The organism is Nocardioides panzhihuensis (assembly GCF_013408335.1).
GTDB classification, from domain to species: domain Bacteria; phylum Actinomycetota; class Actinomycetes; order Propionibacteriales; family Nocardioidaceae; genus Nocardioides; species Nocardioides panzhihuensis.
Genome location: NZ_JACBZR010000001.1, coordinates 399,567 through 457,237, shown reverse-complemented (window position 1 = coordinate 457,237; position 57,671 = coordinate 399,567). Strand labels below are relative to the sequence as shown.

Below are 57,671 nucleotides of genomic sequence, written 5' to 3'. Positions count from 1 at the left end.
CGCTGATGAAGCGCATGGGCGCCGGCGACCCGGTCGATGAAGAGCAGACCGTCGGTGTGGTCGATCTCGTGCTGCAGACAGCGGGCCTCGAAGGCGTCGGCGACGATCTCGACGGTCTCGCCGGTGACCGGGAGCTGGCCGCGTACCTTCAGCCTGGAGGCACGCTTCACGTCACCGGTCAGGTCGGGGACGGACATGCAGCCCTCGCGCGCCTTCTCGTTGCGGCTGGCCTCGACGACCTCCGCGTTGCACAGGACGTACGTCCCGTGGTGGGTCTTCGTCTTGACGTGGGTGGAGACGTCGACGCAGAAGATCCGGGCCGAGACCCCGACCTGGTCGGCGGCCAGGCCGACGCAGCCGGGCGAGACTCGCATGGTGGCGATCAGGTCGGCGGCCAGCTGGATGATCTCGGGAGCGGTCGGGTCGACGTCCTCGCCCGGCACGGACAGGACCTGCGCGGGGGCGCGTACGACGTCGAGGACCTTGCCCTCGACACCCAGCTCCGCCTCGGTCCAAGCTGCGACCCGTTCGTTGATCGTCACAGGTCGTCGGCCTCGATCGGCCGAAGGGTCGCGTCGACGCCGAGCTCCTGGGTGACCCGCCTGATCGCGGACTCCAGCACGGCGACGTCGGCGTCGGCAGGCAGCTCGAGCTCGGCGACGACGACGTAGAGGTCACCGGAGAGACGGGTGGTGAGGTCGGTGATGTTGCCGCCGGCGGCGGCGATCTCGGCGGTCACGGTGGAGACGATGCCGGGTCGGTCACCACCGTGCACGGAGAGTACGAAGAGCCGGCCTGCGCCGGTCGCAGCCTGCTCCTCGGGGAGCTCGTAGACCGTGACAGTCAGGGTGCCGTCGGACGCGATCGGCTCGAGGTCGGCCCGGATGGCCTCCGTGGTCGCCTCTCCCGCACAGAGCAGGGTCATCGCGAAGTGACCTCGCAGCCGGGTCATCGTCGAGTCCTCGAGGTTCAGGCCGAGTCCGGCCAGACGGGCGGTGGTGTCGGCGATGATCCCCGGGCGGTCGTGTCCCAGGACGGTGATGGCGTGGATGGTCACCAAACCATTGTCACCCGCGGCCCGCCGATGGCGGACCGCGGGTGACTCAGGTGGACTTCGACGGCTGGATCAGCCGCGGAACCACTTGTCCTTCTCCTCCTGGGAGGGCTCGACCGGCTCGGGAGCGAACTCGGGCGCGGTCTCCGAGGTGGGCTTGACGGCGGTGTCGCCGCCACCCAGGTCGTCGTAGGAGGTCTTGTCCGAGTCGGAGCCAGCGCCGGCCGGCGGAGGCGGCACCTCGGTGGCGTAGGGGTCGGCAGGCGCGATCGGGTCGGTGAGCGGGTCACCGGTGACCCCGGCCTGCGGGGCGGACGGCGTCGGCGGGGCCGGCGGCGCCGGCGGGTAGCCGCCGTACTCGCTGGTCGAGGACGAGTCCGTGGCCGGCTCGGGAGCAGCCGGAGCCTCCGTGACAGAGGTGCCTGCGGCAGGCGTGGAGGTGGACGCTGAGGCCGACTCGGCGTGGTGCAGCTTCTCGGAGGCGACGTCGGCCGCGGCGGCGACCTTCTCCCTGGCCTGCTCCGCGTACGGACCGGCCTTCTCCTTCACCGTGGCGGCGTAGGGACTCGCCTTGGCCATGGCGGCCTCGGCATAGGGAGCAGCCTTCTCCTTGAGGGGCGCCGCCTTCTCCGAGGCGGTCGCGAGGGCCGACTGGACGCGCGGGTCATGGGTGACCTTGTTCGCGCCGGCCTTCAGCTGCTCAGACTTGTTCTTGACCAGCACGCCGACACCAGCGGCAGCGATGGCAAGCAGGATGAGCTTTTTCACTTCTTGACCTTCCGAGAGACAGGTTTGGTTCTGTTTGATGGTTGAGTCGGTGAACCCAAACCTAGGCGCCAAACACAAAGATCAAGTCCCCCGACATGCCTAGTCTCTAACGGACCAGGCGATTCCGTCGAGGATGTCGGACTCGGAAACCAGAAGAGTCTCGATCTTCGAGCGCCTCAGGATCCGGTCGAGGATCAGCCCGCCGGCCGCGATCACGTCGGCTCGCCCCGGGTGCATCCAGGGCAGCGCGAGCCTCTCCTCGACGGTCAGCGCGAGCAGTCGCTCGACGATCCCGTAGACCTCGTCATGAGCGAACTCGGCGTGGTCGGTGGCAGTGCGGTCGTACGCCGCCAGCTCGAGCAGCCCCATGGTCAGCTGGACTGCGGTGCCGCCGACCACGACCACGGAGCCCGCGGCCGCCGGGGCGACGGGGCAGCCGTCGAGGTGGTCGTCGATGTCGCGTACGCAGGCCTCGATCTCCTCCTGCGTGGGCGGGTCGGAGCGCAGATGGCGCTCGTGGAGGCGCACGGAGCCGATGTCCATCGAGTGGCTGCTGGTCGGCGTCGGGCCCTCTCCGAGGATCAGCTCGGTCGAGCCACCACCGATGTCGATCACCAGCAGCGGTGGCGGCGGGGTGCCACGCAGGTTGCGGACGGCGCCGCCGAAGGAGAGCGCCGCCTCCTCCGCACCGGTGACGACCTCGGGCGTGACTCCCAGGCGTGCGCGTACGCCGTCGGTGAAGGTCGCCGCGTTGGCGGCGTCCCGGGTGGCCGAGGTGGCGACGAAGCGCACCTTCCGGACGTCGTGCTCGCGGATCAGCGCGGCGTACTCGTCGATGGCTTCGAAGGCGCGCTCCAGAGCCTCGTCGGCGAGCACACCGGTGCGGTCGACGCCTTGGCCGAGGCGGACCATGCGGGCCTCGCGTACATCCTCGGTCAGGCCGTCGGGCGTGACGGTGGCGATCAGGAGCTTGATCGTGTTGGTGCCGCAGTCGATGGCAGCGACCTTGGTCTCGACAGGCTCGACCCGCCGGGTCACTGCTCCTCGTCCTCGAGCTCCAGATCCACGCACGGACCGGACTTCCACCATTCGCCGAGCCGCTCGAGCACCTCGTCGCCGAGGGGGTTCACACCCGGACCCTGGGCCAGCGACTGGCCCGCGAGGACGTGCAGGCACTTGACCCGGTTCGGCATCCCACCTGCGGAGATACCGTGGATCTCAGGCGGGTCGCCGAGCTCGTAGCGAGCCTCGAGATAGGCCTCGTGGGCCTTGGCGTAGGCGGCGGCGAGCTCCTCGTCGGTGGCCAGCCGCGCCTCCATGTCCTTCATCACGTGGGTGCCCTCGAGGGTGCCGATCTTCGAGGCCGCACGCGGGCAGGTGAGGTAGAAGGTCGTGGGGAACGGCGTGCCGTTGGGCAGCCGCGGCTCGGTGGTCACCACATCGGGCAACGAGCACGGGCAGCGGTGCCCGACCTCGTGGATCCCCCGTGGCTCGCGTCCCAGCTGTGCCGCGATCGCGGACACGTCCTTGGGATCGATGGCCATGTCTCAGTCCTTCTTCTGCTTGGGCGGGTCGATCTCCGACTCCGGCCCGTCTCCTGTCTGCTCCGGCGGGTCACCGGCCAGCAGCACGGAACCCCACGCATCGTCCCACCACGCCTTCGGCTGCTCCGCACTGCCCACCGAGTCGGGGTCGGTGAGCTCCGGCTCGGTCTGGATCCGCTCGCCGTTCTCGTCGAGGGCGACGTACGCCGTCTCCCCCGGCATCACATACCCGAACCGCTCCCGGGCCTGCTGCTGGACGTAGGCCGGGTCCTCCCAGCGACGGGTCTGCTCCTCGAGGCGCTTGATGTGCTCTTTGCGCTCGGCGATCTCGGTCTGCAGGGCGTTGATGTCGTTGCGCTGCTGGATGTAGGCACGCAGCGAGGAGGCGTAGGAGATCACCAGCACCGCGGCGACCAGGATGATCATCATCGCCCGGCCGGTGAGCCTGGGCCGGCGCAGCCGCTTGCGCAGCGTCTCGAGACCGCCGATCGATGCCGGCCGGGCCGAGATCGGGGCGCGCGGCCGCCTGCCCGGACCCTGCGGGGCCCGAGGACCGCGTACGCGCTTGCTCTGACCGGGTCCCTGCGTTGCCACGTCGCTCATCCTCCCATCCACGACCTACCTCCTGACGGCAGACGCGCCCGCTCGCTGGTCGAGCCGCCGGAGCCGCTAGGCGGAGGCGTGTCGAGACCAACACAGCCCCTGACGTTCTCGACGGGACTGTGTTGGTCTCGAGCCGGGTTAGCCCTGGTAGCGCGGGAACGCCGAGGCGCCGGCGTAGCGGGCGGCCTCGCCGAGCTCGTCCTCGATGCGGAGGAGCTGGTTGTACTTCGCGACGCGCTCCGAGCGGGCCGGGGCACCGGTCTTGATCTGACCGGAGCCGACGGCGACGGCGAGGTCGGCGATGGTGGTGTCCTCGGTCTCGCCGGAGCGGTGGGACATCATCGTCTTGAAGCCGGCGCGGTGGGCCATGTCGACCGCGTCGAGGGTCTCGGAGAGCGTGCCGATCTGGTTGACCTTGACCAGCAGGGCGTTGCCCTGGCCGCCCGCGATGCCGCGGGCGAGGCGCTCGACGTTGGTGACGAACAGGTCGTCGCCGACGAGCTGGGTCTTGGAGCCGATGGCGTCGGTGATCGCCTTCCAGCCGTCCCAGTCCTCCTCGTCGAGGGGGTCCTCGATGGAGACGATCGGGTAGGACGCGACGAGCTCCTCGTAGTAGGAGGTCATCTCTTCGGCGGTCTTCTTGGCGCCCTCGAAGAGGTACGCCCCGTCCTGGTAGAACTCGGAGGCGGCCACGTCGAGCGCGAGGACGACGTCCTTGCCGAGCTCGTAGCCGGCCTTGCCGATGGCCTCGGCGATCAGGTCGAGGGCGGCGCGGTTGGACTCCAGGTTGGGCGCGAAGCCACCCTCGTCACCGAGGCCGGTGGCGAGGCCCTTCTCCTTCAGCACGGACTTGAGCGCGTGGTAGACCTCGGCGCCGATGCGCAGCGCCTCGGCGAAGGTCGGCGCGCCGATCGGCGCGATCATGAACTCCTGGATGTCCACGTTGGAGTCCGCGTGGGAGCCGCCGTTGAGGATGTTGAGCATCGGGACCGGGAGCACGTGGGCGTTGGGGCCACCGACGTAGCGGAACAGGGACAGGCCCGCCGAGTCGGCGGCGGCCTTGGCGACCGCGAGCGAGACGCCGAGGATGGCGTTGGCGCCCGCAGTCGCCTTGTTGGGGGTCGCGTCGGCCTCGATCATCGCCTGGTCGATGGCGCGCTGGTCGTCGGCGTCGAGGCCCTCGATCGCGGGCGCGAGCGTCTCCACGACGGCGGTGACGGCCTTCTGCACACCCTTGCCGCCGTAGCGCTCACCGCCGTCGCGCAGCTCGACGGCCTCGAAGGCGCCGGTCGAGGCGCCGCTGGGGACCTGGGCGCGGGCGAAGGTGCCGTCGTCGAGGACGACCTCAACTTCAACGGTCGGGTTGCCTCGCGAATCGAGGATCTCGCGGGCGCCTACGGCGTCGATCGAAGCCACTGAACTACTCCTGGGTCAAGGACGGGGTGTCGTCCGTCAGCCTATTACCCGGCCGGATGGGCCTGGCGATTGGAACGTTAACCGGTCGGTAGGACCTCTGCTGCCTGCGCCCACCTGGTGTTCACGCCCAGGTAGACACCTCGTCATCACGTCGATGCCTCCAGGTGCGGCGCCGCCCGGATCGTTCCTCCGGCAACAATTCCCCGAGAGGAAACCTCACATGCTTCTCCACAAGAACCGCCTCGCACTCGCCGGGGTCGGCGTCCTGGCCATCGGGGGCCTGGGCGTCTCGCTGATGACCGTGCTCGGCGGCACCGCCACCGCCGATCCGGGCCGGCACCGCGAGTTCAGCCGGCTCGCGACCTACCCCGTCTTCCAGAACGTGCCCGCCGGGGTCGACCCGGCCGACGCGACCGTCGCCGAGATCTCGGCGGTCTCCGAGGACGGGACGACGCTGGCCTACACCGACGCGGCCGGCGGCCGGATCGGCTTCCTGGACATCACCGACCCCTCCTCGCCGGAAGGGATCGGCAGCCACGACGTCTCCGGCGGCAAGGGCGGCTCCCCCACGTCGGTCTCGATCGTGGGCGACCATGCGCTCGTCGTCGTCGACGAGTCGACCTATCCCGGGCTCGAGGACACCGAGTGGGAGGACGAGGAGCCTGCGGTCGGCATCCGCGCCGGACGGATCGACGTGATCTCGCTGGCCGCCCCGCACGAGGAGGTGGCCTCCTACGACCTGGGTGGTCAGCCCGACTCGATCGCGGTCAGCCCGGATGGGACGTACGCCGCGATCGCGATGGAGAACCAGCGCAACGAGGCTGCCACCCCGGCCGGCGGCAAGGAGGGCGACCTGCCCCAGGCGCCGGCCGGATCGGTCAAGATCGTGGGTCTCGACGGCGGGCCGGCCGAGTGGCGGATCACCGACGTGGCGCTGCCTGCCTCGCTGCTCGAGGGGCTGGAGACACCGGAGGACGCCGAGCCGGAGTACGTCGACATCAACACCGACAACCAGCTCGCGCTGACGCTGCAGGAGAACAACGGTGTCGCGATCATCGACCTCCCGTCCGCGACCGTCGAGACCGTGTGGAGCGCCGGGAACGCGGTCGTGAAGGGTGTGGACACGACCAAGAACGGGCGGTTCGACCCGGTCGACACCATCGACGCGCCGCGCGAGCCCGACTCGATCCAGTGGGTCGGGAAGGGCCTGGTCGCCACCGCCAACGAGGGCGACTGGAAGGGCGGCACCCGCGGCTGGACCGTCTTCCGTGCCGCGACCGGAGAGGTGGTCTGGGACGCCGGGTCCACCTTCGAGGACATCGCCACGAAGCACGGTCTGCACAACAACGACCGCGCCGCCAAGAAGGGTGCCGAGCCCGAAGGGCTGGCCTTCGAGACCTTCGGCGGCGTGCCGTACGCCTTCGTGGGCTCCGAGCGCAGCAACTTCGTGGCCGTCTACGACATGCGTACGCCCTCTTCGCCGAAGCTGAAGCAGGTGCTGCCGGCGACCAACGGGCCCGAGGGGCTGCTGCCGATCCCGTCGCGGAACCTGCTCGCGATCTCCTCGGAGAAGGACTCTGCCGAGGACCTGGTGCGGGCTTCGGTCTCGCTCTACGGGTTCGGTCGGAGGCCGTCGTCCTTCCCGAGCGTCGAGTCGGCCTCCCAGAACGGAAAGCCGATCGGCTGGGGCGCGCTCGGCGCGCTCTCGAAGGTGCCCGGCGACCCCAGCAAGCTCTACGCCGCCAGCGACGCCGCCTATGCAACCGGCAGGATCTACACCCTCTCGGTGAACCGCTCCCCCGCCGTGATCCGCGATGTCCTCGAGGTCACCGACGCCTCGGGCGAGGTGGCCGAGGGGCTCGACATCGAGGGTCTGGCCGCCCGCCGCGGCGGTGGCTTCTGGGTCGCCGACGAGGGCGAGACCGGCACCGGGAACGCCCTGCTCCGTCTCGACCGCGACGGCCGCATCGCCGAGACGGTGCCGCTGCCCGCGGAGATCGCGGCGAAGGTCGGCAAGTGGGGCCTCGAAGGTGTCACGGTGACCGGGAAGCGCGCCTCGGAGAAGGTGTACGTCGCGCTGCAGCGCCCCCTGTGGGCCGACTCGACCGCGAAGAAGCCCGGCGTGGACGGCCCGAGCACCGCTCGGATCGGTCGCTACACCCCGGCCACGGGCCAGTGGGAATGGTTCGGCTACGGGCTGGAGCCGACCTCGGTGGCAGGTGACTGGCTCGGGCTCTCCGAGATCACGGCCGTCGACGAGGACACCCTCGCCGTGATCGAGCGGGACAAGCAGAACGGCACCACTGCCGCGATCAAGCGGGTCTACACGGTCGAGGTGCCCCGCCGCGGCACCACCGGACTCAGCCCCGTGACCCCGCTGCGCAAGCGCCTGGCGTACGACCTGCTGCCCGCGCTGCAGCGCACCAACGGATGGACCCAGGAGAAGCTCGAGGGCGTCACGATCGGCGGGGACGGTCACGCCTACGCGGTCACCGACAACGACGGCCTCGAGGATGCCACCGGAGAGACGGTCTTCCTCGACCTCGGTAAGCCGCCCAAGCGCTGATCGTCCTGGCTCCGGCCCGCCACCGTCGGGTGGCGGGCCGGGCTCGTTGCTGCCCCGGCGAGCGAAACGGTTCGTCGAATACAGTTAGCCAAGCTAAACTTTGTGGCGATGTCCGTGCCTCCCTCCAGCCCCCGCCTCACCTTCGCCATCGTCGCCATCGGCGTCTGCTCCTACTCCTTGCTGCAGTCGGTCTCGGTGCCGACGATGCCGCTGATCCAGGCCGAGCTGGATACCGACCAGGCCACCGCATCCTGGATCCTGACCGCCTTCCTGCTCTCGGCCTCGGTGGCGACCCCGATCATCGGCCGGATGGGTGACTCCTTCGGCAAGCGGCGGATGTACGTGTGGAGCCTGGCCGCCCTCACCGCCGGTGCCGTTCTCGCCGCCGCGGCCCCGAGCATCGAGGTGATGATCGGCGCCCGGGTCCTGCAGGGGCTGGGTGGCGGCACCTTGCCGTTGGCCTTCGCGATCCTGCGTGACGAGCTGCCCAAGGAGCGCGTCGCCGGTGCGATCGCGCTGACCTCGTCTCTGCTCTCGATGGGTTTCGCGGCTGGGATCGTGCTGGCCGGTCCGGTCGCCGAGACGCTCGGCTTCCGGGCGCTGTTCCTGCTGCCCGCGCTGGCCGCGGCCGGCGCGGCGATCTGCGCGCTGCGGCTGGTGCCCGAGTCCCCTGTGCTCACCCGTGAGCCGATCCCGCTGCGCCCCGCCCTGCTGCTCGCCGGCTGGCTGGTCTCTCTCCTCCTCGGCGTCAGCCAGGCGCCGTCGTGGGGCTGGACCGCGCCCGCCACCATCGGCCTGCTCGGTGCCGCGGCAGTGCTCCTGACCGCCTGGATCCGGGTCGAGTGGACCGCACGGCAGCCGCTGGTCGACCTGCGACTGATGGGCCGTCGCGGCGTATGGACTGCCAACCTGGTCGCCCTGCTGATCGGCATCGCGATGTACGCCTCCTTCGGCTTCATCCCGCAACTGACCCAGACCCCGTCGTCGGCCGGCTACGGTTTCGGCGCGTCGGTCACGGTCGCCGGCTACCTGATGCTGCCGACGGCCATCACCTCGTTCCTGTGCGGACTGGTCAGCGCCCGGCTCGCAGACCTCATCGGGATGCGCAGCATCCTGGTCATCGGCGGGCTGCTCACCGCAGTCTCGCTCGTCATGGTCGCCTTCGTCCATGACGAGCCGTGGCAGATGTGCGTCGCCGCGGGCCTCTCCGGCCTCGGCACCGGCCTCGTCTTCGCCAACCTCGCCAACGCGGTCGTGGCCGCGGTGCCACCGGAGCACACCGGCGTGGCCACGGGCATGAACGCCAACATCCGCACCGTCGGCGGCACCATCGGCTCCGCGGTGATGACCTCCATCGTCACCGCCGAGACCCTGCCGTCGGGCTACCCGGCGGAGCAGGGCTACATCAACGGCTTCGGCTTCCTCGCACTCGTCGCCCTCGGCGCGGCCCTCGCGGCCATGCTCATCCCCCTCGCTCCGCGAAAGGTCACCCCGGTCGGCCGAGACGTCACGTACGCCGGCCGAGGCGTCGCTCCCGTCGGCCGAGAGGGCACTGAGATGCCGTGTCGGCCGACGTAAGCGACGTCTCGGCCGACCTGGGTGACGTCTCGGCCGACCTGGGTGACGTCTCGGCCGACGCTGGCGCCTACTCGGCGGGGTGGGCGCGCTCGGCGGCCTTGGCTGCCTGCCAGAGCTGCTCGACCTCGTCGATGGTGTAGCGACGCCCGGAATCGGCCTCGGGGCCGAAGACGTGGGGATTGCGGCGCTTCATCTTGGCGGTCAGGCCGGCGATGACGTCGTCCATGGTGAACTCGCCGGCCTCCTCGGCGATGGCGGCATGGAAGTAGACCTGGAGCAGCAGGTCGCCGAGCTCGTCCTTGAGGTGATCGGGATCGCCCTCGTCGATGGCCTCGAGCACCTCGTCGGACTCCTCGCGCAGGTACGGCGCCAGCGTCGCGTGCGTCTGGGACGACTTCCACACGCAGCGCTCACGCATCAGCCGCATCAGGTCGAGGAACTCGATGAGCCCCTCCCCCGAGGCGTACGTCCTGCCCTCGCCGCCCGCTGGGCTCAATCCAGCGCCCCGAACGCGCTCAGGCACTGCCGCAGCAGCGCTCCCCGGCCGCCTTCCATGTCACCGACGACCGCGTCGGAGGCAGCCTCGGCCGGTGTCATCCAGGAGAGCTCCAGGGCGTCCTGGCGCGGCTCGCACTCGCCGGTCACCGGGATGACATAGACCAGCGACACCGCGTGCTGGCGCGGGTCCTGGAAGCGCTCGCCGGGCCAGGGGAAGTATTCGGCGACGGTCACCGGCACCGTGGTCAGCGGCAGCGTCGGGAAGGCGACCGGGCCGAGGTCCTTCTCCAGGTTGCGCATCAGCGCGTCGCGGATCCGCTCACCGTGCAGCACCCGGCCCGAGACCAGCGACCGGGTGATCGTCCCGGTCGTGGGCGAGCTCCGCAGCAGCAACCCGACCTCGCTCACCGCGCCGTCGGGATCGACACGCACCGGGACCGCCTCCACATAGAGGATGGGCACCCGCCCGCGGGTCTCGCCCAGCTCCTCCTCGGACAGCCACCCGGGCTCGGTGTCCCACTCGTTGCCGAAGGGCTCCTCAGGGAAGGACTGCTCGCCGAAAGCCTCCATCGTCATGCGTCGATCCTGCCAGACAGATCCGTACGTGCAGGAGCGACATCACCGCAGAATGGGACGCGGCGGCGGCGATGTCTGACCAGACGACATCGACCGACTCAGGTGACGAGACGCTCCAGCGCGGCGGCGTACAGGGTCTGCGCGGCCTCGGCGGCTGTGTCAGCGGCGGCGTGCGTGACGGGCTTGCCGAGGTAGTTGTTGGCGTTGCGGTCCAAGCGCATCACGTCGTAGTGGGCGGCCGCGTCGCGCGGCGGCGGGGTGTCGAAGACGGCGGCCAGGAACCGGCCGACCTTCACATGGCCACCGGCGCCGTAGGTCGTCTTGTAGCCATAGCCTGCGAGCATGGCCTCCCCGACGTCGTGCGCGGCCTTGTAGGCGAGGTTGTAGCGGTTCTCGGTCCGGGTGACGTTGGGTACGTCGGCGAGGGCCGACTCCGCGCCGGCGAGGAAGGCCCGCGCCTTCTTCTCGTCGGGCCTCACCGCACGCAGGGCGCCGGAGCGTACGAGCGCGTCAACCGCCTTCTGCTGCGCCGGCGTCAGTGGCACGGGCATCCGGTCCTCCTCCGTAGATCTCGATCACCGGGTTGGCTCGGACCTCCTCGAGGAACCCGGTCTGCTCCTCGGCCTCCTCCGGACTCATGATCGTCGGGTTCACGATGCGCCCGACACTGTCGGAGACCTCCCGGCAGACCCGGTAGACGGCCTGTACGTCGAGGCTGCCGATCACCATCAGGTCGATGTCGTTCGGCGGTGGCCCGGGCTCACCCTTCGCCCTGGCCGCGAACGAGCCGAAGAGGAACGCATTCTCGACCCCGCCGATGCCCGCGAGCGCCTCCCGGATCAGCACGACCGGACCGGTCACGGTCAGCAGGATCTCCCGCGTCGGCGCGAGCAGCGGGCTCTGCTCGTTGCCCCTGATGAGCCGGGTCCTGCCGACCCGCCGGTCGACGAGCAGGCCCGCCTCGAGCAGCCGCCCGACCTCGCGATGGACCGTCGGATAGGGCAGCCCGGCCCGCTCGGCGAGGTCGGTCATGCTCAGCTCCTCGGCGGTGAGCAGCAGCTCCGAGAGCAGCAGCGCCTGCGCCTCCGAGCGAAACAGAGGCGCGAGCACCGGAGCCTGGTTTCTCACAGAATGGATAATAACCTCCATTTTGTGGATATGGAACCCGTCGGCCGGTCAGGTGGAACGGCGGAGCGCCTCGACGTGCTCGACAGTTCGGCTGACCGTGGCATGAACGAATTTTCGTTCGCCGCGCGGAGGGTGCTGCCGCGTGCTGACCTGTCATGCCGGCGAGTTTCGCCACGAAACCACCACCGCCCTGGCCGAGATCGTCCTCTAGATCTCTTCGCGGGCTCGTCACCTCAATCCTGCGACGAGCACCTAGGCGTTCTGATCGTCGATCACAACCCGTCGGAGGGTGCGCAAGGTCGTTGCGAGAGTGACCAGATCGGTGGAGCCGAGCGCCACTCGGATGGCTTGCGGGGTCTGCGGCGCGGTGCTGAAGGGTTCGGCCGTTGCTACCGCGATCTGCTGTCTGGATAGCGTGCCGGCGATGCGGTCGGCTCGCGCGCCCTCCGGTAGTGGCAGCCATGCGAAGTACGACGAAGGGTGGCCGACGACTTGCAGGCCGGCCAGCTCCCGCCGGGCGAGAGCTTGACGGGCACGAGCGTCGTCGCGCTTGCGGTCTTCGAGGCGGGCGACGGTGCCGTCTTCGATCCAGCTGCAGGCGATCGCGGTCGTGAGGACGGGCGTGTTCCAGGTGGTGACGCGGATGGCTCGTTCCATGGCACCGATGAACGAGTCGGGGGCAACCAGGAACCCGACCCGAAGTCCGGTGGCGACGCCCTTGGACAGACCAGAGACGTAGACCGTCAGGTCCGGGGCGGTGGCGGCCAACTGGCGCCGGCGGGCAGGCGTCCGTCCCTGATGGCGGACGAGAAGGCGGCTACGAGCGCCTTGTAGCGGGTGGCGGCCACCCGCGGATTGTATGCATGACAATTCTTTGACTGTGTCATTCCTCGGTCCTTAGCGTTGCTCGCACCACTTCGAAAGGACCCCATCGTGCACATCGCCATCCTCACCTTCGAGGGCTACAACGAGCTCGACTCCCTCATCGCCCTTGGGGTACTCAACCGAATCAAAGGCGACGACTGGCGCGTCACCATTGCCACGCCGAGCCCGAAGGTGACGTCGATGAACGGCGTGGTGATCGAGCAGATGTCGACACTGGAGGAGGCCTGCGAGGCTGACGCCGTCATCGTCGGCAGCGGTATCGCCACCCGCGAGGTCGTCGAGGACCCCGCGATCATGGACGTGCTGCGACGCCTCGACCCGTCGCGCCAGCTCATCGCCGCCCAGTGCTCAGGCGCGCTCGTCCTGGCCAAACTCGGACTGCTCGATGACATCCCGGCCTGCACCGATCTCACCACCAAGCCGTGGGTCGTCGCCGCCGGCATCGAGGTCCTCAACCAGCCCTTCTACGCCAAGGACAACCTCGCGACCGCGGGCGGCTGCCTCGCCTCGCACTACCTCGCGGCCTGGATCATCAGCCGCCTCAAGGGCCGGGAGGCCGCCGAAGGCGCTCTCCACTACGTGGCCCCGGTCGGGGAGAAGGAGGAGTACATCGAGCGCGCCTTGCGCAACATCACCCACTACCTCCCCGCCGCCGCCCCAGCGCTCGCCTGACCCGCGACGCAAGACCCCATCACCCGGGCTCAGGTGAGCGGGTCGATGATCGCGTCGATGACGACCCGGGCCCAGTCGAGCAGGTCAGGTCCGTCGAGGGGCTTGGCGGGGAAGCCGGAGGAGACCGGGCGCGGGACCATGATGGTGTCCAGCTGTGGCTTGACCAGGGACTTCGGGTACATCCGGTTCAACCTCACGACGCGGGAGTCGGGCAGCGAGACCGGGTGGAAGCGTACGTTCTTGCCTGCCAGGGTGACCTCGGTGACGCCGGCCTGGCGAGCGCGGGCACGGAAGCGGGCCACCTTCAGGAGCGAGGAGACCTCGGCCGGCGGCTTGCCGTAACGGTCGAGGAGCTCGGCGGCGACCGACTCGACGTCCTCGTCGGTGCGGACCTCGGCCAGGCGCTTGTAGATCTCCAGCCGCAGCCGCTCCGAGGGGATGTAGTCGTGGGGCAGGTGGGCGTCGACGGGGAGCTCGATGCGCACCTCGTTGAACTCCTCGACGGCTCCGTCCGGGCCGGCCTTGAACTCGGCGACGGCCTCGCCCACCAGCCGCACGTAGAGATCGAAGCCGACGTCGGCGATGTGGCCGGACTGCTCGCCACCGAGCAGGTTGCCGGCGCCACGGATCTCCAGGTCCTTCATCGCGATCGCCATGCCGCCGCCGAGGTCCGAATGTTGCGCCAGGGTCGCGAGGCGTTCGTGGGCGGTCTCGGTGAGCGGCTTCTCCCCGGGGTAGAGGAAGTAGGCGTAGGCGCGCTCGCGGGAGCGGCCGACGCGGCCACGCAGCTGGTGGAGCTGGGAGAGGCCGAGGGTATCGGCGCGCTCGATGATCATGGTGTTGGCGTTGGAGACGTCGAGGCCCGACTCGACCAGCGTGGTGCACACGAGCACATCGAACTCCTTCTCCCAGAAGTCGACCATCACCTGCTCGAGCTGCTTCTCGTTCATCTGGCCGTGGGCGACGGCGACCCGCGCCTCGGGCACGAGCTCGCGGATCCGCGCGGCCGCCTTCTCGATCGAGTTGACCCGGTTGTGGATGTAGAAGACCTGACCGTCGCGAAGCAGCTCACGCCGCACCGAGGCGACGATCTGGCGGTCCTCATAGGCACCGACGTACGTCAGGACCGGGTGTCGCTCCTCGGGCGGTGTGGTGATCGTGGACATCTCCCGGATGCCGGTGATCGACATCTCGAGCGTCCGTGGGATCGGGGTCGCGGACATGGACAGAAAGTCGACGGAGGTGCGCAGGCGCTTCATCGCCTCCTTGTGCTCGACGCCGAAGCGCTGCTCCTCGTCGACTACGATCATGCCGAGGTCCTTGAACCGGATGTCCTTGTTGAACAGGCGGTGGGTGCCGACCACGATGTCGATGGTGCCGTCGGCGAGGCCGGCCATGACCTCGGCGGCCTCCTTGTCGGTCTGGAACCGGGACAGCCCGCGTACGTTGACCGGGAAGCCCGACATCCGCTCCATGAAGGTCGACAGGTGCTGGGAGACCAGCAGCGTCGTCGGCACCAGCACGGCGACCTGCTTGCCGTCCTGGACCGCCTTGAACGCCGCCCGCACCGCGATCTCGGTCTTGCCGTAGCCGACGTCACCGCAGACCAGCCGGTCCATCGGCACCGGCCGCATCATGTCCTGCTTGACCTCGTCGATGACGGAGAGCTGGTCGGCGGTCTCCTGGAACGGGAAGGCGTCCTCGAGCTCGCGCTGCCAGGGGTTGTCGGGACCGAACTGGAAGCCCTTGGTCGCCTGCCGCGCGGCGTAGAGCTTGATCAGCTCGGCGGCGATCTCGCGGACCGCCTTGCGCGCGCGGGCCTTGCGCTTCTGCCAGTCGGCGCCGCCGAGCCGGTCGAGGCTCGGCTGCTCGCCGCCGACGTACCTGGTGACCTGGTCGAGGGCGTCGGCCGGGACGTAGAGCCGGTCGGCCGGTCCGCCGCGCTTGGAGGCTCCGTACTCCAGGACGAGGTATTCGCGGGTCGCGCCCTGCACCTCGCGCTGCTTCATCTCGATGAACTGCCCGACCCCGTGCTGCTCGTGGACGACGTAGTCGCCGGGCTTCAGCTCGAGCGGGTCGATCTGCTTCTTGCGCCGGGTCGGCATCTTGACCATGTCGCGCGTCGACGACTTCTGGCCGGAGATGTCCTCGCCGGTGAGCACGACCAGCCGGTTGGCATCGTCGAGGAAGCCGTGGTTGAGGCGGGCGTGGATGACGGTGACCGTCTTGTGGACGGGCTTGGCGGCCTCGGCCTCCTCGGCCAGGCTCGCCGGGATCTCGCGCTCCCCCAGCGCCTCGACCGTACGCTGCGCCGTGCCGTGCGCTTGCTGGACGACGACCACGCGGTAGCTGTCGTCGCGCCAGCGCTCGATGTCGGCCAGCACTGCGGCCGTGTCGCCGCGGTAGGCCCTCGCGGGCTGCCAGTCGAGCTTTCGGCCCGGGACGCCGACGACGTCCGGGTCGGCGAGATCGCCTTCGGCATCGTCGAGACCGAACGGGCTGACCGACCACCACGGCTTGCCCTGGGCGATGGCGTGGGCGCGTACGTCGGCGAGGTCGCGGTAGGAGGCCGCCGACAGGTCGATCGGGGCGACTCCCCCGCTTGCCGCGGCGGCCCAGGAGGCGCCGAGGAACTCGTCGGCAGTGGCGACCAGGTCGTGGGCACGGCTGCGGATCCGCTCGGGGTCGAGCAGCAGCACGTGGCCGTCGTCGGGGATCAGGTCGAGGAGCAGCTCCATGTCGTCGACGAGAGCCGGGGCGAGCGACTCCATGCCGTCGACCGCGATCCCGGCGGCGATCTTGTCGGTGAGCTCGACCAGGGTGGGGTGGGCCTCGCCGAGCGCCTTGGCCCGCGCCCGGACCTCCGGGGTGAGCAGGAGCTCACGACATGGCGGCGCCCACAGCCGCTCGGTGGCACCGCCGTGCTCGGCGGGGATGGCGCGTTGGTCGGCGACCGCGAAGTGGCGGATCGAGTCGATCTCGTCGCCCCAGAACTCCACCCGGACCGGGTGCTCCTCGGTGGGCGGGAAGACGTCGACGATGCCGCCTCGGACGGCGAACTCGCCGCGCTTCTCGACCAGGTCGACGCGGGAGTAGGCCGCGTCGGCGAGCTTCTGGACGACGTCGTCGAGGGCCGCCTCCTGGCCGGTGATCAGCTCGACCGGCTCCAGGTCGCCCAGGCCCTTGACCTGCGGCTGGAGCACGCTGCGAACCGGGGCGACGACGACCTTCAGCGGCCCGTGGGCACCGTCCGCGTCCGGGTGGCGGAGGCGGCGGAGCACCGCGAGGCGGCGCCCGACGGTGTCGCTGCGCGGGGAGAGCCGCTCGTGGGGCAGCGTCTCCCAGCTCGGGTAGAGGGCGACCGAGTCGGGCGGCAGCAGATCGGTCAGGTCGTTGACCAGGTCCTCGGCCTCGCGCGAGGTCGCGGTCACCGCGAGGACGGTGCGCTCCTGGCGTACGAGACCGGTGACCACGAACGGACGCAGCGCCTCCGGCCCGGTGACGTCGAGCGCCAGCATCCGGCCGCCCTTGGCCTCCGCCATCACCTCGCTCAGGGCGGCATCGCGCAGTACGAGATCGGCGAGCGGGGCGAGGATCACTGGTGACTCCAAAGGGATGCGGCATGCACGAGAGCCCCCGGCCAGAAAACAGGGGGTGCTGGCTCCAGTCTAGGAGACATGCGTAAAGACGTTTGACTTCGAGCGCGCACGAACCCGAAGCGTGGATCACATGCGATACACGACCATCGGAACAGGCGCCGGCGAACGGCGCGTCAGCAAGCTCGCGCTCGGCGCGATGCGCTTCGGCACGGAGACGGACGTCGAGACGTCCTACGCGATCCTCGACCGCTTCGTCGAGGCCGGCGGCACCTTCGTCGACACCTCCAACAACTACGCCTACTGGGCCGGCGGCACCCAGGGTGGCGAGAGCGAGACGTTCCTCGGCCGGTGGCGGCGCGACCGCGGGATCGGCGAGGAGATCGCCATCGCCACCAAGGTCGGCGCACGTCCCACGGACACCGTCGAGCGTGTCGAGAACGGCTGGGCGACCCAGCGCAACCGGAGCTGGGAAGGGCTGGCGCCGCAGAACGTACGCGAGCAGGCCGACCGTTCTCGCGAACGCCTCGGCGTCGAGCGGCTCGACCTCTACTACGCGCACGTGCCGGACATGAACGGCGTGCCTCTGGAGGAGTACGCCGCGGGCTTCGCCGCCCTCGTGAAGGACGGTGTCATCGGCCAGTTCGGGCTGAGCAACCACTGGTCCTGGCAGGTCGAGCGGGCGCGGGCCGCGAACCCGGAGGCGGCACGCCCGAGCGTGCTGCAGTACCACCACACCTACCTGCGGATGCGCACCGACATCCCTGACCCCAGGCTGTCGGTCGACGGCGAGATCGGGGTGGCCGACGCCTCGCTGCTCGCCTACGTGCGGGCGACGCCGGGGCTGACCCTGGTCGCCTACACGCCGCTGCTCAGCGGGGCCTACACGAACCCGGCCAAGCCCATCGACGGCGCCTACGACCACCCGGGCACGACGGCGCGGCTGAAGGTGCTCGACGAGGTCGCGGCCGAGACCGGCGCCACCCGTAACCAGGTCGTGCTGGCCTGGATGCTCGGCGACGCGCTCCCGGTGATCCCGCTGATCGGGGCATCGTCGGTCGCCCAGCTGGAGGAGAGTCTGGCCGCGGTCGACCTGGAGCTCAGCGAGGAGCAGAGGGCTCGGCTCGACGCTGCTGGGCGATGAGCTCTGCATCCGGATCGGTTTCGCCGACCGCGGCGGCGTAGTAGGAGACCTTGAACTCGATCGCGTCCAGATGGGCGGCCGTCTCCTCCAGCTGCGCGCGCACCCGGTCGCGGTGTGCGCGCAGCAGGGCGAGACGCTCCTCCTCGTTGCCGGCGCCTTCACGGACCATCTCGGCGTAGCGGCGGATCTCCCGGATCGGCATCCCGGTCGAGCGCAGCCTGGTGATCAGTGTGATCCAGCCGAGGTCGCCCTCGGTGTACGCGCGGTGACCCGAGCCGTTGCGGCCGACGCCGAGCATCAGCCCGTCTCGCTCGTAGTAGCGCAGCGTGTGTGCGGTCAGACCGGTCCGTTCGGCCACCTCGGCGATGCTCAAGCCGTTGCTGTGCGTCTGCGGCTGCGTCGTCATGGACTCCAGTGTCCTGGTTCGAGTGCACTCGAAGTCAAGTGAGATCAGGCGGCTCAGAGCGCCGAGCCACCGGTCACGTCGAGCGTCTCGCCGGTGACCCAGCGCGCCCGGGGCGAGGCGAGGAAGCCGACCGCGTCGGCGACGTCGTCCGGCGTGCCGATCCGGCCGAAGACCGACAGCCCGTCGGCCTGAACCCGTGCCTCAGGCACGTCGAGCCAGTCGGCGTTCATGTCGGTCTCGATCACGCCGGGGAGGACCGCATTGACGGTCGCCCCACGCGCGGCGAGCGGCGCGGCCAGCGCGCGGGTGAGGTTGTTGATGCCGGCCTTGGCTGCGGCGTACGCCAGGTGGGTCGGGGCCGCAACCCGGGTGTAGCCGGTCGACACGTTGATCACCCGGCCGCCTTCGCGCAGGTGCGGGGCGACCGCCTGGGTCAGAAACATCGGGGCGATCAGATTCACCTCGAGCACCCGGCGAGCGGTCGCCGGGTCGAGCTCGTGGAGCTCCTGGTTGCCGTTGATGCCCGCGTTGTTGACCAGGATGTCGAGGCTGTCATCGCCGGCGAGCGCCGTTTCGATCCACGCCTCCGCGATCTCGGCGGCCGCCTTCGCACCGTCCTCACCGAGGTCCGCCTCGATCAGGACCGACCGGGCTCCGGCCGCCTCGACGAGCCGTGCGGTCTCCTCCGCGGCCGGGCGGTTCGAGCCGTAGTGGATGCCGACCAGGCCGACACCGTCGGCGGCCAGACGTACGGCGATGGCGCGGCCGATCCCGCGGGAGGCCCCGGTTACGAGTGCGTTGCGGGTCATCTCGGTCTCATTTCTGTAGTGGTCGCTAAATAATGCTCTGGGAGTTAATGTAGGGATCACTATGGAAATGCGCAAGCCCTCCCGCGGACGACCGCGCTCCTTCGACGAGGACGCGGTGCTCGACGCCGTGATGCGGGCGTTCTGGGAGCACGGGTACGAAGGCACGAGCGTCGCGACGCTCGAGGCCGCGACCGGACTGAAGGCACCCAGCCTCTACGGGGCGTTCGGCTCCAAGGAGGTCCTCTACCAGACCGCCCTCGAGCGCTACGCGAGCGAGCACGGCAACGTGCTGCGGCCCGACGGCCCGGCTCGCGAGGCCATCTCGGAGTTCCTGTACGAGGCGGCCGACCAGTTCAGCGAGAGCGGTCTGCCACCGGGATGCATGGTCTCGACGGCCGCCCTGGCACTGGGCGCCAGCCAGCGCGGCGTCGCCGACCGCCCGGCGAGGATGCGCTCCGAGACGCTCGGCGGCATCGAGCAGCGACTGCGGACGGCGGTCACCGAGGGCGAGCTGCCGGACGAGACCGACGTCGGCGCCCTCGCGCGGCTCTTCGGCGCCGTGATCCAGGGCATGTCGGTGCAGGCCATCGACGGCGCCACGCGGCAGGAGTTGCGCGGGCTCGCCGCGGTCGCGATGGATGCGTGGCCGCCACGAGGCGGGGCGGGCCGGTGAGCACCAGGATGTACGCCGCCGGGGCAGCCCTCCTGCTCGCGCTCAGTGCCTGCGGCAGGACGCCAGAGACCGGCCCGTCGCCGACGACCAGCGCCGCGGCCCCCTCGATCTCTGCGGAGCCGTCACCCAGCGACGTACCTTCCTCTCCTGACGTCGCCGAGCCGGGGACGGTGCCGCCGCCGTGGCTCGGCACCCGGGTGCTGAAGGAGGACGCCGAGGGTTACGGCATCGCCGGAGCGACCCCGAAGGAGCTGCGCAACCGGGCCTGGACCCTGCCGGACGTGATCCCGATGCTGCCCGGCGACGGCTTCGCCGCCGAGGTAGACATCGCGCCCGACGACGTGATCGAGCGCTCGACCTGGGTGCCGGGCTGTCCGGTCTCCAGGCAGGAGCTGGCCTGGGTGCGGATGACGTTCTGGGGCTTCGACGGCGCCCGCCACACCGGCGAGATGCTGATCAACGCCCGGGTGGCCGAGGACGTGGTCGGTGTCTTCCGACGGCTCTACGAGGCGAGGTTCCCGATCGAGCAGATGGACATCACCACGAAGGCCGCCCTGGATGCTCCGCCGACCGGCGACGGCAACGGCACCGGCGGCTTCGTCTGCCGGCCGTCCGTGGGCCAGACCTCGTTCTCGCAGCACGCCTACGGCCTGGCGATCGACCTGAACACCTTCCAGAACCCGTACGTCAAGGGCGACCGCGTCATCCCCGAGCTCGCCCGTTGGTACCTGGACCGATCCCGGAAGGCGCCCGGGATGATCCGCCCGGGTGATGTGGTGGTCCAGGCATTCGCCGAGATCGGCTGGGAGTGGGGCGGCGCCTGGCGCTCACTGAAGGACTACCAGCACTTCAGCGAGAACGGCCGCTGACCGCCGGCTCGACGGGTCAGACGGACTCGGCCTCGGCGAGCTCGCGCTTCCACTCGCGGAAGGTCTCCTCGGTGCGGCCGCGGCGCCAGTAGCCGGAGATGGAGACATCGGCCTTCGGGACGCCCCGCTCCTTGAGGAGGTAGGGACGGATGCCGTGCATGGTGACGGCCGCCTCGCCGTGGACGAAGGCGTGGACGCGGCCGTCGAGCCACTTCAGGTCGCGGACGGCGGTGAGGAGGAGCTGCTCGTGACCCTCGGCGTCCTGGGCCGCATGATGGGTGTGGTCGCCGGTGACCAGCCAGGTCACCTCGACGCCGTCGGGGTGGTCGAGCGGCTGCTCGTGGTCCGGCGCCGGGATGTCGATGACGGCGTATCCGCGGGCGTCGGCCGGGAGAGCGGCCAGAGCGGCGCGGATGGCGGGCAGGGCGGTCTCGTCGCCGGCGAGCAGGTGCCAGTCGGCCTCCGGGTCGGGCGCGTAGGCGCCGCCGGGGCCGAGAGCCAGGAGGGTGTCACCGGGCTCCGCCGCGACGGCCCAGGGACCCGCGTACCCCTCGGTGCCGTGGACGACGAAGTCGATGTCGAGAGTGCCGTCCTCGACCGACGGGTTGAGCGCGGTGTAGGTGCGCACCACGGGAGCGTCGTCAGCCGAGCCGGGCTCCCGAGGGATGGAGAGCTTCACGTAGCGGTCGGTGAAGACGCTCGACGAGAAGGCGCTCAGGTCCTCCGAGCGGAAGCTCACCCGGATCATCGTCGGGCCGAGCTGCTCGGTGGCGGTGACGACGAGGACGGTCTCGGGCTTCGCGGGTCGACTCATGTAGGCAAACCTAACTCGCCGCCAAACCGGTCTCGGTCAACCCGCCGACCGGGTGGAGTGCACGGAGCGGGGCTGGGTCGACTCGTTCGGTTCGTCGGACGAGTCGAAGGTGGGAGCGGCGACAGGATGGGCGACAGGAGGGGCGACGGGTCGCTGAGGCCTGTTGACCAGCGACAGGCTCGGCTCCAGAACCCGCAGCAGCGTCTCGACATGGCCACGCGCCTCGGTCACCAGCCGCCGCGCCTCGCGCGGTGATCGCCTCCGCAGGTCGAGAAGGTCGTCGTCGGCCGGCCGCCGGATCCGCCGCCGGGTCCGCTGCAGCGGCGCGAGCTGGACCAGCGCACGCAGCCGGGCTGCCGCATCCGCCTCCGAACCCGTGGGGCCGCCCAGGGCCGCGCGTCCCAGCAGATCGCTGAGCGCGGCGAGCTCGACGAGCGTGAACGTCCGTTTGACGGCCGAGGGCACCAGCCGTGCGACGTCGCTGCGATGGGACCGCTCGGCCGTGATGATCAGATCGGCACGCTCGATGTCGGCGACGTCGAGACGGTAGGCCTGATGCCTGGTCAGCCTGGTCCCGGCGAGAGCCACCTCGGAGGCGATCATCGAGTCCATGTCGTAGCCCTCGAGCGCCTCGCTGCCGGCCGAGATCACCGTGATGCCGTGCCGGGCGAGGCCACCGATCTGGCCGACGCCCTCACGGAGCATCGCCTCGATCGCCGGCGAGCGTCGTATGTTCCCGGTGCAGACGACCAGGATCGTCGCGGAGTCCATCCTGCCTACCTTCGAACAGTTGCCTGACGATTCTCGAGCGTGAACCGCACATCCACGCAGCGGACCCCCCGAACGTGACGAACAGACATTACGCAGTCCACGCACGACCCCCGAAACCAACGGCAGATCAATCCCCCATTTGGGGGAACGTGACGGCCGCTCGGCCCTGTCGCCCCCGGAACCGGGTGAGGATGTGCGATGGCCCCCGTGGACCTCCCCTGCCCTGCCGGGCGGATGAGTCGCGGATGGACGCCCTGGCAAAGACATCGGACGGAGTGACCTGTTGGACCTGCGCGACTACGTCGCAGCCCTGCGAAAGCGCTGGTACATCGTCGCTGCGCTCGCGATCATCGGCGCCAGCGCGGCCTTCGCGCAGGCGCACGCGAGCCCGCCGCAGTACCGCGCCCAGAGCACCGTCTTCGTCTCGATCGCGCGCGGCGCGACGACCCAGGAGCTGGTCCAGGGCTCGACGTTCACCCAGGAGATCGTCCAGTCCTACGCCAAGCTGGCCACGATGCCGGTGGTGCTCGACCAGGTCATCTACGACCTCGACCTCGACACGACGTCCAAGGAGCTGGCCGAGGAGATCACCGCCGAGAACCCGCTCGACACCGTGATCATCGAGATCGACGCGGTGGCGACGACCAGCACCGGCGCCTCGGACCTCGCCAACTCGGTCGCCGACGAGCTCACCACCACGATCACCAACCTCTCCCCCAGCTCCAACAAGAAGTCCGCGGTCGAGGTGACCGTGGTCGCCCGAGCCGACCCGCCCGAAGAGGCGTTCGCACCACGTACGCGGCTGGCCGCTCTGGTCGGCTTCACCGGCGGCTTCGGCCTCGGGGTCGTGATCGCCGTGGTCCGCGCCCTTCTGGACACGCGGGTCAGGACCGCTGCCGAGATCGAGCAGCTCACCGACGTGGGTCTCCTTGGGGCGATCCCCCGGCGCCGGGGCCAGCGGCGCGCCCGCGGTGCGATCACCGCGATCGATCCGCACAACGTCGCCTCGGAGGCCTATCGGAGACTGCAGACCAACCTGCAGTTCCTCGATGCCTCCTCTCGGGTCCGCTCCATGGTCGTGACCTCCTCGATCGGCGGTGAGGGCAAGTCGACGACATCGATCAACCTGGCCCTGGCGATCGCCGAGCAGGGCCAGCGCGTGCTGCTCATCGACGCCGACATGCGCCGTCCGGCGGTCGCCGACTACTGCGGTCTGGAGGGCGCGGCCGGGCTGACGACGGTGCTGATCGGGAAGGTCGAGCTCGACGACGTCATCCAGGTCTGGGGAGATGCGAACCTGCACGTGCTCACCATGGGCGAGATCCCGCCCAACCCCGCCCAGCTGATCGGCTCGCCCCGGATGGCCGCCCTGCTGGAGGAGGCGCGCGCCGGCTACGACGTGGTCATCCTCGACTCCCCGCCGCTGCTTCCGGTCGCAGACGGCGCGATCCTGTCGCGGCTGACCGACGGTGCCCTGGTGGTCGCCAACTGCCGTACGATCCACCGCCCGCAGGTGCTCGAGGCCATCGACAGTCTCGAGGCCGTCGACGCCCGCTGTCTCGGCATCGTCGCCAACCAGGTCCGCGACACCGCCGCGCACACCTACTACGGGCAGCCGGAGCAGAGCTGGTTCGCCCGCCTCCTCGCCGCCGTCGTACGCCACCGGGAACCGCGCCAGCAGGGCTACCCCGCCGCCGGGAGCTGACCGTGGCGGTCGCGACCGCGGTGCGCTCTCCGCGCACCCAGCGCACCCAGCACGCTGAGCGCACCGGCTGGGAGGTGCTCGCCGCGCTGCTGGCCGGAGCGGCGGCGTTCCTCGCGGGGACCGACTACGGCCTGGTCAGAGGGCTGACGGTCGGCGGCCTCGTCGGGGCGGCCCTCGCACCGATCTGGATCCGGGAAGCGAGCCGATATCGCGGGGCAGTCCTGGGCGGCGTACTGCTTCTTGCCTGTTTCATCTCCGCTCTGGCGCTCGCTACCTGGCGCTCGGCGACCCACCCGCCGACCGAAGCCGGCGTGCTGTTCGAGCTGCTGCCGGTCGTCTCGGCCGCGATGTGCGTCGGGGCGCTGCTGTGGGCACAGCGCGTGCTGTCGCCGGGGGTCGTGGTGTGCCTCTACGCCGTCGGCTCGTTCATGACGGCGACGATGAACTCGCGGTTCGCCGAGGACCCGTGGCGGTTCGGCTTCTCGATGCCGTCGACGATGCTCCTCCTGGGGGCGTGTCTGATGATCAAGCAGCGCCCACGAAAGCAACTCCTGGCCGAGCTCGTCACGCTCGGGGCGCTCACTGGGGTCACCGCACTCTCGGGGGCCCGATCGATGAGTGCATTCTTGATCATGACCGCGGTGCTGCTGGTGTGGCAGCACCGCCCGGCGACGGCGAAGAAGTCGACCTCCGTGCTGCTCTCGCTGGTGTTGGTCGGCGCACTCGGACTCGGGCTCTACCGCGCGCTCGAAGGGGCAGCGCTGGAGGGTTACCTAGGCCAGTCTGCGCAAGAGCGCACCGAGCTGCAGGTGCAGACAGCGGGATCGCTCATCCTCGGTGGCCGGCCCGAGATCGGGGCCACGGTCGCTCTCATGCTCCACGAGCCGCTCGGCTACGGTGCCGGCGTCATGGCGACGCCGACCGACATGCAGGCCGCCAAACAGGGCATGTCGGCGCTCGGCTATGACCCGGACAACGGCTACGTCGAGCACTACATGTTCGGCACCCGGATCGAGGTGCACTCGCTGATCGGCGACCTCTGGATCTGGTTCGGTCTGGCCGGGCTGGTCCTGTCTGGGTGGCTGCTGTGGCTCGCCACCGGCTATCTCGGCCGCAGCCTGGCGCACCGCACCGGCACCGCCCTCGGCATCTTCCTCGCCCTGCAACTGGGCTGGAACCTCTTCTTCGGGCCGATCATCAGCTCACTGCCGGCGCTCGCGCTGGCGCTCGGGGTGTTCCTGCTCCAACGCAAGGAGACGGCCGCCGAGCCGACTCCGTCGGTGCAGATGTCACCCGCGCCGGGGGCGCGCCGGTCGAGTCGTGGCCGGCGAGCTCGCCGCCGCTACCTCGCCGGAGGACCGCGGCATGCGTGAAGGCTGGATCGACTCCGCGCGCGGCCTGGCGATCATCCTCGTGGTGCTCTTCCATGCCGTGATCAACCTCGACCTGGTCGGCCTCGCCGGCCCCTGGACGCGGCTGGCCTATACCCTCGACACCTTCCGGATGCCGCTGTTCTTCTTCCTCTCCGGCCTCCTCGCGCCTTCGCTGCTCGCCCGCCCGCTGCGTGAGGTGCTGCGCACTCGGTGCCTGAACCTGATCTACCTCTACGTTCTGTGGTGCGTCCTCCTCGGCACCTTCCGCGCGCTGCTGCCGCACCCCCCGCCTGAGGCGTTCGCCTCGATAGCCCTGGTGCTGATCGAGCCGAACGTCTACCTCTGGTTCCTCTACACGCTGACTCTGTTCACGCTCGTCGGATGGCTGACCCGTCGGCTTCCGGCGTGGCTCGTCGTCGGGACCGCGCTGATCTGCTCCGCCGTCTTCGCCTCCGGGCTCGTCTCCACCGGCGACATCCCCTGGGACAAGACGTTCCGCTACTGGTTCTTCTTCGTGCTGGCCTCCCGCGCCGCACCCGCGGTGCGCTCGGCCGTGCCGCGGATGCGGCCGGTTCACGTGGTCGGGGCCGGCGTGGCGTACGTCTTGGTTCTGGGGTTCTTCCTCTACGTCGCCGACGACCGGATCATCTTCGTACGGCCGATGCTGGGACTGCTCGCGGTCGCCGCAGGCTGCGGGCTCGGGGTGATGATCGCCCGGATTCCCGCGCTCGGCTTCGTACGCCACCTCGGCACCCGAACCCTCCCGATCTATGTCGTGCACGCCTTCCCGGTCACGGCTGCCGCCGCGCTGCTGACCGACCGCGGCATCGACTGGCCGCCGGGCACCGGCCTGGTCGCGGTGCCGCTGCTGGCCCTCTTCGCGATCCTGCTGGCATTGGCTCTCGACCGGCTGATCACCGCCCGGACCCGCGGCGTCTTCGACTTCCCGTTCCCGCACTGGACCACCAGCGCCGCCCGCGAACCATCTTCCTCATCCCTCCAGAGAACCTAGCCCCGAGGACGTCGTCATGACTCTGTCCGAGACCTCTTTCAATCTGAAGCTGCACACCTTCCGGCGCGACTCGGGACGTCTCTACCGCGAGCTGCTCCGCAACCAGAAGATCGAACCCGCGGCTCTGGCCGAGCTGCAGCGCACCAGAGCGATCGCGATCGCCGAGTTCGCCCGGAGTCAGACGGTCTTCTACGCCAAGCACTTCGCCGACGCAGGCATCGACCCGGGACGGGCACTGACGCCGGACGACTGGACCCGGCTGCCGATGCTGAACAGGAGGAGGCTCAAGGAGCACGCCGACGACGTCACCTCGTCGGAGGCGACGCCCCGAAACTCGCGTCGGGCACTCACGGGAGGAAGCACCGGTGAGCCGCTCAGAGCGATGCACGACTCTCGTGTGCCGACTCTCGCGCTCGCTTGGCGCATGTACACATGGTGGGGTATTCAGCCATGGGACAACCTGGCCAGGATGGCCCGTTGGGGCTTCGGGCGTTTCGACACGCTCAAGAACGACATCGCCTGGTGGCCGTCGAAGCAGCGCTACGCGGACGCGGGACTCATGAGCCCGGAGTCGATGCGACGGTTCCACGCCGAGCTCACAAAATCGCAGCCGGCGCTGCTCGAGGGATACGTCGTCTCGACTGCCGCTTACGCCGACTTCCTCGAGGCCGAGGGTCTCCGCCTGCCATCGCTTCGCGCGGTCGCGACGACCGCTGCTCCGCTCGATCCAGCCACCCGAGATCGCCTCGAATCGGTCTTCGGCGTACCGGTTCATGACGAGTATCGGAGCGCAGAGGTCGGCTGGATGGCAGGTGAGTGTCACGAGCGCCACGGCCTGCACGTGTTCGCCGATGCTCGCGTCATCGAAGTCGTCGATGAGCAGGGGCGAGTGCTTCCACCGGGCGAGACCGGTGACATCGTCGTCACCGATCTCACCAACCGGGTCTTCCCGATCATCCGTTATCGGATCGGCGATCGGGGGAGGTTGCTCGATCGGCAATGCCCTTGCGGCATTGGCCTCCCGCTCATGGCCCAGCCCGAGGGCCGTGCCACGGACCTGCTGTACACACCCACCGGCCGCACGCTCGGTCAGGTCACCGGAATCTTCAGCGATGTCCCAGAAGCCGTGCGCCAGATGCAGGTCCACCAGCGCGCGGACCACTCAGTCACCTTCCGCGTCGTCGAAGGGCGGATCCCAAACGCCCGATCTCACGTGGAGCGGAAGATCGACCTCCTGCGGAATCGGATCGACAACGAGGTTCCTGTCACCATCGAGTACGTCGACTCGTTGCCTTACACCGGCGCGAAGCTCAAGTACGTGATCAGCGACGTGCCCAGGGCTGACGGGTAGAAGCTACCCGCGGAGATACTCGTGGATATGCGATCCCCAGGCGCCCCGGACCATCCCGACGCCACGAACCACCAGCCGAGTCCCTCGGGCATGATGAACGACGGACCCGGTCACCCGGCCGAGAAACAGGCGTACGCCTCCCCACGCGACCCGAACGACGCCGCGGGCCGTTTGCTCGAGTCGCACCAGACCCCGCGTTCCGGGCGAGGCGAGATAGACATGCACCCGTGAGTCGGAGTTGCCGACGCGGGAGGCACGGGCGAGAGCCCATTCTCGCGTCGCGCGGCTGGCCGGGACCAGATCGAAGACCGGCGCTTCCTCGCACCACACGATCCGTCCCCCGGCGGCAGTGAGGGCACGGGTGAAGGCAGTGTCGGAACCGCCGGAGAGACCGAACCCGAGGTCGAAGCGGAGCTCACCGACTTGGACCATGTCGAGCAGGAGGTTGTTCGTCGCTGCAGTGGTGACGACCGTGCCGGTCGGGTGGCTGAACTCCCGGAAGAAACCTCCCGCGGTGAGCCAAACGTCCGGTTCACCGTCGAGCCGGAAGACCACCGGCCCGACGACTCCCGCGGCGCCAGTCTCCTGCCAGCAACCGAACAGGGTCGACAACCACGCCTCCGAGGGCTGCTCGTCGTCATCGATGAAGACGACGACGGCCTCGGGACCGGCCTCGGCCAATGCCCGGTTGCGAGCGGCGGCGATACCGGGAGTGGGCTCGTGGACGTAGACGACGCGTACGTCGCCCCTGGCCGCTTCCGCCACCGAGGACGAAGCGGTCGGCTGGTCGTCGTTGTCCACCACGAGCAGCCGTGCGCCAGGAACGGCATCGAGCTGGGTCCGGAGTATGTCGATCGTCTCGGCCAACCCCTCAGGGCGCCGATAGGTCAGCATGCAGACCCAGACCGGCCTCCTCATCTCATCGTCACTTGATGATCACCGTCACCGAGTCGGAGCGGGAGACGTTGCCGAGCGGGTCCACCGCCTCGATGCGGTACTTCTGCGCCGAGCGGCTGGCGCGACCGGTGTCGGTGAAGGTCATCGCGGCGTGCTTCCAGAACGGAGCCGTGACCTTGACGGTCTTGATCGGCGTGGAGTCGATCGAGCCGCGGTAGAGCTTGTAGGTGACGGTCGCGTTGTCCTTGTCAGGGTTGCCGGGCCACTTCAGCGTGGCCTTGCCCGCGGAGGGTGAGGTGCCGGTCAGCGCCCACTTGGCGCCCTTCAGCGTCGGACCGACCTTGTTGGGAGCAATGTCCTTGACGGCGAACCGCACCAGACCCTGCTGGGCGACGCCGTTGACCTTCAGGAACTCACCGCCGTAGAGCACGTGCTTGGCGTCGGCCGTCACCGTCCAGGTCGACTGCTTGGCGCTGGTGAAGGTGCCGTTGGTCCACTTCGGGTACCACTCCAGGAACTCCGGGCGCGGGGTGCCGGGGTGGTCGGGGTAGTTGTACTTGGTGTCGGCGACGTTGGTGCCGCGTACGTCCTGGGTGGTGGCGGTGGCGTGATACCACGCCCGCGGCTTGGTCTCCGGGAAGCCGCCGGAGGTGTCACAGCCGTGCTTGTGGCTGGCCTGGTAGACCACACTGGCGGTGGGCCAGATGGCGTACGTGTCGCCGTGGCAGTCCTCGAGCCAGGTCAGCTTGCCGGTCGCCCAGTTGGCCTTGAAGGAGCCCTCGACGTTGCCGCCACCGCCGTAGTGGTAGCCGGTGCCGTAGAAGCTGGTGCCGTCGGACTCCAGAGAGAGGATCGCCGAGTTGGTGCCGCCGTTCCGGACCTCGGAGTTGACCGGCAGCGCCAGCGACTTGCCCGAGGAGACCTCGATCCGGGCCAGGCCGTAGCCCGGGTTGGAGGAGCCGTTCACGCTCGTGAACGCCCCGCCGATCACGATCTTGGTGCCGTCGGAGGAGACCACGATGTCGTTGACGTTGCCGCCGGCGAGCTTCGGGTTCATCGGCAGCAGCTGGGTGCCGGTGTCGCTGGGCTTGACCGCCGCCACCTTCGTACGTGCGGTGTTGTCGGCCGAGGTGAAGACCCCGCCGTAGAAGACGGCTGTCGAGGTGGCCGCGACCGCGTTGGTCGTCGAGTTGAAGATCGGCCGGAAGCTGGTGGCCTTGCCGGTGGCGAGATTGATCGCCGCGCCGCGGTAGCGGTTCACGCCGTCGACCTGGGTGAAGCCGCCGGCGACGTAGAGCAGCTTCTTGTCGGGCGAGAGCGCCATGTCCTTGACCTGGCCGTTGAACTTCGGCGCGAAGCCGGTGACCAGCTTTCCGGTCGAGAGCCGGTAGGCCAGCAGGTGGGACCGCGCCGACTCGCTGGTGCCGGCCGCGGCACCCGCGGGGCGAGCCGAGGTGAAGTTGCCGCCCACGTAGACGATGTCGCCGACGATCACCTGCTTCCAGGCGACCCCGTTGATCTGCACTGTCGGGAGTACGTCCGCAGAGACCGTCCTCGGCAGATCCGGGTCGGTCGGCGCGGTGTCCGCGGAGGCGGAGGTCGCGGAGGTCACCAGGGTCAGACTCGTGGCCATGAGCGCCAAGACAGCGAGGATCGGCTTCATCACATCTCTCATCGTGGGGGGACGGTTATCGCTGGGGGCGTCCCTTGAAGACCACCACGTCGGCGCCGTTGCCGAGATCGAGCTCGACGCGGACCGGACGGGACTCCTCAGGGATCTGGAAGACGTAGACGCCCGTGGCCGACTCGCCGGCAGCGACCGAGGCCGGGAACGGCACCTCGCCGTCGGAGGCGACGCTCACCGCGGGGGTGCGCTCGGGCCCGTAGTAGGCGTTGACCACGCCGAGCGCCAGGGATAGCTTCTTCCCGGTCTGGTTCTTCACCTTCACGGTGATCGCGAGCGCCGGACCACCGACCTCACCGGGAAGGCTCGCCGTGGCCCGGACGGAGTCGATCCTGGCCAGCCGCGCCGTCACGCCGGGTGCGGTGGTGGCCTCGGCCTTCAGACCGACTGAGCGGTCGCCTTTCGACGGCTTCCCAGGCTCCTCGTCCACCGACTCGGAGGCAGATGCGGACTCCTTCTCCGAAGGAATCGCCGCCGGTGAAGGCGCGGCGGCCACCGTCGAGCCCGATCCGGCGGTGGCCGGGCCAGACGGATTGCGCACGAGGAGCGCGACCGCGACGCTCACGAGGACGACGGCACCGACAGCTGCCGCGACGTACAGCCTCGAACGCGGGACTTGACTGAGCATGGGGGATCTTCCGCGGGCGGGGTTGGACAGTGACATCGAAATCAAAGACGGTGCATTCAAGCCCAGATCCACTGGCCGTGGGTGGATCCGCGCGCCCTCTCCCCAAGATCGGGTACGTGACGGTCGACGGTTACGGCTCGATCACTCTCAGGTCGTCATAGCTCACCTCGACCGGCGTCGCGCCGATCGCCGAGGAGCCGTAGCCACGCACCATCACCCCTCCGGGCAGCTGGTTGGCGGCAGCCGAGTCGGAGAGCTCGTACGTCCACCCAGACGGCTCCGCGGAGCCGACCGGCCACACCTTGGTGCGCACGGTCGACGGCGCGGTGCCGGTGACCTGCAGGCGGACCATCAGCCGGTCGCCGGGCGCGACGCTCAGACCTGGGACCACGTTGGCGCCGACGACGGGGGTGCCGCTGCGTACGAGGTGGACGCCGACGGTGCCGTCCGGGTTGAACCGGAGCCGGGAGGCGTAGTGGTCCGAGCCGGAGACCCGGGCACCGAGGATCGACCAGACGAAGCCCGCGTCCGGGAGCCGAGAGACTCCGACGCTGACGGTCGCTTCGACGTCACCCGCCGAGATCTCCTCGAGCCGGGACTCGGTGGTCCCACCGGGGGTGGTCGCGTGCCGGCCGCGGCCCTCGGAGACAGAGAAGTTGCCGGCGACGCCGGTGCTGCGCGTCCAGGTGCCGCCGGCCTCGGCCGTGCCCCAGCCGCTGGCCTCGGCACGCTCGAAGGCGTCCTCGGCGACGATGCCCTCGGCCGGCGGGACGGGCTCGCCGTCGACCTCGACGGTGACCCACTCGGTGAGCGCCTGGTTGCCGAAGGCGTCCTCGGCGACGACCCGGTAGCGCTGGGCGGAGCCCGGCGGTGCCTCGGTGTCGACGAAGCTCTGCGTGGCCTGCTTCCAGAAGGCGGCGGTGACCGGGTTGGTGTGGATCGGGGCAACGTCCGTCGACCCTCGGTAGACCTTGTAGGTGACGGTCGCATTGTCCTTGTCGGCGTTGCCGGGCCAGGTCAGCCGGACCTGGCCGTCGGCGGGCGAGGTCGCGGCGAGCCCGAACTCAGCACCGCGGAGAGCCGGACCCACGTCGTTGGGCGCGATCTCCTTGACCGCGAACCGCGCCAGCCCCTGTTGGGCGACCCCGTCAACCTCGAGGAACTCGCCGCCGTAGACCACGTAGTCGTCGTTGGCCGAGACCGTCCAAGGCGCCTGGTTGGAGCCGGTGAAGGTGCCGGGCGTCCACTTCGGATACCACTCCAGGAACTCCGGGCGCGGGGTGCCGGGGTGGTCGGGGTAGCCGTAGATGTCACGGGTGTTGGTGCCGCGTACGTCCTGGGTGACCGCCGTCGAGTGCTGGTAGCTGCGCGGGCTGGTCGCCGGGAAGCCGCCGGAGTTGCCGCAGTAGTACTTGTGGCTGGCCTGGTAGACGACATCGTCGGTGGGCCAGATCGAGTAGGTGTCGCCGTGGCAGTCCTCGAGCCAGGTCAGGTTGCCGGTCGCCCAGTTGGCCTTGAAGGAGCCCTCGACGTTGCCGCCGCTGCCGAAGTGGTAGCCGGTGCCGTAGAAACTAGTGCCGTCGGACTCCAGGGACAGGATCGCCGCCTTGCTACCCGCGTTGCGGACCTCGGAGTTGACCGGGAGCGACATCGAGGCGCCGGTCGCCACCTTGATCCTGGCCAGCCCGTAGCCCGGGTTCGATGAACCGTTGACGCTGGTGAAGTTGCCCGCGATCACGATGTCGGCGCCGTTGGGCGAGACCACGATGTCCTGCAGCGAGCCGTTCGAGACGGTCGGGTTCATCGGCAGCAGCTGAGTGCCGGTGTCGGTAGGCCGGACGGCGGCCACCTTCGTGCGCGGGGTGTTGTCGGCCGACGTGAACGCGCCGCCGTAGAAGACCGCGTCGGCGGTCGCGGCGACCGCGTTGGTGGTGGAGTTGAAGATCGGCCGGAAGCTGGTCAGCGCCCCGGTGGCGAGGTCGATCGCCGCGCCGCGGTAGCGGTTGACACCGTTGACCTGGGTGAAGCTGCCGGCGACGTAGAGCAGGCTCTTGTCGGGCGAGAGGGCCATGTCCTTGACCTGGCCGTTGAAGCTCGGCGCGAAGCCCGGGATCAGCTCACCGGTCGACAGCCGGTAGGCCAGCATGTTGGCCCGCGGCGTCTCGTTGGTTCCGGGCGCGGCACCGGCCGGACGGGCGGAGGTGAAACTGCCACCGACGTAGACGATGTCGCCGACGATCACCTGCTTCCAGGCGACTCCGTCGATCTGCACCGTCGGAAGTACGTCGGCCGAGACCGTCGCCGGCAGCTCGGGGTCGACCGGAGCCGTGTCCGCCGTCGCCCCTCCCGACACGACCAAGCCACTCACTCCGAGCCCTATTGCGACCGCCCCGGCCGCCAGCACTCGCCACTTGGCCCAGACGGGCTTGCCCTGAATCCGCGTCATCATCCATCCCTGCCCAAGGCGGCCACCTCGGCCGCGACACGCGAGTGTCGCGTATACCTGCCCCGACCCGCTCGGCAGGTGCGGGTCCGTTCCCCAGAATCGGGGATGTCTTGACCCCTACCCACGGACTGAGATGCCGACTCGCTGCATCGAGAAGAGGACACTGCCCTGAAATCCATTAGTCCACTCATTCGGTCGCGCCGGCCCGACGTGTACGCCGTCCTCGCTTTCCCTACCGGTGTCCCGTATACGACGAGAGCCAAGGAAACCTCGATCTAGGATCGGCGCAACTCACCAACCGAGCGGTTCGGCATCGACTGGCCCAACAGCCTAGACATCGTCTACGAACCAATCGCACCAAATCTGACCCGACTCGTCAGGGACAACGCCATAGGCAGTTGGCTCTGAAGTTGACAAAATTAGGGAGGTATAACCTCCGCGTTGCAAATCCTCAGTGTCATCCTCTTCCACACCCCATGGAAACTCTTTATGCGCAATAACAGCTTCGCCGTCACTCAACCTGAGCCCAACCGCGGGCTGTTCCACAGGGTTTCTCGCTGAACTCAGGGATGGATCAACAAAAACGGAAACTAGCGATCGGGGCCTTAACATCGGAGCCAATTGCGACAGAGCTCCGCCGGACGACCGCATCCATCTCGCACCGAAAGCGCCTCTCGCAAATCGTTCCCGCACGAGGATCCGCGACTCTCTTGCGTTCGATATCGTCGACCAAAAGGGCGCGCTAGCGCTAGTAGTCACCGGCTGACCCCTAAACTCTCCATCTCGACCTGGAGCAAATTCGACTAGCGCATGGCGTCCCGGCACAGCCCTATATATCGGGAACAACTCCGGCTGGAACTCGACGAATATTACAGCCCCATAGGAGGCGCCAATCACGACACCGGGCGCGCATAAAACGAAAGACGGCCCGTCGCCTGACGCAATTCGAAGCAGCTCGCGCAAACCAATCTCCCGAGCAAGGACGCTCCCGAGGCGCGGAGCGTTCGAGTCGAAGGTACTACCGATATATAGGTCACCGACCACCAGTTCTTCGACACGCCATGAACTCAGCACGTCCTCAAGAAATTCAAGGACGTCAGTTTCGTAATCCCTCCAGCCAGAAACCGATGCCAGGCCTCCGCGAACATCGTCCGAACGGGGTGAAATCCTTATACTGATCACTTTGCGATCCGTTCGAATCCATGAAAGTCGCCGCTGGTAGATACGTCTAAGCCGTATGTGCCCTCACGGGCGCTATCTTTGGGAGATTGGAAGTTCTTTTTCCTATTGCTCGAACCCTTCACGACTCCACCAACATGACCGGTGTTGTCGTAAGTAATCCGCTTGGGCTGGCCACCCGACGCCTTTCTGTTCTCCCAGATTGCTTGACCGCCAGCCGACCTCTCCTTGGTCTTATCGTAGCCAAGGTACTTGGCAACGTCTTCCGTTTGGCTCCGCGTAAGCGGGTTCCCACACTGACGACTTGCATTGTGGACAATGATATCGCCAGCACCAGCGTGGTACGTGTGGAGCCCACCGACCGTTAGGTTGTATGCTGTCAAATCGCCGATCCACACATCGACAGCGGTGACCTGGACCCGGGTCCCAACTCCCGTCTGGAGAAGATCGCCGATCGCCAGAGCGATCGCCGGCACCCACGCACCGTCCGGTCCACGGTTGTCGACCCAGAATGGGTGATTGTCGGTGGCGTCGATCCAGTGGCCGTCGGCAGTCTGTACCGACGCCATCGTGTGCGGGCCCGAATGCCGGATCAGGTTCGTCACCGGGCGCGGACCATCAACTCCAGTCACCGGGTTCGTCGCCCACACCCAGTCGCCGATACGTACATCCCGGATCGGGATACGTCTCCCGTCAGCGAGGAGGACGAGCGTGTCGCCGGTGAAGGAGTTGCATCCTGGCGAGTACCTCGCGCGCATCGTCGCCAAGAGCTTGCGAGCGGCCTTCTGCTGCCCGATGAACTCTGCAGCAGCTTTCCCGATCTTGTAGAGCGCCTTACCAGCCTTGTACGCCTTGCCCCACGGGACACTCCCGAGCACGAGACCGACGCAGGCCTTGTAGTCCTTGTCCAGACATGAGACAAGGTCGTTGTAGCCGATGAAATCCTTCAGGACCTCCCAGCCGACCTTGAGCGCAACATCACCGATTGAGCGGTTCAGTGTTGCTTGGGCCTCTGCGGCGGCCTCGAGTTCCTCGCGAGAAGGACCAGTCTGCTTGTCAGAGACCTTCGTGGTCCCGCCGCCAATGTCCCCGCCTGTTGAGGTCGGGTATCGGCCCGGCGTGCCGGGGGTGTCGTGCCAGTCGCCGTCGTTGTCGCTGTCGAACCAGGTCACCTGGGTGCCGTCGTAGCCACATGATCCGGCGGAGCCGCCTGCATCGCTCGCACACTGGGGCGCCAGCCCGGTCGGATCAGACCAGGTCAACGGGTTGTTGTTCGCGTACACATAACCCAGCGCCTGCGAGGAATTGGCGGTGTCCAGAAGCGGGTCGACCGAGATGAACCTGCCGATGCCTGCGTCGTATTGCCGCGCCCCGACCGAGGTCAGGCCGGTGTCGTCGTCAACCTGCATGTTCAAGAATCCACGACTGGTCGGCCAGGCGTCGGTCTCCTCGTCCGGGTTTGCGCCTGTGATCGTGGCTCGGTTTTCGCCGAACGGAGTCATGTATCGCCGGGTCGCCGTCAGGCTGGCGGCGTCGAGGCTGGTCTGGGCGGTGCCGTGAGCGTCGGGGATCTGGAAGTCCAGAGACCCGTCACTGTGACGGACCGCGACCTGGCCGACCGGGGTGTCGTAGTGGCGCGCTGCCGAGGTGACCCACGGGCTGGCTGTCTTGTCGACGGTGATCTCGAGGCCAAAGACCATCAGGGTCTTCTCGGAGGGTGAGTCCTTGACCAGGAGGGTGCCATCGGCGCCGTAGAGGTAGGTCGTTGCCTTGTCCGGGCCGTCGCCCTTGACCGTAAGAGAAGCTAGGTCACCTTCGCTGTTCCAGGTCAGATCCTGGGCGGTGCCTGCAGCTGTTCCGGGACGCGCGATCGTGTTACCGGCGTCGTCCACGCCATAGGGGTCGGTCTCGATGACCGCGCCTGTGGCGGTGTTGGTGCGGGTGACCTTGCTCGGGAAGTTCGCGTGCGCCGATCCCGCTGCCGGGTAGGTGTAGGTGTCGGTAACCTCGCTGGCCGGGGTTGTGGTCCCGACCGCAGGCAGGTGGCTGGTCTGGGTCTTACGTAGGCCGCTGCTGGTGTAGGTCCAGGACTGGCGGTATGGAGCGGGGCCTCCGAGCAGAGCGGTGGCCGGGTCTGTCCCACAGTTGGCGTCGGCAGGCGTCCACGCAGCAGCGAGACGTTGATGATCGTCGTACGTGTAGCACTGAGCGTCACCGTTGGCTCGGTCGTGGTCCTTGGTCGGGTTCCCCGCCGGGTCATAGGTGTAGTGGTGGTCAGAGACGACGGTCTCGGACAGGCTCGTGGTTGCGAGCGTTCGGGTCAGCCGGCCGGTGGCTTCTTGATAGCCGTTGGACAGATACAGCGACTGGTTGGGGCCTTGGCCGAGGTGAATGTTCGAGGGCTGGTTCCAGCCGTCGTAGTCGATGTCCTGGACGATCCAGTTCGTCCCGCCCATCGTGATCGGGTTGCCGAGCTCGTCGTAGGTGTAGTCGACGTTCTCCTTGGCGAGCACGCTGGTGGTGCCGACAGTGACACCAGGGGTGTAGTCGATCGAGACGGACTGGTCGACGTTGTACTGGACCTGGTGAACCAGTGATGCGGGGAGTCCGTTGTCGAGGCTGGTGAGCGTCTCGTCGCCAGTGGCGGCGCCGGTGACGGTGAAGTTCTCTGACGAGACATTGTAGGCAGTGTTGTAACCCGCGATGGTGTGGGTGAACTTCGCGCCGTTCTGGCCGCCCACGTACCGACTGGTCGAGCTCGGCAGACCCTTCATCGGGGTGTCGTAAGTCCACGACGTCAGGAGTTTGGTGGCATCGGCTGTGGCGCCGTCGTAGAGGTGGGTGGACCGGTTGAGCTGGTCGTAGACGGTGGACGTTGCCTTGCCACGTGCGTCGGTAGTGGAGGCGAGTAGGTCGTTCTCGGTGTAGGTGAACTCGGTGGTGCCCGCCTCGGGGTCCGTCTGGAAGGTCTTACGACCCCTGAGGTCGTAGTCCCATTCGAACTCGCCCGCGGGTGAGCGCATGGCGAGCATCCGACCGGCCAGATCGTAGTCATAGGTCGTGGTCAGGTCCCGGGCGTCGGTCGAACCGTGCTCGACGTGCTTGACCTGCTGGCCGCGGATGTCGGTGTAGCCGGTTGTCGAGGGTGCTCCCTGGGGCGGGTCGACTGTGGCCTTGTCGGCACCGGCATAGGTCAGGTTGGTCGACCAGAGCTCGTCGGTGTGGCTGTATTCGGTCACCTTGGTCGGCCGGGCAAGGCCGTCGAAGCTGGTCTTGACTGAGTGCGAGGCCGTCCCAATGAGGACATCGGCCATGGTGTCGGTGGGCACGCCGGTGGTGAAGAGCCGGTCATAGGATCGATCAGCGTTCCCGAGAGCGTCATAGAGGACGCCGGTGATCAGGCGCCCGCCGGGTGACGCGGTCTGAGTTTGGCGGGGCCGAAGGAGGGAGTCGTAGATCTCCGTGCTGACCCGGTAGCCATCACCGAGCCGGTTCAACGTGCTGGTGGTGACCGCAATCGGTTCGGTGCGACTGATCTTGTAGCTGTACTTGACTGACGGGGTAGCAGAGGCGGATCGGTTGGTCTTCCACAACGACACCGTCCGCCCGAGGGAGTCATAGGCGGCCGAGGTGTTCTTGCTGTTCGGGTCGGTGATCTTCGCCGCGATCGACCGCTCGGGCGTGTAGGCGGTCGTCGTCTTGAACGCCTTCCCGGTCGAGTCCTGCGTCTGTGCGACGCTCGCGAGCGTTCCGTCGGCGGTGTGGGCGTAGACGGTCGTATCAGTGCTGGTCGCGCCGTTGCCAGCCGGCACCTTCACGCTGATCTGGCGCCCGTAGGCGTCAAAGGTGCTGGTCGCAGTGATCTGGAAGACCGGGGCCGGGGTGGTGTTGAACGACTTCACTCGGTCGGTCTCGGTCGGCAGGCCTTTGGTAGGAGCTTGGCCTTGGGTGCCGCCGTCGTAACGCGTGCGGGTGTGAGAGATCGTGTTGGTCTCGGACGGATCCAGAGCGGTCGCGCCGCAGACGCCCTTGGAGGTGACTTGTCGAGAGGCGAACCCGACCATCCAGGCCGCGTCGACTGTCCTGGTGCCGGCGTAGGCGGTCGCCGTGCAGGTCTGGTCGGTGGACACGGTGGTATCGCCGAGGTCAGAGGCCCGGGTCACCAAACCAGTGGAAGTGTCGTGAACGTAGTCGATCTGACGGGTGCGGTAGCCGCCGTCCGACGACGCCTGCTTCGTCAGGGTCATCTCTGTGCCGGTGAATGCAGCCGATTCCAGTCCGCTGCCAGCGGTGACGTGGACCCAGGGCTTATTGATCGTGCTCGTGTGCACCGCGCCCCCGGCGCCGGTCAGCGTCTTGGTCTCCAGGGCGCGCCCGGCCAGGTGGATGTTGTCGGCGTGGGAGGCACCCGTGGAGTCGGTGACGGTGACGTTCTTGGCGCCACCATCCGCGTTGGCCCGGTCGCCGTCCATGCCCTGGAAATAGGTCGCGACCGATTGGGTTCGGGTGTCGGTGATGCCGGGGTCACCAGTAGTGGTCCGGACTGTCTTGTATCCACGCCACTGCGACCAGGTGCGGTACTTCTCCGGGATGAGGCGTGAGTTGTTATAGGCCCACGCGGCACCACCCTCGTAGTTGTAGAAGGTGGTGATCGGGTCACCTTCACCGGTCTGGTCGATCTGGTCGACCTGGGTCACCACGTACTTGTGGAACCAGTCCTTACGTTCCTGGGTAACCCCTTCAGGTGTCCATTTCACCGGGTAGCAGCGCCGCGCGTTCGACTCGGCTGCCGCGGGAAGATCACCAGGGGTGCAGTTGGGGTCGCTGTAGAAGACTGAGGTGTGGGCGCCGGTCTCGGTAGTGATGCCCTGAAGTCGGTAGCGGGTGAGCGGCGAGATCCCGTCAGCGGCACTGTTGACGCGGTTGTCGTGGTTGGACCAGGTGAACGTGGTCGGCGGCAGCGTGATGTCGGCGCCGTCGCCGGCTTTACCAGTGCGTGTGATCTTGTTCAGCCACAGCACACTCTCTTGCTGGTTGTCGGGGTTGACCCAGGTGTAGTCGAAGGCCCACTCATCCACCGGGGTGTAGGCCCCGCCGACGCGAGTCTGCGTAGTAACGGTGTTCAACCGGTGGCGGGTGAAGTAAGTGGGCGAGAGCTTCCCCGTGCATTCCGCGCCTGCGGCGCAGAGTTGGTCGAAGGGTGTATCAGGCCAGTTCGACTGGGTGTAGGTCTCACAACCGGTCGCTGCCAGGCAGCGGGTGGCGTAGTCAAGCGCAACCCGGTACGGCGGCGCGTTGTTGGTGGTGCCACCGTCGGTGCCGTTCCGCAGGCCGTAGTCGATCTGGGTCAGGCGCCCGCCCCGGGTGTACTCGGTCGGGGTGGTGTTGTTGCGACGGTAGTGGTTGATGTCTTCGGCGTATCGGTAGGCGGTGCCGTTGCCGGAGGTGTCCACGACGTAGTCGAGGTTCCACCGCCAAGCCTGCTTCCCACAGAAGCTCTCGGCGCCGGTAGAGGCGCTGTAGCACGGCTCGCCGTCGTTGTTGCCGTAGACCGGTGTCGTCCACACCGAGTTCGTTGGCTCGGTTTGGCCGGGTACCCGCGAGCGGCCGAAGTAGAGGCGGGTGCCGTCGGGGCGGGTGACTTCCCAATATTCGTTGTTGTTGTCCGGGTTTGCCGCTGCCAACGCAGCGTTGCTCTCGACGCGCGTGTTGGTGGAGTCCGCGGCGGTCGCGATGCGCCGGATCCGGGTGCCGTCATCGTTGGCGAGCTTCCACGTTCCGTCCCCGGACTTGACCAACTCTCCGCCGGCACCCGCCATCGCGAGGGTGGCGTTGTCGTTCTTCCAACACATGTCGGCCTTGTTCTCGCGGCCGTCGGTGTCACACACCAAGTAGGAACGTTCGATGAAGGCCTGCGACAGATCAAATCCCTCGCCCAGCACCGAGGACTGGTTGTTGGTGGTCGAGGTCATCCCGTCGACAGTCTGAGAGGAGTACTCCACCGCAAGCGAAGGCGCCGATCCTGCTGCAGGTGCGGTCATCGTGAACGGATGGGACCAGGAGAACCCACCGGATCCGCCTCCAACCGACCACGATGAGGACGCCGCGAGAGGAGTCGCGGCGAAGTCACCGGTGCCCGTGGCCGATGCGCTCGTCGCCGCGAAGAGCACCACCCCCGAATCGGTGAGACCGGTCTGCGGGACATCCGCAATGATCGATTTCGTCTTGGGGTCGCGGTCGGCGCCCAGGGTGGTGAAGTCCTGGCACGCCTGTTTCTCCGGGGTAGTCAGAACACATTCGGGATAGAGCCGCGGGGAGACTCGGCCTGCCCAGTCTGCGCCGTGGGCGGCCTCGATCGAGGTGTAGTCCAACCGCACCTCGACCGGAGCGGCCTTGCTCGACTTCTTGCTCGACTTTTCCTTGGCTGTGGCAACTTCATGAGCCAGTTGCTGTTGGGACGTCGTGGGGACGAGGCGAACCGCGACACCGTCGACGCCCGCCTTCACTGACTTGGCGTGGGCGACGACTTCGGTTTCCAGGTCAGCCCATTCAGGCTCGGCGAACACGTCGACCGGGCCCAAGTCTGCTGAGACTGACTCGGGGCCGTTCTCGCTGCCCGCGGCACTGTCGCTACCCGCGACGGCACCGGCGTTGTCGCCCGGTGCCGTTGTGGCTGGCGATGCGAGCTTGGCGGTTTTTGCTGCGGGCCAGGTGACCTTGTTTTTTCCGACAGTCTTGGCGCGGTCGACGTCAGCTTGCTGCTCCTTGGTCAGGCTGGCAGCCTTCACCGGTTGGTGGTCGGTGACCTTGACCGGTTTGGTTGCCTCAAGCTTCGGCTTGTCGAACCCTGAAGTGGCCGCCGCAGCAGGCAGAGTCAACGTGACACACAGGCTTGCGGCGAGGCCAGTGATCGCGAGCCCGACACCACCTCGTCGCCACACCTTGCCGTGACCAAGATGGCGGGTCAGCGAGTCGCCCATCCGCCGACTGATCGTGGGCCGCTGGGTTGCGGATTGGTTGCCATCGAAACTGTTGCTGAGTGTCATGCGTGGGGGGTCCTTCCGAGATCAAGCCAAGGCGAGCAAAGAGGTGAACGAACGGGGCGAACGGCGTCCGGGCTGGTTTCAGGGCTAGGCCGACCGGTGGTTCCTCGTCCTGTGGACGAGGAACCACCACGGGGAGGCCCCAGCGCGGGCCGGGTTAGCCGGTGCCCTCTTGGTTAGGCGAGGCTGCCGGTGCGGTGTTCCACTCGGCCGCAGTCTCACCAACCTCCGTCGCGGAGGCAGGGCGCGCATGCATCGCTACATGAGCAAACGATGCCGGGGTAGGGAGGGAAACCCCTCCGCTAGCGCCGGGGTCGCCGCCGATCATGATCTTTCGTGCGAGCTCGGTCGGCGGCGTGAACTTGCCTGCGGCCGCGATCGCCGCGACCCGGGTCCCGTTGACGTACAACGCCAAAGTGTGGCCGTCCCACACCGATGCGACGTGGTACCACTGGTCCGAGGAAAAGGACACGTCCGTTGGTGTCGATGCCACTCGGTAGGCGCCACCGATATGCGCGCTTACGCGCAGAGCAGACCCGAGGAAGGAAATCCCAATCCCACCGGATTCCATGCCGGAGCACAGATGACTCTGACTTTGCACAGGCAGAGCGGTCTCGACACGGAAAACACACTCGAAGGTGAATCCACCCGACAGATCCGCCCATGCATCGAAGTCGAAAGACACCCCGTCATTGACACCATCGGCTCGCATGACCTGCGTCGGCCCACCAACAGAGATCTGGTCGTCGGTCCAATACGTGGGGGCATCCCAGATCCGAGCCGGTAGATCTCGGCTGTTTTCGTTCGGAGTCCCACCTGCGAAGTCGACATCAAGCTTCGTCGAGGTCTCGAGCGGAGGAACGACCGGGTTGGCCGGCGTCTCCCACTTCGCCGCGATCTCGGCGACCTCAGCATCCGAGGCGGCGCGCGCGTACACCCCTGCGTGAGCGAAGGAGGACGGCGGAGCCGGGGTGGAGACACCTGGGCCGGAACCAGCATCGCCGCCGATCATGATGTGACGTGCGACCTCCTCCGGGGGCCTCAATGCGCCAGAAGCGGCCGTCTCGGCGACCCGGGTGCCGTTGATGTACAACGCCAAGGTGGCGCCATCCCACACCGATGCGACGTGGTACCACCGGTTCGAGGCAACAGACACCTCCGCTGGTGTCGAGACCACCCGGTAGGTGCCACCGACGTGTGCCACTGCGCGGAGGTCGGAGCCTACGATATTGATCGCGAACCCGCCATTCTCCTTGCTTGAGCACAGGTCACGCTGACTGCTGACCGGCAACGTCGTCTCGATTCGGAAGACACACTCGAAAGTGAAACCACCCGCCAGAGCAGGCCACGGGTCATCCGCGAAGGAAACCCCGTCATCGACACCGTCGACCCGCAACACACGCGACGGGCCACCAGTCGATACTTGGTGATCGGTCCAATATGCGGGAGCGCCCCAGACCTGCGCCGATAGGCCCTGGGCATGTTCGTTCGGTGTGTCGCCAGCGAAGTTGACATCTAGCTTCGCCGTGGTCTCGAGCGGAGGAACAACCGGGGTATCCGGTGTCTCCCATTTCCCCGCGATCTCAGCGACTTCAGCGGTCGAGGCAGCACGCGCATACAACCCTGCGTGAGCGAACGAGGACGGCGGAGCAGGGAACGAGACTCCTCCGCTGGAACCGGGGTCACCACCAATCATGACCTTCCGTGCGACCTCGGCCGGCGGCGTCAATGGCCCCGCCGCTGCGGTCTCCGAGACCCGGGCGCCATTGACGTACAACGCCAGTGTGGTGCCGTCCCACACGGATGCGACGTGGTACCAGCGGTTGGAGACAGCTGGAGCGTCGGCCGGTGTCGCGGCCCTCCGATAGGTGCCACCGATATGTGCCGCTGCGCGGATCTCAGAGCCTTCGACAGAGATCGCAAACCCGCCATTCTCCTTGCTCGAGCACAGGTCACGCTGACTGCTGACCGGCAACGTCGTCTCGATCCGGAAGACACACTCGAAAGTGAACCCGCCCGCCAGAGCAGGCCACGGGTTATCCGCAAAGGAAACCGCGTCGTCAACCCCATCGACCCGCATCACGCGCATCGGACCGCCAACCGCAACCTGGTCATCGGTCCAGTAGGTGGGGGTGCCCCATACCTGGGCCGGCAGACCCTGAGCGTGTTCGTTCGGGGCGTCACCAGCGAAGTCGACATCGAGCTTCATCGTGGTCTCGAGCGGAGGAACGACCGGAGCATCCGGCGTCTCCCACTTCGCCGCGATCTCAGCGACCTCAGTGGCCGAGGCAGCACGCGCATACACCCCTGCGTGAGCGAACGACGACGGCGGCGCTGGGAATGATACGGATTGATGCATCCCGGAGTCCCCACCGATCACGATTCGACGCGCGACCTCGGTCGGCGGCGTCAACGGCCCCGTCGCCGGTGTCTCCGCGACCCGGGTCCCGTTGACGTACAGAGCCAGCGTGGCGCCATCCCACACGGACGCGACGTGATACCAGCGGTTCGAGACAGCTGGAGCATCCGCCGGTGTCGAGGCACTCTGGTACGTGCCACCGATATGCGCCATAACGCGGATGTCAGAGCCTTCAACAGAGATCGCGAATCCACCGGCTTCCTTGCTGGAGCACAGGTCATGACGGCTGCTGACCGGCAGCGTGGTCTCGATGCGGAAGACACACTCGAAGGTGAATCCACCGGACAGCTCGGCCCACGGATCGGTCTCGAAGGAGACGGCGTCATCGACACCATCGACTCGCATCACCTGCGTCGGTCCTTCGGCAGAGACGGTCTCGTCTGTCCAGTAGGCCGGGGTGCCCCAGGTTCTCGGCTCAAGTGATTCAGCGCGTTCATTCGGGACACCTCCAGCGAAGTCGACGTCGAGCTTCTTTGTCGTCTCGAGAGGAGCCACCGCCGCATCGGCTGGGGGCGGGGTCTTCCAGCTCGCAGCCATCGTGGTCGCCTCCGAGGCGGACACACCCCGCGAATACACCGCCGCGTGCGCGAAGGAGGCCGGAGGGGACCGGAACTGAATAGCGTTGTTGGGGCCGGAGTCACCTCCGATCACGAAGTTCCTGGCCGTCGAAGCCGGTGCACCCAGGGCACCACCCGCCGCTGTCTCGCCGACCCGGACCCCGTTGACGTAGAACGCCAAGGTTGTGCCGTCCCACACCGAGAGGGCGTGATACCAGCGGTCGGCCTCAGCAGGCGTAGACACAACCTGGTAGGAGCCACCGATGAAGGCGTTGGTGCGCAAATCGGAGCCTTCGACGAAGATCCCGAAGCCGCCACTTTCCTTATTCGCGCACAGATCCCGCTCGCTGGATACCGGCAGGGTGGTCTCGATCTTGAAGACACACTCCACGGTGAATCCGCCACTCATCTGCGCCCACGGGTCAACCGCGAACGAAACCGCGTCGGAGACACCGTCAACCTGCATCACGCCGGTCGGCCCCGCAGCAGAAACCGTCGCATCCGTACCAAAGCCGGGAGCACCCGAGGTCCGTGCTGCCAGACCGGCAACCCGCTCGTTGATCACACCGTCAGCGAAGTCGACATCAATAACCTTCTCGGTATCAATCGGCGTGATCACCGGAGCCTCGAACGGAGGAGTAACCCCGTCCCCTCCCTTCTCAATCGCGTCGGCAGTCATGGCGCCGGCAAAGAGCTTGATCCGGGCGATATCACCCGCGAACGGCGCCTGGGGCCCTCCGAGGGACTGATTCGCGGTGCCGTTGCCAAGGCTGAACGCGCCTCGCGCCTGCCACGGGGTCGTGAACGCGTCCTCGGCCCGCGGTGAGAACTCGCTGCCGTCGTCATCAGCGAATGCTTGGCCGTTGAGGTAGAGCTTGATCACGTTGTTAGTTGCGTCATATACACCCGTCACCGCGTTGAAATCGTTGAGCGAGTCAACATTCAACCGGACCTCGGAGACCCCAGCCGAAGCCGAATCAGAGGCCGCCATCCGGAAGTAGAACTGCATCACCCCATCGCTGGTCGGCCGATACCCCAACGTCCAGGCAGCAGTGTTGGTGCTCGTCTGCTGAGCAATCACCGCTGCACGGCTGCCGTCCGGGATCCGCACCAACGCTCCCACCGTGAACGAGGTCGATGAGGCCACTGGGGACTGCGGCATCTTGACCTGCTGCCCCGGTTCACCAGGCAATGTCAAGGCCGGAACCGTCACGGCGCCATCGAGCGCACCCGCCAGATAGTTAGAGCCCGCACCAGAAACCGCGAGCTTGGCTCCAAAGGAGCGGTCCGTGATCACCCCGGCAGTCGAGGTGTCAGCAGCCATATCCCAGTCCGCTGCGGTCGAGGTCTCCTCACGAGTCTCTGAATCGAGCTTCAAACGCGCGGTCACATCGGGATCGCCGATCGCAACATCCCAGATCCCGACCTGGTCCACCATCCCGTTCGCGCATCCAGGTGCGTTGAGAGCTGAGTTGCCGCAGCCCAACTGCCAACCCTCGACAGATTCGGCCGCTGCCGTATAGGTGGCCGTCCCGTTCTTGACGCCGTTGACATACAGCGTCACCGTCTTCGAGGAGGCTTGGTAGGTCGCCGCCAGGTGGGCCCACTGACCCACGTCGGCCACTGCGTTCGAGGATGCCTGCCGGGTCTCGGTGCTGCTGCGCCGACCCGCCACCCACTTGCGTGAGCCGGCGTCATAGCCGAGTTCAAAGGCGTCTCCAGTCGCCGACGTGGCCGCGATTAAAGTCGCTGACTCCGAGGTCGATACACGAACCCAAGCTGCAACCGAGAAGTCCTGGGTGGTGCTGACCCCAGCCACCGTCGTCGTTGCCGGGGCGCCACCGGTGAACCTCAGCCCGTCATCAGCGCGGCCCAGATCGCTGATTGTCGCGCCCCCCAGCGACAAAGTCCCGGTCGAGGGGTCCCGGCCAGTGTTCGCGCCACGTGCGGCTTCGTTGTCGAATGTCCAGTCAGCGACCGGTTCATTCGCCGCGACATAGAACTCATACGTCGCCGACGCGCCACCAAAGCCAGCCTCGTCAAAGGCCTGGGCCTGGATCTTTCGCAACCCCGTCTTCTTCGGCGTGAACGAGAATGTCTTCGCAGCACCGCCCGTGGTCGTCACTGACGTCTTGGACGTCGGCTCGCCCGACGCCGGCCCGACGACCCACCACTGATACTTGACCACATCAGTATCCGGTGCGTCGACAGTGAAAGTGCCGGTTCCTCCCACGCGGGTGCCGGTGTGTGGGCAGGTCGATGGTGCCTCGGCGGCGCATTCGGGAAAATTGCTGCTCGTCAGCTTCGGTGCCTTCGGAGCCGAGGTATCAACCCTGAAGTAACACCACCCCGAAGTTGACTTCGACTCCAGGTGCGATGACTTCGCAGAGTTCAGATACACCCGCGCACGCGAATAAACCCGATACTTATGTCCATTTGACACAGTTCGCGAAACCCACGAAACCTGACCCGATTCCTTACCCGTGGGTGCGACCTGAGCCGCCGTGCCGCCGGTGCCGGTGTTCTCGATCCTGAAGGCCCCGTACAGCTTGTCCTTCGCCGACCGGATCGACACCTCCGCACCCAGCTGAATGTCGGTCGACGTCACGATCGCCGGATCTGTCGAGCTGCCGCACGCCACGGATCCAGAAGAATCCTTCAAGTACGTCTTGGACGTATTTGGGTACGGCATGTAGCTGATCTCAAGATGCGCGCCGTCGTCATCGAACTGCTTCCACGCATACTTGTTCGACTCGTCCTTCCCCCGAATCATGAACGTACCCGACGAGACACCCTGGTCCGCAATGTTCTGCATCCCGTACTTCACGTTCCAGCCGACCCAGTTCGAACCGGACCCACACCCGGCGTAGGAATAGCGAGTGTCCTGCAACGCACCACGGGCCGGTTGCCGATTCCACGTCGTCGCCGTGCCGATCGGATCAGTGCGGTACACCTGGGTCGGGTGCTCCGCACACTGCGCCGCATGGATCTGCTTCACGTTCATCGCCGCCGACAGAACACGGGTTCCCTTGAGCGCGGAAGTGATCGGGAAACGGAAATATGAGCGGACCTTCTTGTTCTGCTCCCAACCCTCATACCCTGCGCCCAGGGAGTGCTCGGTCTGCCAAAACGACTTCGTTGGGTAGTTGGACCACACTGCGGTCCAGCCATTCCGTGTCGGCTGAGACGTCGCCGGGTCAATAACCACCGGCAACGTCGTCTTCTTCGAAGCCAACAGGGAGACATCCGGCTTCAGCACCATCTCCGTGTCCGACGCCACCGCGTCAAACACAGCGACCTGATCAGACGGGGCTGGACCATCCGTAGCCTCCTCGCCCGAGTCCCGAGCGACCTCACCACCCTTGGCATCCCACATCATCGGCGTGCCCGACCACACCACCCGACGGCCATCGGCGTCCACAAATGCCGTGCCACCAGCCGAGGCCTTCGGCTTCAAACCGTTCAACCGCAACGGAATCCGCAGCTCCGCCAACTTCGGCGACTGCGCCGCCGCGCGAGTGTTCACCACGAAGAAGTACGAGAATCCCGCCGGCTTCGCCTCGACCACCAAGTCAACGCCAGGGATGACGTCGACATAGGTAGCAGTCGGTCCATCCAGCGATGGCTCCGGCAGGTCAAAGGGCGCGAGGAGCTCGTATGCCGCACGGTCACCCTTAGAACCCTGTACGCGGAACGGGGCATACGACGCAACGACCGAGCCCTTCGCGCCACCGTCAGAAACGACGACAGTGCCATTAACCGATGCAGCCTTCAACATCCCACCCGGACCGTCGACAAGATCCGTGTCGATGTCTACCCAGTCGCCATCGCCACCATCACGAACCCTCACTGGTTCCAAAGACACCACCGCCCGCAACGGCCCCTCAGGCGTCGCCGTCACCAACGTGTTCTCGGTCGTCAACGAGTCAACGGTCGTCGGCTCCCCCGACTTAGCCGCCAACGCCATCGCCTGCGCGGTCGACCCCGCGGCCAAGCCGTCCGTCGATGACATCGACCGCGCTTGAGCGGGTGCCGGCGCGAAGACCACGGAACCCGCGAACATGCCCGTGAGCAATGCCAGCACCAACGTGCCAGAGGTTGAGCGACGATAGGACAACAGGACAAAACCGAGAACCCGGGACATTCCGGTGGCCTCCAAGTGGCGATCGGACAGCGAATCGTGCCTCTCCGATCCCGAGTCGGTTTAGCGAAGCCTGACGCTAGCCCCCCAGGGCATCACTACATCTGACGAATCCGAACGTCGTTACCAGGCTGTGGTAATCGGTGACAACGAACTTCGCCGGCCGGGGCGACCTCCCGCCGCGAAGATTAGGCCCCGGTCACGCGTTCCACCCCGGGATCGGGGCCTATCTTTGAACATCAGCATCCAGTCCTCGCAACCGCGCGGCGACGGTGCAGAGTCGCGCCACATCAAGTGGCAGCACGGCACACAGGAAGGCGTACGTCTTGGCTGTCTCCCCTGGCTCGTCCCGGATCCTCCTCCTCTGCATCTCCGCGGTTGCCACCGTGGTCGCCTTGGGCTCGACCTACGCGCTGACCACAAGTGCCGCCGAGGACACCGAACCGCGTGCGGAGAGGAACTACGGCGATCTGCCGCCCGACGACTTCGGCGGGCCGGGGCCGGTCATGTCGACCAGCTCCCCATCGGTCTCTCCCTCTGCGTCGTCGACGCGCTCACCCAAGCCCTCCGACGGTACGGATCCGAAAACGCAGCCCGCGGATTCCGCAAAGTCGAACCGATCCGGCGATCGGCCGGCCGAACAGGAGCCACGCGAGGGTGAGCCACTGAGCTCTACACCGGCGAACGGCGCTCCTGGGTCAGGGCACATCGGCGTACCGCGGAAGAAGAAGCTGCGCGTCCACCGTGGCGACCTGGTGATCAGGACCGCGGGGAAGGTGGTCGACGGCCTCGAGGTGCACGGCAGGGTGAGCGTCGAGGCGCCCAACGTGACGATCCGCAACACCCGGGTGATCGTGCCGACCGGTTCCGAGACCTCCGGGATCTCCAACAACAACGACAAGGGTCGCGGGATGCGGGTGCGCAACGTCGAGGTGCGGGCCGCGAGCGCCGCGTCAGGCGTCAACGGCGTGGTCGGCCACGACTTCACCTTGGAGAGCTCCGAGATCCATCACGTCACCGACCAGGTGCACATCACCGGCAGCAACGTGACGGTGCGCAACAACTGGTTTCACCACAACTACCACTTCGAGAGCGACCCCTACCAGGGCGGCGGCGCCTCCCACGACGACTCGATCCAGATCATCGGCGGCGGCAACATCACGATCGCGGGCAACCGCTTCACCGGCGCCTACAACGCCGGCGTGCAGATCACCCAGAGCATCCGCGACGTCAACGGGGTCACGATCCGTGACAACCTCCTCGGCGGGGGTGGCTGCACCGTCAACATCGCCGAGAAGGGCCGGGGCCCGGTCGAAGGCGTGGTGATCCGCGACAACCGGTTCCTGAGCGACCAGCGCATCGACGGCTGCGCGATCATCCGGCCGACCACGACGAAGGTCAGCCACTCCGGCAACGTCTGGGACGACACCGGCGGTCCGGTCACGGTCAGCCGCGGCTGACCTTCCGGGCCAGTGCGCCCCGCACGGTCACTGCCAGCGACATCACGTCGCGCCGGACCGGCGGGACAAGTAACAAGAACGCGTACGCCGCGGCCCCGGCCACCACGCAGACCGGCACCGTCACCCCGGGATGCTGCTCGTCGAGCGCCTGGGCGGTGACGTAGGCAGCGGAGGCGACCGACCCGGCGACCAGAAGGACGCGCGCGGCACCGAGGTAGAGCGGGCCCACTCGCAGCTGAGTGCGACGGGAGATCCACCACAGCGACAGCGGCCACTCCAGCAGGTGGGCGGTCGCATAGCCGACCGCGACGCCGGTGATCCCGTAGCGCACCCCGATGACCACGCAGACGACCTTCAGTGCCGAGGCGACCAGGGTGTAGTGCCGCAGCTCCGTGGTCAGCCCGTGGGCCAGGTAGACCCAGTAGCCGACGTAGGCCAGAGTCTGAAAGAGGCCCGCGCAGGCGAGCAGGGCGAAAACACCGGCGACGTCCCAGCCGGGGCCGAGGAGGAGCGCACAAACAGGCCCCGCGGCACCGGCGACCAGCCCGAGCCCGGCACCGAGGCTGTAGCCCAGCGCGATCTGGCCGCGCTGCACGAACCGCTGGGTCAGAGCGGGGTTGCCACGGATGCGGCTCAGGACCGGCAGGGCCACCGTGGTTGTGGGGCTACGCAGCTGGCCGAGCGGTGTCATCAGCAGATGCCAGGCGCGGTTGTAGGTGCCGAGCTCCTGAGCGCCCAGGCGGGTGCCGATGAGCACCGAGTCGATGTTGCTGGCGGCATAGTTGATCAGTTGCGTACCCGCCAACGACCAGCCGAAACGCAGGAATCCGCCCATCTCGACGCCGCGCCGCGGGCGGCCGGGGAGCCAGCCGGCAAAACCGCTGGCGACCACCAGCGCGACGGCGCTCTGGATGAGCTGCTGAACAGCCAGGGCCCAATAGCCCGCGCCGTTGGCCGCTGCGTACGCCGCGACCCCGAGAGCGAGCACTGGCGCCGCGACCTCGGCGAAGGCGAGCCTGGTGAAGAGCATCCGACGGGTGAGGTCGGCGCGATACTGCGCGGCCATGCCGTTGAGGACGAACATCCCGGCCATCGCCACGGTCAGCATGGTGAGCGCCGGCTCCCCGTAGAGCGCGGCGACGAGCGGAGCGGCCGCGATCGCGAGGAGCGCGAAGCCGAAGCCGAGGCCGGTGTTGAGCCACCACAGATTTGTCTGCTGCTCGCGGCTGAGCTCCTTGGCCTGGATCGCGGCCGTCGAGAGCCCGAGGTCACGGAAGATCTCGGCGACCGCGACAACTGCCAGCACCATCGCAATCAGGCCATAGTCGCGAGGGCCGAGCATCCGGGACAGCACCACCACCGAGGCGATCTGGACCAGGATGCGTACGCCCTGGCCGCCGAGCACCACCAGCCCGCCGCGGGCAGCGCTCCTACCCAGACTCACGCCACCACCTCCGTAGCGCAAGCGCGAGGGTACGGATGCGGCGGCGTGTGGATCCGACGGTTCGCTCGCTGGCGCTCGCTCACCCGAGAACCTCGCCCGCGATCTCCTCGCGATAGCGCTGAGCGCCGAAGCGCTGCTCGGCGTCCTTGCGCCCGGCGGTGGCGAGCCCAGCAGCCAAGGCGGGGTCGGCAGCGAGCCGCTCGATCGCATTTGCCAGCTCTCCGGCGTCGTCGGGCGTCACCAGCAGCCCGGTCTCGCCGTCGCGCACGATCTCGGCCAGTCCCTGCACCCGGCTCGCGACCAGTGGCCGCTCGGCGAGCAGCGCTTCGACGGCGACGTTGCCGAACGGCTCGACGCGAGAGGGCACCAGCACCACGTCGGCCTGCTCGAGCTCGCCGGCGGGCTCGGCGACGTAGCCCAGGAACTCGACGCTGCCGGCCAGGTCCCCTGCGGCCGCGCGGGCACGGAGCTCCTGCTCGAACCACTCATAGCCGGCGAACACCGACCCGCACACGCGCAGCCGCGCATCGATCCCGCGCCGGCGCACCTCGGCGAGCGCATCGAAGGCCACGTCGGTCCCCTTGCGCGGGGAGAGCCGTCCGACCAGCACCAAGCGCAGCTGTCCGTCCGGCGTCCGGGCGCGGGCAGCGGCCACGTACTCCGGTCCGGGAACGCCGTTGTAGACGACAGTCGTACGCCGCCCCAGCACCGGCAGCGTGCGCGCGATCACGTCGCGCGAGGCACGCGAGTTGGCCACGACACGGGTGGCCAGCAGGAGCGGAGCGGTCAGGGCGAGGCGTACGGGCTTGGGCTGGTCGTCCTCGGCCTCGTGCACGTGGCAGACCACGGGGACTCGCGCGGCACGGGCGACGAGGATCCACCACGGGATCGTCACCGTGTTGACCAGCATCCGGCTCGGCCGGGCCCGGCGCCACAGCCGCGCCGCGCGCACCCAGAAGACCATCAACGCCGCGGCCAGCCGGACCAGGCCGACCGGGCTGAGGTAGGCCTTGCGCAGCACCGGGAACGTCATCACCTCGACGCTCGCCCCGGCTGCCTCGAGCAGCGGGAGCAGCGGACCGGGCTCGGGCACGACCACCGTGACCTGCTGCCCCGCCTGGTGCAGCCCGCGCACCGTCTCGACCAGCTGAAGATCGGAGCCGTAGACGTCCGGCGACGGGTGGGCGACCAACACAGGCATGATGCGAAACCGTATGCCACCGACACGATCCGGGCCGAAGGTCCTGCAAAGTCCTCCCCAGATCTGGGGAGAGGACGAACGCGGTGACCGCCGCGGGTCCGGAGGCGTCTAGGGTTTCCGATGTCCTCCCCCGATATGAGCGAAGTAGGAACGAGCATGGCCGCGACCGGCGCCGAGCGCGCCCCAGGCGGGTTCCGTACGCATCTGGCGGCGCTGGGACAGGCGCAGAAGCCGTCGCTCAACACCGCGGCCTACTCGCGGCTCGTCAACCGGCCCGCCGGCCGGGTCGTCGCCGCGGCCGCGCACACGCTCGGCGCGACGCCCAACCAGGTCACTGCGCTGAGCGCGACGCTCTCGGCCGCCGGCCTGCTGGTGCTCGCCCTGGTCGAGCCGCACTGGTGGACGGGGGTCCTGGTCGCGGTGCTGCTGGCCGCGGGGTACGTGCTCGACTCCTCCGACGGTCAGCTCGCCCGGCTGCGCGGCGGCGGGACGCGCTCGGGTGAGTGGCTCGACCACACCATCGACTGCTTCAAGACCGCCAGCCTCCACCTGGCGGTGCTGGTGTCCTGGTACCGCTTCGGCCCGGCCACCGACGGCTGGCTGCTGGTGCCGCTGGGCTTCGAGGTGGTCGCTGTGGTGACGTACTTCGGTCTGATCCTGATGCCGACGCTGCGCCGGCCCGCGGTGGTCGAGCTTGTCGAGACCCGACCCACGACATCAGCCGATGAGAACCCTCTCCGCAAATGGGCCCTCCTGCCGATGGACTACGGCGCGCAGTGCTGGATGTTCGTGCTGCTCGGCTTCGGGGTGCTCTTCCAGTGGACCTATGCCCTGGTCTTCGTCTGCAACGCCGCCGCGCTGGCCATCGCGCTGCGCAAGTGGTGGCATGAGCTGCGCGCGCTGGATGGCCCCTCACAGGTGTCACGATGAGTGCCCTCGCTCGGCTTGCCGTGGTCGTGGTCAGCTACGGAGATCCGTCGCTGCTCGAGCGACACACGACCCAGGTCGCCGCGGCGCTCCGCTCCGCGCGGATGGTCGTAGTCGACAACCTCTCGACCGACGCCAACCGCGCCGCGGTCCGGCAGCTCTGCGAGCGGGAGGGCTGGACCGGGGTCTTCCCGGGCACCAACACCGGCTTCGGCGCCGGCTGCAACCTGGGCGCCGCGGCCGCGCTGGCGGAGGGCGCCGAGGTGCTGCTCTTCCTCAACCCGGATGCCACCATCGATGCCGAGTCGGCCGTACGCCTCATGGCAGCCGTCGAGGCCGAGCCGCTCCTGCTCGCCGGGCCGACCGTCCTCGGACCGGGCGGTGAGGTCGCCTCCGCCGGTCTCGATCTCGACCTCGACACCGGAACGATGCGCCCCTGGCGGCAGCGAGCCCAGCACTCCAGGTCACAGCACCCCGAGGCCGAGACGCTGCCGTGGATCACCGGCGCCTGCTTCGCGGCCACGCGCGAACTGTGGGAGAAGGTCGGCGGCTTCGACGAGCGCTACTTCCTCTACTGGGAGGACGTCGACCTCTGCGCCCGGGTCCGGGCGGCCGGCGGCCGGGTCGCGGTCGTCGACGGGGCCACGGCGACCCACTCCGGAGGCGGCACCCAGCGCGCGGAGGGTTCCCGAGCCAAGTCGCCCACCTACTACTACTTCAACATCCGCAACCGTGCCCTCTTCGCGCGGACCTGGCTCAGCCAGGAGCGTCAGCGGGCCTGGCGTCACGGGGCGGTCGGGGCGGCGTACGAGATCTTGATGCGTGGTGGCCGCCGGCAGCTCCTGCACCCGGTCCGGCCGGTCTCCGCAGTCGTGCGGGGGCTGCGTGACGGGCGCCGCGACCGGCCCGTCCGGGTCCTGGAGTCGGTCCACGAGCTGCGCGCGACGACCAACCCCTACATCGTCCAGCTCATCGAGACCCTGGGCCGGCGCGATGACACCGAAGTCCTGCTGTTCGGCTTCGCCCGGGCCATCGCGGGCCGCTACGACGTCTTCCACGTGCACTGGCCCGAGCTGCTGATGACATCGTCACGTACGCCGCTGCGCCGGCTGGCCCGTCAACTACTCACCACCGTGTTCATCATCCGGCTCCGGCTGACCCGCACCCCGGTCGTACGCACCTGGCACAACCTCGTCCGACCCGACGGCCTGAGCCGCTGGAACCACCGGCTCCTGGACGCGCTCGAGGGCCGCACCGGCCACGTCATCCGGCTCACCGACCAGACCGCGCCGCCGCTCGAGGTGCCGACCTCGACGATCGTCCACGCCCACTATCGCGACTGGTTCGCGCCGGTGATCGAGGTCTCGACAAGCTCGACCACCGGATCGACCACCAGCCACCCGAGACGGGTGCTCTACTTCGGCCTGATCAAGCCCTACAAGGGCGTCGAGCTGCTCCTGGAGGCGGTCGCCGACAGCCCGGAGGCCGACCTGGACGTACGCCTGGTCGGCTCCCCCACCGACCCTGCTCTCGCCGACCAGGTCCGTGCCGCGGTCGCCGCCGACGCCCGGGTGAGCGCCGAGCTGAGCTACGCCGACGATGCCACCCTGGCCTCCGAGATCGGCCAGGCCGCGTTGGTGGTGCTGCCCTACCGGGCGATGCACAACTCGGGCGCGCTGCTGCTCGCGCTCTCCCTCGACACCCCGGTCCTGGCGCCCGACAACGAGGTCAACCGCCGTCTGGCCGAGGAGGTCGGCGCGGGCTGGCTCCACCTCTTCGAAGGCACTCTCACCATCGAGGACCTGGAGCGTGCGTTGAAGTCCGTCACCACCGACCCGCCGCCGGGTCGACCCGATCTCTCGGCGCGGGAGTGGCCCGAGTCGGCCGCGCTGCATGCCGCGGCGTTCCGGGCGGCGCTGCGACCTTGAAGCGCTCGAGCTAAGATCTCAGGCATGTCGAGTCCCGAAGCAGACAGGTCAGGGGCTGCCGGTCACACCGCCAGCCCCGTGAACGACTGAGCATTCCGCCCGTGATCTGAGCGGGCGCGTTCGGCATGCTCCGGGCCGCCGGCCGTGGTGACCAGAAGGACCATCTTCTGACCACTCACCTCGGAGTACTCGATGCCTTTCGCCCTCTACATGCTTGCCCTGGCGGTCTTCGTCATGGGCACCTCGGAGTTCATGCTCGCGGGTCTGCTGCCCGCAATCGCCACCGATCTCGACGTCACCGTCGGCACCGCCGGTCTGCTGACCTCCGCGTTCGCCGTCGGAATGGTCCTCGGCGCGCCGCTGATGGCTGCCTTCGCCCGCCGCTGGCCCCCGCGTACGGCGCTGCTGGTCTGCCTGCTCCTGCTCGCCACTTGCCATGTGGTCGCCGCGGTCACACCCGTCTTCCCCGTCCTTCTCGTCGCCCGGGTGCTCAGTGCGCTCGCCAACGCGGGCTTCCTCGCCGTGGCACTGGCCACAGCGACCGCACTCGTGCCCGAGGACAGGAAGGGGCGTGCCCTGGCCATCCTGCTGTCCGGCACGACCATCGCCACGGTCGCCGGTGTTCCCGCAGGGGCACTGCTCGGCACCGCGGCCGGATGGCGTACGACCTTCTGGGCCATCTCGCTGCTGTGCGTTCCTGCTGCGATCGGGATCCTGCGCGGCATCGCGGACTCCCAGCCCCGGGCTGATGCCGGCACCGGTTCACCGCGGCTCCGCGCCGAGCTGGGCCAGCTGCGTTCGCACCGTCTACTGCTCGCGATGGCCCTAGGCGCACTGGTCAACGGCGGCACCTTCGCAGCCTTCACCTTCCTGGCACCGGTGGTGACCGAGACAGCAGGGCTGGAAGACGCCTGGATCTCCGTGGTGCTGGTGATGTTCGGCCTCGGATCGTTCCTCGGTGTCACGGTCGCAGGACGGCTGTCGGACACCAGACCGGGCCTGGTCCTCGCCATCGGCGGCCCGCTGCTGCTGGCCGGCTGGATCGCACTCGCCCTGGCCGCGTCCAACCCCGTCCTCCTCGTCGTCCTGGCCCTGGTCCTGGGAATGCTGTCCTTCGGCGTCGGCAGCACGCTGATCGCCCAGGTGCTCTACGCCGCGTCCGGAGCCCCGACGATGGGCGGTTCGTACGCGACCGCCGCGCTCAACCTCGGAGCCGCAGCCGGTCCCATCCTGGGCGCACTCGCGCTCACGACCGAAGCAGCCGAACTCGCCCCCGTATGGGTCGCCGCCGGCCTCACCGCCCTGGCCCTCGCGGTGATGCTCCTGTCGAGGCTGACCGGCGGTGGCGTCGGCGTTCTACGCCGAGAAGTCAGTTCCCGGCCGCGAGAAGTCAGTTTCTGAGCGCGAGACGTCAGTTCTTGACGCCCTGCATGTCAGGGTCAAGAACTCGACGTCAAGAAATGCCCTCTCGACGTCAAGAACTGCCCTCTCGACGTCAAGAACTGACTTCTCGACGTCGAAAACTGACTTCTCGCGTCCTTTACTAGCCTGGCGGGGTGTCTTGCGACTCATCCCCCACGCGCCCACCGCTCTGGATCTCCGTCGCCTCGTTCGTGAGCAGCTTCGACAGATTCGTGGTCAGCCCGATCCTGGTCCTGGTCGCGACGACGTTCGGGGTCTCGGTGGGACAGGCGGTGGCGATCGCCAGCGGCTACTACCTCGCGTACGGCCTGTGCCAGCCGCTGTGGGGCGCCCTGTCAGACAGATTCGGCCGAGTCCGGCTGATGCAGGGGGCGCTCGTCGGGGCGGGGATCGCCGGTCTGGTCTCCGCAGCGGCGCCCAACCTGGTGACGCTGGTCGCGGTGCGGGTGGTCGCGGGGGCGTTCTTCGGGGCGATCGTGCCGAC

General features: G+C 68.1%; 40 protein-coding genes (2 of these 40 cut by a window edge). 15 read left to right on the top strand and 25 right to left on the bottom strand.

The features are described from left to right. From def to eno, 7 genes are all read right to left on the bottom strand, one after another. Window positions 1-542 carry the 5' portion of a peptide deformylase gene (def, locus tag BJ988_RS01990; RefSeq protein WP_179656443.1) on the bottom strand. The gene continues 16 nt to the left of window position 1, outside the view, so only the first 542 of its 558 coding nucleotides appear in the window; its start codon is at window positions 540-542; the stop codon falls past the left edge of the window. Beyond that, complete coding sequence (locus tag BJ988_RS01985; RefSeq protein WP_179656442.1) at window positions 539-1,057, bottom strand: ACT domain-containing protein; 519 nt, start codon at window positions 1,055-1,057, stop codon at window positions 539-541. Before BJ988_RS01985 ends, def begins: the two co-directional genes overlap by 4 nt. Window positions 1,058-1,126: 69 nt before the next feature. Continuing rightward, window positions 1,127-1,822 (bottom strand): hypothetical protein, encoded by a 696-nt coding sequence (locus tag BJ988_RS01980; RefSeq protein WP_179656441.1) that lies wholly within the window; start codon window positions 1,820-1,822, stop codon window positions 1,127-1,129. A 99-nt stretch (window positions 1,823-1,921) separates the two neighbouring features. Then, entirely contained in the window at window positions 1,922-2,860 is a 939-nt protein-coding gene (locus BJ988_RS01975) for a Ppx/GppA phosphatase family protein (RefSeq protein WP_343051410.1), read from the bottom strand. Further along, on the bottom strand, window positions 2,857-3,366 hold the full coding sequence (locus tag BJ988_RS01970; RefSeq protein ID WP_179656439.1) for a DUF501 domain-containing protein: 510 nt from the start codon (window positions 3,364-3,366) through the stop codon (window positions 2,857-2,859). The genes BJ988_RS01975 and BJ988_RS01970 overlap by 4 nt, the downstream gene beginning before the upstream one ends. Window positions 3,367-3,369: 3 nt before the next feature. Next, the gene (locus BJ988_RS01965; protein WP_179656438.1) at window positions 3,370-3,969 is read right to left on the bottom strand and encodes an FtsB family cell division protein; all 600 of its coding nucleotides are present in this window, start codon (window positions 3,967-3,969) and stop codon (window positions 3,370-3,372) included. Between the two features lie 138 nt (window positions 3,970-4,107). Further along, window positions 4,108-5,385 carry a phosphopyruvate hydratase gene (gene eno, locus BJ988_RS01960; RefSeq protein ID WP_179656437.1) on the bottom strand — a complete coding sequence of 426 codons (1,278 nt, stop codon included), beginning with the start codon at window positions 5,383-5,385 and terminating at the stop codon, window positions 4,108-4,110. Window positions 5,386-5,605: 220 nt separating this feature from the next. On the opposite strand from eno, the gene BJ988_RS01955 reads away from it, so the two are divergent. Further along, window positions 5,606-7,951, top strand: a complete 2,346-nt coding sequence (locus tag BJ988_RS01955) for an esterase-like activity of phytase family protein (protein ID WP_179656436.1) — start codon at window positions 5,606-5,608, stop codon at window positions 7,949-7,951. A 108-nt stretch (window positions 7,952-8,059) separates the two neighbouring features. Further along, window positions 8,060-9,529, top strand: a complete 1,470-nt coding sequence (locus BJ988_RS01950; protein WP_179656435.1) for an MFS transporter — start codon at window positions 8,060-8,062, stop codon at window positions 9,527-9,529. A gap of 67 nt (window positions 9,530-9,596) precedes the next feature. Here BJ988_RS01950 and BJ988_RS01945 read toward each other — a convergent pair whose 3' ends face one another. The 5 genes from BJ988_RS01945 to BJ988_RS01925 all read right to left on the bottom strand — a co-directional run bounded on the left by BJ988_RS01945 (window position 9,597) and on the right by BJ988_RS01925 (window position 12,499). Further along, a complete protein-coding gene (locus BJ988_RS01945) occupies window positions 9,597-10,025 on the bottom strand; it encodes a MazG nucleotide pyrophosphohydrolase domain-containing protein (protein WP_218860516.1) in 429 nt (142 codons plus the stop codon). Next, window positions 10,022-10,603 carry an NUDIX hydrolase family protein gene (locus tag BJ988_RS01940; RefSeq protein ID WP_179656434.1) on the bottom strand — a complete coding sequence of 194 codons (582 nt, stop codon included), beginning with the start codon at window positions 10,601-10,603 and terminating at the stop codon, window positions 10,022-10,024. Before BJ988_RS01940 ends, BJ988_RS01945 begins: the two co-directional genes overlap by 4 nt. A gap of 98 nt (window positions 10,604-10,701) precedes the next feature. Beyond that, window positions 10,702-11,154 (bottom strand): hypothetical protein, encoded by a 453-nt coding sequence (locus BJ988_RS01935; RefSeq protein ID WP_179656433.1) that lies wholly within the window; start codon window positions 11,152-11,154, stop codon window positions 10,702-10,704. After that, window positions 11,114-11,731: a MarR family transcriptional regulator gene (locus BJ988_RS01930; protein WP_218860514.1), complete on the bottom strand. Its 618-nt coding sequence runs from the start codon at window positions 11,729-11,731 to the stop codon at window positions 11,114-11,116. Before BJ988_RS01930 ends, BJ988_RS01935 begins: the two co-directional genes overlap by 41 nt. Before the next feature lie 252 nt (window positions 11,732-11,983). Further along, window positions 11,984-12,499 carry an aminotransferase class I/II-fold pyridoxal phosphate-dependent enzyme gene (locus BJ988_RS01925; protein WP_218860512.1) on the bottom strand — a complete coding sequence of 172 codons (516 nt, stop codon included), beginning with the start codon at window positions 12,497-12,499 and terminating at the stop codon, window positions 11,984-11,986. Between the two features lie 165 nt (window positions 12,500-12,664). Between BJ988_RS01925 and BJ988_RS01920 the strand changes: the two genes are divergently transcribed. After that, a complete protein-coding gene (locus BJ988_RS01920; protein WP_179656430.1) occupies window positions 12,665-13,288 on the top strand; it encodes a DJ-1/PfpI family protein in 624 nt (207 codons plus the stop codon). Window positions 13,289-13,317: 29 nt separating this feature from the next. On the opposite strand, the gene mfd is transcribed toward BJ988_RS01920, so the two are convergent. Further along, window positions 13,318-16,887, bottom strand: a complete 3,570-nt coding sequence (mfd, locus tag BJ988_RS01915) for a transcription-repair coupling factor (protein WP_179656429.1) — start codon at window positions 16,885-16,887, stop codon at window positions 13,318-13,320. A 130-nt stretch (window positions 16,888-17,017) separates the two neighbouring features. Between mfd and BJ988_RS01910 the strand changes: the two genes are divergently transcribed. Next, the gene (locus tag BJ988_RS01910) at window positions 17,018-18,028 is read left to right on the top strand and encodes an aldo/keto reductase (protein ID WP_179656428.1); all 1,011 of its coding nucleotides are present in this window, start codon (window positions 17,018-17,020) and stop codon (window positions 18,026-18,028) included. Here BJ988_RS01910 and BJ988_RS01905 read toward each other — a convergent pair. After that, on the bottom strand, window positions 17,985-18,434 hold the full coding sequence (locus BJ988_RS01905; RefSeq protein WP_179656427.1) for a MerR family transcriptional regulator: 450 nt from the start codon (window positions 18,432-18,434) through the stop codon (window positions 17,985-17,987). The genes BJ988_RS01910 and BJ988_RS01905 overlap by 44 nt on opposite strands. 53 nt (window positions 18,435-18,487) lie before the next feature. Further along, entirely contained in the window at window positions 18,488-19,243 is a 756-nt protein-coding gene (locus tag BJ988_RS01900) for an SDR family NAD(P)-dependent oxidoreductase (RefSeq protein ID WP_179656426.1), read from the bottom strand. A gap of 67 nt (window positions 19,244-19,310) precedes the next feature. On the opposite strand from BJ988_RS01900, the gene BJ988_RS01895 reads away from it, so the two are divergent. Further along, the gene (locus BJ988_RS01895; protein ID WP_218860511.1) at window positions 19,311-19,916 is read left to right on the top strand and encodes a TetR/AcrR family transcriptional regulator; all 606 of its coding nucleotides are present in this window, start codon (window positions 19,311-19,313) and stop codon (window positions 19,914-19,916) included. After that, window positions 19,913-20,785, top strand: coding sequence for a M15 family metallopeptidase (locus BJ988_RS01890; protein WP_179656424.1), 873 nt, complete (start codon window positions 19,913-19,915; stop codon window positions 20,783-20,785). Before BJ988_RS01895 ends, BJ988_RS01890 begins: the two co-directional genes overlap by 4 nt. A gap of 16 nt (window positions 20,786-20,801) precedes the next feature. Here the strand turns inward: BJ988_RS01890 and BJ988_RS01885 are convergent, their stop codons facing one another. After that, the gene (locus tag BJ988_RS01885) at window positions 20,802-21,599 is read right to left on the bottom strand and encodes a siderophore-interacting protein (protein WP_179656423.1); all 798 of its coding nucleotides are present in this window, start codon (window positions 21,597-21,599) and stop codon (window positions 20,802-20,804) included. Between the two features lie 36 nt (window positions 21,600-21,635). After that, window positions 21,636-22,370 carry an arsenate reductase/protein-tyrosine-phosphatase family protein gene (locus BJ988_RS01880; RefSeq protein ID WP_179656422.1) on the bottom strand — a complete coding sequence of 245 codons (735 nt, stop codon included), beginning with the start codon at window positions 22,368-22,370 and terminating at the stop codon, window positions 21,636-21,638. A 283-nt stretch (window positions 22,371-22,653) separates the two neighbouring features. Between BJ988_RS01880 and BJ988_RS01875 the strand changes: the two genes are divergently transcribed. Genes BJ988_RS01875 through BJ988_RS01860 form a run of 4 tightly spaced genes read left to right on the top strand, consistent with a single transcriptional unit; the run spans window position 22,654 to window position 27,811 of the window. Further along, window positions 22,654-24,075, top strand: a complete 1,422-nt coding sequence (locus BJ988_RS01875; protein ID WP_179656421.1) for a tyrosine-protein kinase domain-containing protein — start codon at window positions 22,654-22,656, stop codon at window positions 24,073-24,075. A gap of 2 nt (window positions 24,076-24,077) precedes the next feature. Next, window positions 24,078-25,448, top strand: a complete 1,371-nt coding sequence (locus BJ988_RS01870) for a hypothetical protein (protein WP_179656420.1) — start codon at window positions 24,078-24,080, stop codon at window positions 25,446-25,448. After that, window positions 25,441-26,460: an acyltransferase family protein gene (locus tag BJ988_RS01865; protein ID WP_179656419.1), complete on the top strand. Its 1,020-nt coding sequence runs from the start codon at window positions 25,441-25,443 to the stop codon at window positions 26,458-26,460. The genes BJ988_RS01870 and BJ988_RS01865 overlap by 8 nt, the downstream gene beginning before the upstream one ends. Window positions 26,461-26,476: 16 nt before the next feature. After that, window positions 26,477-27,811: a phenylacetate--CoA ligase family protein gene (locus BJ988_RS01860; RefSeq protein ID WP_179656418.1), complete on the top strand. Its 1,335-nt coding sequence runs from the start codon at window positions 26,477-26,479 to the stop codon at window positions 27,809-27,811. 3 nt (window positions 27,812-27,814) lie between these two features. Here the strand turns inward: BJ988_RS01860 and BJ988_RS01855 are convergent, their stop codons facing one another. From BJ988_RS01855 to BJ988_RS01830, 6 genes are all read right to left on the bottom strand, one after another. Next, window positions 27,815-28,729, bottom strand: coding sequence for a glycosyltransferase family 2 protein (locus BJ988_RS01855; RefSeq protein WP_179656417.1), 915 nt, complete (start codon window positions 28,727-28,729; stop codon window positions 27,815-27,817). Between the two features lie 7 nt (window positions 28,730-28,736). Next, window positions 28,737-30,371, bottom strand: a complete 1,635-nt coding sequence (locus tag BJ988_RS01850) for a hypothetical protein (RefSeq protein WP_218860509.1) — start codon at window positions 30,369-30,371, stop codon at window positions 28,737-28,739. Window positions 30,372-30,396: 25 nt separating this feature from the next. Then, window positions 30,397-31,020, bottom strand: coding sequence for a hypothetical protein (locus BJ988_RS01845; protein WP_179656415.1), 624 nt, complete (start codon window positions 31,018-31,020; stop codon window positions 30,397-30,399). A gap of 130 nt (window positions 31,021-31,150) precedes the next feature. Continuing rightward, window positions 31,151-33,466, bottom strand: coding sequence for a fibronectin type III domain-containing protein (locus tag BJ988_RS01840; protein ID WP_179656414.1), 2,316 nt, complete (start codon window positions 33,464-33,466; stop codon window positions 31,151-31,153). A gap of 1,178 nt (window positions 33,467-34,644) precedes the next feature. Further along, on the bottom strand, window positions 34,645-41,691 hold the full coding sequence (locus BJ988_RS01835) for a toxin C-terminal domain-containing protein (RefSeq protein WP_179656413.1): 7,047 nt from the start codon (window positions 41,689-41,691) through the stop codon (window positions 34,645-34,647). A gap of 154 nt (window positions 41,692-41,845) precedes the next feature. Further along, window positions 41,846-48,586 (bottom strand): LamG-like jellyroll fold domain-containing protein, encoded by a 6,741-nt coding sequence (locus BJ988_RS01830; RefSeq protein ID WP_179656412.1) that lies wholly within the window; start codon window positions 48,584-48,586, stop codon window positions 41,846-41,848. 545 nt (window positions 48,587-49,131) lie between these two features. On the opposite strand from BJ988_RS01830, the gene BJ988_RS01825 reads away from it, so the two are divergent. Then, the gene (locus tag BJ988_RS01825) at window positions 49,132-50,265 is read left to right on the top strand and encodes a right-handed parallel beta-helix repeat-containing protein (RefSeq protein ID WP_179656411.1); all 1,134 of its coding nucleotides are present in this window, start codon (window positions 49,132-49,134) and stop codon (window positions 50,263-50,265) included. On the opposite strand, the gene BJ988_RS01820 is transcribed toward BJ988_RS01825, so the two are convergent. Both BJ988_RS01820 and BJ988_RS01815 read right to left on the bottom strand, forming a co-directional pair. Then, complete coding sequence (locus BJ988_RS01820; RefSeq protein WP_343051407.1) at window positions 50,252-51,709, bottom strand: lipopolysaccharide biosynthesis protein; 1,458 nt, start codon at window positions 51,707-51,709, stop codon at window positions 50,252-50,254. The genes BJ988_RS01825 and BJ988_RS01820 overlap by 14 nt on opposite strands. Before the next feature lie 79 nt (window positions 51,710-51,788). Then, window positions 51,789-52,910, bottom strand: coding sequence for a glycosyltransferase family 4 protein (locus tag BJ988_RS01815; RefSeq protein ID WP_179656410.1), 1,122 nt, complete (start codon window positions 52,908-52,910; stop codon window positions 51,789-51,791). A 156-nt stretch (window positions 52,911-53,066) separates the two neighbouring features. Here BJ988_RS01815 and BJ988_RS01810 point away from each other — a divergent pair, with 156 nt between their 5' ends. The 4 genes from BJ988_RS01810 to BJ988_RS31220 all read left to right on the top strand — a co-directional run. After that, complete coding sequence (locus BJ988_RS01810; protein WP_179656409.1) at window positions 53,067-53,840, top strand: CDP-alcohol phosphatidyltransferase family protein; 774 nt, start codon at window positions 53,067-53,069, stop codon at window positions 53,838-53,840. Next, entirely contained in the window at window positions 53,837-55,765 is a 1,929-nt protein-coding gene (locus BJ988_RS01805; protein ID WP_179656408.1) for a glycosyltransferase, read from the top strand. The genes BJ988_RS01810 and BJ988_RS01805 overlap by 4 nt, the downstream gene beginning before the upstream one ends. 192 nt (window positions 55,766-55,957) lie before the next feature. After that, complete coding sequence (locus BJ988_RS01800) at window positions 55,958-57,166, top strand: Cmx/CmrA family chloramphenicol efflux MFS transporter (protein ID WP_179656407.1); 1,209 nt, start codon at window positions 55,958-55,960, stop codon at window positions 57,164-57,166. A 155-nt stretch (window positions 57,167-57,321) separates the two neighbouring features. Beyond that, a protein-coding gene (locus tag BJ988_RS31220; protein ID WP_179656406.1) for an MFS transporter crosses the window boundary here: on the top strand, window positions 57,322-57,671 show its beginning. The gene runs 847 nt beyond the window's last position; 350 of the gene's 1,197 nt are visible here — the first part of the coding sequence; its start codon is at window positions 57,322-57,324; the stop codon falls past the right edge of the window.

What these genes read in the sequence shown, in the direction of transcription:
- BJ988_RS01935 (WP_179656433.1), bottom strand. Translation starts at nt 11,154, where the DNA reads ATGCCCGTGCCACTGACGCCGGCGCAGCAGAAGGCGGTTGACGCGCTC.
- BJ988_RS01900 (WP_179656426.1), bottom strand. Translation starts at nt 19,243, where the DNA reads ATGACCCGCAACGCACTCGTAACCGGGGCCTCCCGCGGGATCGGCCGC.
- BJ988_RS01895 (WP_218860511.1), top strand. Translation starts at nt 19,311, where the DNA reads ATGCGCAAGCCCTCCCGCGGACGACCGCGCTCCTTCGACGAGGACGCG.
- BJ988_RS01965 (WP_179656438.1), bottom strand. Translation starts at nt 3,969, where the DNA reads ATGAGCGACGTGGCAACGCAGGGACCCGGTCAGAGCAAGCGCGTACGC.
- BJ988_RS01855 (WP_179656417.1), bottom strand. Translation starts at nt 28,729, where the DNA reads ATGAGGAGGCCGGTCTGGGTCTGCATGCTGACCTATCGGCGCCCTGAG.
- BJ988_RS01810 (WP_179656409.1), top strand. Translation starts at nt 53,067, where the DNA reads ATGGCCGCGACCGGCGCCGAGCGCGCCCCAGGCGGGTTCCGTACGCAT.
- BJ988_RS01970 (WP_179656439.1), bottom strand. Translation starts at nt 3,366, where the DNA reads ATGGCCATCGATCCCAAGGACGTGTCCGCGATCGCGGCACAGCTGGGA.
- BJ988_RS01880 (WP_179656422.1), bottom strand. Translation starts at nt 22,370, where the DNA reads ATGGACTCCGCGACGATCCTGGTCGTCTGCACCGGGAACATACGACGC.
- BJ988_RS01805 (WP_179656408.1), top strand. Translation starts at nt 53,837, where the DNA reads ATGAGTGCCCTCGCTCGGCTTGCCGTGGTCGTGGTCAGCTACGGAGAT.
- BJ988_RS01865 (WP_179656419.1), top strand. Translation starts at nt 25,441, where the DNA reads ATGCGTGAAGGCTGGATCGACTCCGCGCGCGGCCTGGCGATCATCCTC.
- BJ988_RS01845 (WP_179656415.1), bottom strand. Translation starts at nt 31,020, where the DNA reads ATGCTCAGTCAAGTCCCGCGTTCGAGGCTGTACGTCGCGGCAGCTGTC.
- BJ988_RS01885 (WP_179656423.1), bottom strand. Translation starts at nt 21,599, where the DNA reads ATGAGTCGACCCGCGAAGCCCGAGACCGTCCTCGTCGTCACCGCCACC.
- BJ988_RS01850 (WP_218860509.1), bottom strand. Translation starts at nt 30,371, where the DNA reads ATGAAGCCGATCCTCGCTGTCTTGGCGCTCATGGCCACGAGTCTGACC.
- BJ988_RS01835 (WP_179656413.1), bottom strand. Translation starts at nt 41,691, where the DNA reads ATGACACTCAGCAACAGTTTCGATGGCAACCAATCCGCAACCCAGCGG.
- BJ988_RS01800 (WP_179656407.1), top strand. Translation starts at nt 55,958, where the DNA reads ATGCCTTTCGCCCTCTACATGCTTGCCCTGGCGGTCTTCGTCATGGGC.
- BJ988_RS01860 (WP_179656418.1), top strand. Translation starts at nt 26,477, where the DNA reads ATGACTCTGTCCGAGACCTCTTTCAATCTGAAGCTGCACACCTTCCGG.
- BJ988_RS01950 (WP_179656435.1), top strand. Translation starts at nt 8,060, where the DNA reads ATGTCCGTGCCTCCCTCCAGCCCCCGCCTCACCTTCGCCATCGTCGCC.
- BJ988_RS01840 (WP_179656414.1), bottom strand. Translation starts at nt 33,466, where the DNA reads ATGACGCGGATTCAGGGCAAGCCCGTCTGGGCCAAGTGGCGAGTGCTG.
- BJ988_RS01955 (WP_179656436.1), top strand. Translation starts at nt 5,606, where the DNA reads ATGCTTCTCCACAAGAACCGCCTCGCACTCGCCGGGGTCGGCGTCCTG.
- BJ988_RS01905 (WP_179656427.1), bottom strand. Translation starts at nt 18,434, where the DNA reads ATGACGACGCAGCCGCAGACGCACAGCAACGGCTTGAGCATCGCCGAG.
- BJ988_RS01910 (WP_179656428.1), top strand. Translation starts at nt 17,018, where the DNA reads ATGCGATACACGACCATCGGAACAGGCGCCGGCGAACGGCGCGTCAGC.
- BJ988_RS01940 (WP_179656434.1), bottom strand. Translation starts at nt 10,603, where the DNA reads ATGACGATGGAGGCTTTCGGCGAGCAGTCCTTCCCTGAGGAGCCCTTC.
- BJ988_RS01815 (WP_179656410.1), bottom strand. Translation starts at nt 52,910, where the DNA reads ATGCCTGTGTTGGTCGCCCACCCGTCGCCGGACGTCTACGGCTCCGAT.